Here is a 56,727-nt window from a genome sequence, read left to right as displayed (position 1 = left end):
CGACGCCGACGACCCGGAGGCGCTCGACCAGTTCATCGCCCGCCTGGCCGCCGACGGCCTGTGGCTGTACGAATCCCTGACCGCCGACCGACTGTCCCCCCAACTGCGCCGCGCCATCGCCGAGCGCATCGCCACCACCCTCAAGCGCGACGACACCTGAGCCGCGCGGCCGTGATCGCCAGGTGGGCAGTGGACGACGAACGGCCGGGGCCTGCGCGTCATGGTCAGCTCACTCGTTCGCCAGCTCTCCAAGGAGTTTCCAGGTGCGACGTCGGTCCGCGTCGCCGCCGAGGTCCGTCGACGAGAACACCACCTCCGTCGCCCCGGCTTCTCGATACCGGCGCACCTCGGCGGCGACGTGCTCCTCGTTGCCGATGACGGCCAGGTCGACGGCTCGGGTTGCGCCGGAGAGCCCGATGACACGCTGGTAGGAGGGAAACTGCTCGTAGAACGAGAGACTTTCGGCCGCGGTCTCCCGTACGGTCTCGGTGTCGGCGGTGACGACGCCGGGCACGAAGGCCACGATGCGGGGCGCGGGCCGGCCCGCGGCCTCTGCCGCGGCGGTGACGGCCGGGACGATGTGCTCGGCGAGCGCGCGCGGGCCGGCCAACAACGGCAGGATGCCGTCAGCGAGTTCACCCGAGACACGCAGTGCCTGCGGGCCCATGGCCGCCACCAGGACGGGCACCGGCGGCTCGGCGCCGGGTACCTGTGCTGACAGGGGTGTGGCGGCGGTGAGCAGCTCGCCGTGGAAGTCGGAGCTGCCCGTCTCCAGGAGTGGGCGTAAGGCGCCGAGGAATTCGCGGAGTAGGCCGATGGGACGCTCGTGCGCGATGCCGAAGGCCGCTTCGGTCAGCTTCTTCGTGCCGAGCGCGAGGCCCAGGTGGTAACGGCCGCCGGTCGCGGCCTGGGCCGTCTGGGCCTGGCTGGAGATGAGGAGGGGGTGACGGCCGAAGATGGGGATCGCCGCGGTTCCGACGTGCAGTCCCGGCACCGCGCGGCCGACGATCGCGGCGAGCGTGGGGGAGTCGTAGGCGAAGGTCTGGCCGAACCATGTGGAGCGCAGTCCGGCCTCGTGTGCCTCCCGCGCGAGGTGCACCGTGCTGTCGATGTGGTGTTGCAGTGAAAGCACTACTCCGATGGTCATGCTCACGGCAACCATCGTTCGATCGCCCGCCATTCCGGGTCACAGATGACAGGCTCATGGCGGCTTTGTAACCAGGGCCGCTGCTGTGCCAGGTGGTTCAGCTCGGCCGGGGGCAGGGTTGTCTCCATCAAGATCGTCCGGGATTCTTGAACGAGAACCGTCCCCAGACCCCGGAGGGCTCGCGTGTCGACCGATGCTGAAAACAGTGCCGCGAGCACCCCTTCATCCGGCCCCAAAGCCGAGATGGTGCTGGAGTTGCAGGACGAAGTGGAGCAACTGAAACAGGCGGTGTGGGCGCATGCAACGGTTGATCAGGCGATCGGCGTCGTTGTCGTACTCGGCCAACTGAGCCCCGACGAAGCCTGGAACGTCATCCGCCAGGTGTCGATGCGGACGAACACGAAACTGCGGGACGTCTCACAGCAGATCATCACTTGGGGGCGCACCGGAGTCCTCGATGATCGGCTACGTCACGAACTGCGGGACCAAATCTCACAACAACAACCGTAGCGGCCGCCGACTTTCAGGCTTGCAGCCAGGTTGATGACCTGCCGGTCGATGTAGTCGACGGCCCACGCGACGAATAGCAGAACAGCGGTGGTCCGGGTCGTTTTGTGCACAGGTGTTTCCCTCCCGCTCCGCGAGGTGAGGCTTGGCGGAAACCCTGCACCGCTCCTCGGTCGGCACCGTCGTATCGCCGGAATCCGGCGCCAGGTCCCCTGTGTCGCCGTAATTCGTCGCGGGGGGGGGCGGCACATCGGTGGGACGGGCCGCGGCCGTGCTCCGCCGCGGACGACCTCACCCAGCAACTGGCCGGCTGGCCGGTCATCGCCACCTTCCGCATCGCGGCCCCCGGACCCGGTGCGGACGCCGTGGCGCGAACCCTGGCGGCACTGCCCGAGACACGGGTGTGCTCCACGGTGCCGGGGACGGCCCATCTTTTGCTGTCGGTGTGGCTGCGTTCGCCCGCGGAGTGCGCCGCGCTGGAGGAGCGCATCGTGCAACGCCATCCGTCCATCAAGGTGAGCGACCGCAGCATCACCCTCCACACCGCCAAACGCATGGGACGGCTGCTGGACCAGCGGGGCCGCGCCCAGTCCCACGGGTCGATCACCTCGGCCCCCGAGGGTGTGGAAGAAGCCGGGCCCGCAGGCGGCGAGTTCGCGTGAGAACGAGGACCAGATGATCCCCCGCGACACCGCCTGGAACCGGCATGCCGGTTCCAGTCGGCTGCTCCCCTCTGAGGGCAGGCGAGCGCGGAGCAAGGCCGGTTACGGACGTTGGCAATGCTGTCACCGGCGGTGGCAGTGCCTGCCCGTGCGCAAGTTCGTGGTGGCGGCGGCAATGACGGCGCCCAGCCTGTCCCGGGCGCCCACCAGATCGTCGATCCGGCTGTCTATGCGGTCCCGTTCCGCCGAAAGCCGCTCGAGCAGCTCCGGTGTGGCCTCACCGTCCACGACACACGGCAGCAGATCCACGATCGACTTGCTCGGCAGCCCGGCGGCATACAGCTGCTGGATCAGCTGGACACGGTCGACCGCGCTGTCCGGGTAGTGCCGCTGGCCGCTGGGGCTGCGTTCCGAGGCGAGCAGGTCCTGTTCCTCGTAGTAGCGCAGTGCCCGAACGCTGACGCCCGTCCTGGTGGCGAGCTCGCCGATACGCATCATGTCTCTCCGATGTGAGCCGGACAACACCACTTGCCTCTGACGTCAACGTCAGGTTTTAGCGTATCTCGCGACGGCTCACCCCCTCGCTGCGAGGCGGAGGACGAGGCGAGGCCGTGACCAGCTTGTTCGACGACTCCCGTCAAGAACGCGAAGGAAGATCTGCCCATGACTGCATCAGATGAGGCGATCACGGACGTGGCCCTCACCGTCCCCGCCCCCACCCCCGTCGTCTCGGTGAAACCGGTGGTGATCGAAGTCCCGGGCCGTGGTGAGGGCCTGCAGGTGAAAATCACCGCGCCGACAACCGGGAGTCAACTGCCGATCGTGGTCTTCTCGCACGGTTTCGGGTCGTCGTTGGACGGCTACGGTCCTCTGGCCGACTTCTGGGCTGCGCACGGTTTCGTGGTGATTCAGCCCACCCATCTCGACTCCAGGACCGTGGGGCTTCCCCAGGACGATCCCCGTACACCGCGCCTCTGGCGCTTCCGCGTGCAGGACATGCGGCGCATCCTTGACCAGCTCGATCTGCTGGAGGCCGCCGTTCCCGGTCTCAGCGGGCGCATGGACCGAAGCCGCATCGCCGCGGCCGGACACTCCTTCGGCGGCCAGACAGCGGGCAACCTGCTCGGCCTGCGCGTCCTCGATCCGGTGAGCGAGAAGACAGAAGACCTGTCCGACTCGCGGATCAAGGCGGGCGTGCTGCTTGCCACGGCAGGCAGGGGCGGAGCCGACCTGACCCCCTTCGCGGCCGAGAACCTCCCGTGGTTGAAGGGTCCGGACTTCGCGCACATGACCACACCGACCCTCGTGGTCGCGGGGGACAAGGACGAACTACCGCTGTCCGTCCGGGGGCCGGAGTGGCTCGCTGACCCGTACCACCTGAGCCCGGGGCGAAAGAGCCTGCTCACTCTCTTCGGGGCGGAGCACTCCCTGGGCGGAATCGGCGGCTACGAAGCCCGGGAGACGACGGACGAGAACCCCGAGCGCGTGGCTCTGATCCAACGGGTCACCTGGGCCTACCTTCGCCACGCCCTCGGCATCGAGGACGCCGGCTGGACGGCAGCGCAGCAGGCTGTGTCGGAGAGCGTCGCTCCCATGGGGCGGATCGAGTCCAAGTGAGGCTCTGAGAAGAGAACCAGCCACGCCCCCCCCTGGTGCGCGCAGCCCTTGGCGCTGCGTCGGCGCCGCCCAACGCAACGACGGCGTCTCGCACACGGGGGTGCGAGCGCGGCGGCACGGCGCGGCAGCAAAGCCCCGCAGCAAAGCCCTGCATCACAAACCCCGCGCCCCGGCGCTCCCGCCGGGGCGGCCCGAAAGATCTGAACCGATTCCGCGAATCAGGCCGCGACGAGCTCCTGCACGCGTTCGCGCTCCGGCGTCTTGATCTGGGGCTTCTTGTTCGGCAGCGAGAGCCGGAAGACCTTGTGCCACGCGGAGAGCACCTGCTTGGGCAGCGGCCCGGTGACGTACTCCAGCTCGTACTTCTCGAACAGCGCGCGCACCTTCACCGCGACCTCGGCGTACCGATTGCTCGGCAGGTCCGGGAAGAGGTGGTGCTCGATCTGATGCGACAGGTTGCCGGTCATGAAGTGCATGGCCTTGCTGCCGCTGATGTTCGCCGAGCCCATCATCTGGCGCAGGTACCACTGGCCGCGCGTCTCACCCTTGATCGACCGGCGCTCGAAGACCTGCACGCCCTCGGGGAAGTGCCCGCACATGATCACCGAGTGGGACCAGATGTTGCGCACCAGGTTCGCGGTGAACGTGGCGCCCAGTGTGGACAGGAACGACGGGCCCGAAAGCAGCGGGTGGACCACGTAGTCCTTGAGCACCTGCTTGCGGATCTTGCGGCCAACGGCCCTGGCCCGCGCACGGAACTCCGGGCTCTTGCGGCGGCTCTTCTGCAGGTTCTTGCCGAGCTCCAGGTCGTACGCTGCGATGCCGTACTCGAAGAAGCAGGCGTTGAGGAAGTTCCACAGCGGCTGGCCGAGGTAGATCGGGTGCCACTTCTGGTCCTCGTCGACGCGCATGATGCCGTAGCCGAGGTCGTTGTCCTTGCCGATCACGTTGGTGTACGTGTGGTGCAGCTCGTTGTGCGAGTGCTTCCACTGCTCGGACGGCGAGACGTGATCCCACTCCCAGGTGGTCGAGTGGATCTTCGGGTCCCGCATCCAGTCCCACTGGCCGTGCAGGATGTTGTGGCCGATCTCCATGTTGTCCATGATTTTCGCCACGGACAGGCCGGCGGTGCCGATCAGCCAGGCGGGCGGGAAGTTCGAGAACAGCAGCACGCCCCGGCTGACCAGCTCGAGCTTGCGCTGCGCCGCGATGACCTTGCGGATGTAGGCGGCGTCCTTCTCGCCGCGGGCGGCGATCACCTCGTCACGGATCGCGTCCAGCTCGCGGCCGAGCTCCTCGATCTGCTCCGCGGTCAGGTGGGCGGTGGGGTCGATGGCGGTCAAGGTGCTCCTACCGTTCGATGTCGCAGGGGCCCGCAGCGGCGGACACGCAGGTCTGGATGAGGACGCCCGGCTCGGCCTCGGTGATCTCGCCGGTGCGCAGGTCACGGACGGCGCCCGCCTTGAGCGGCGTGACGCAGCCGAAGCAGATGCCCATGCGGCAGCCGGAGGGCATGAGCACGCCGGCGTCCTCGCCGATGTCCAGCAACGGCGTGGCGCCGTCCGCGTCGACCCTCTTGCCGGTGGCGCTGAACGTGACCTCGCCGCCGTCGCCGGCGACGACGACGCTGGGGCGGAAGCGTTCGGTGTGCAGACGCTCTTGTACGCCGTGCTCACTCCAGTGCTCTTCGGCGGCGTCGAGCAGGCCCGCGGGCCCGCAGGCCCAGGTCTCGCGCTCGGCCCAGTCGGGCACGAGTTCGTCGAGGCGGGCGATGTCGAGCATGCCGTCGGTGTCGGTGTGTACCTCGGTGAGCCGCAGCTTCCTGTCCGCGACCAGGTCGTGCAGTTCGTTGCGGAAGATCACGTCGTGTGGCTGCGGCGCGCAGTGGACCATGACGACGTCGTCGAACTCGGTGTCGCGCAGCATGCCCATCACGGGCGTGATGCCGCTGCCGGCCGTCAGGTAGAGCACCTTGGCGGGCTTGGCCTGCGGCAGCACGAAGTCACCGGTCGGCTGGTCGAGCTGGATCAGCGTGCCCGGTTTCGCCCTGCGGACCAGGTGGTTGCTGACCTTGCCGTCCGGGATCGCCTTCACGGTGATCGTGACGCGGCCGTCCTGGCGGTTGGTCGGCGAGGTGAGGGAGTAGGCACGCCACAGGCGCACCCCGTCGACGTCGACCCCGACCCGCACGTACTGGCCGGCGGTGTGGCCGCGCCAGCCTCGTCCCGGCCTGATCACGATGGTCGCGGCGTCGCCCGTCTCGGGGCGCACGGCCTCGATGCGCCCACGCAGGTCGGCGCCCGCACGCAGCGGGCTGACCAGGTCGAGGTAGTCCGACGGCAGCAGCGGCGTCGTGACCGTCTCCAGCAGTTTCCATGCCCTGCTGCGGAGGGCTGCACTCGTCATGGCTTTAGCTTGCTGTGCCGCAGGGCGTAAAGTCCTGACCGCAGGACGTAAATCTGGTCGACTAAATTGTTCGCAGGGAACAAAAACGTGAGCCATGCAATCCAGAGGGCCAGCGAACTGGACCTGGACAAGGCGACGGTCACCGCGATTCGGGCCGCGCTGAAGACCACCGCCGACGAGGTCGTCCAGGCGATCATCGACGAGGTCCCTCCCTACGCCAACGCGCTTTCGGGCCGCATGGGCGGCACCATCCGCCGAGCCGTCCGTACCGCCTTGGGGCACTACCTGGACCTCGCGAGCGGGCACGCCACAGGCGGCGATGCCGGTGACGCAGCCTACGAGCTGGGCCGCGGCGAGGTACGCGACGGTCGCTCGATGGACGCCCTGCTCAGCGCCTACCGCGTCGGAGCCCGTGTGGCCTGGCGATGCCTGGCAGCGGGTGCCGTACCCGCAGGTCTGCCCGCCGCCGAGGTCGCCAAGTTCGCCGAGCTGACCTTCGCCTACATCGACGAGCTCTCCGCCGCGAGCGCCGCGGGCCACGCCGACGAACTGGCCGCCCGGGGCAGGGCTCACGAGCGCCACCTGGAACACCTGGCCCGCGACCTCCTCGCCGACGCGAGCCCGGACGTCCTCCGGGCCTCTGTACAACGGGCCGGGTGGCAGCCTCCGGTCTCGCTGACCGCGGTCCTGCTGCCCGCCGCCCAGGCCCGGCCCGCCTACCGCACGCTCGACCAGAGCACCCTCGTCCTTGACGATCTGCCGGACGCCACCGGTGTCCTGCTCGTCCCTGATGCCGACCGGACACATCTCTTGCGGCAGCTGACCGACCGCACCGCCGTGGTCGGTCCGGCCCGGCCATGGACCCGTGCGTCCGCCTCGTACGCGCGAGCCGTACGCGCGCGCTCCCTGTCCGCTGATATCCGCGACACCGAGGACCACCTTCCCGAGCTGGTGCTGAGCGCCGACGCGGAGGCGTTCGCGGACCTGCGTGCCCGAGCCCTGGCACCGTTGCGGACCTTGCCGGCCACGACCGCACGGCGGCTGGAGGAGACCCTGCGGGCGTGGCTGCTGCACCAGGGCAGGCGGGACGAGGTGGCGGCGGCGTTGTTCGTCCATCCCCAGACGGTCCGGTACCGGATGGCGCAGGTGCGGGAGCTGTTTCCGGATCTCGGATCACCGCAGCGGGTTCTTGAACTGACGCTGGCGGTCGGTCTTCGGGGCAGCTGACGCGTACGTCGACCGTCCACGACGGCGTCCGCGAGCGGACCAGGAGTCGTGCCTCGTGCTCGGGGGTATCGGCTGGCTCAGGCGGTCCAGGCCGGGCTACCAGACGGTCCCCGTGCCTCCCTTCCGGCAGGCCGGCCGGACGACCGACCGGGTCGGCCTGGCACACCGCGCGGGGGATGATGGGGATACAACGACGGACCGTGAGGGCAGGAGCGTGCATGGTGAAGTGGGTTCACCGACCCCGTGAGGACGCGGAGTTCGATTTCATCCTCGGGATGAGCAAAGTTCCGGTGCTCGCCTACTTTACCGGGACATGGCCCAAGGCGATCGAGCCCTCCCGGGTGATGGACCTCGTCGTGGGTGGCCTCGCAGACGACTACATGGGCCGCCTGACCGCCGTTCGCACCGACATCACGCGTTGCCCGGCCGCAACCGAGCGTTACGGGATCACCGGGGCCCCGTCCTGCGTCCTGCTGGGGCAGGGAGAGGCGGTAGCGCACGGCACGGGTCCCATGACCAGCGCCGAGATACGGAAGTTCCTGGACGGCCACCTCTGAGCGGCCGCAGCGGCACGCACTGCTCAGAGGTGGCCGTCACATCTCGTCTCGTCTACGGGAGCTATGCCGCCTGAGACACCCTGGGGCTCAGACACCTCTACAGGTCACATAGGACGCGGTTGTGCGACCAGTACGGGTGTCTCCTGCGAGAGGTGTATCGGGCGCTTCCTCGTGATCCACCACGCGTTGACAGCGGGGCGGCGGCGCCCGGGATGCGGGCACCGCCGCCGTGGAACGTCGCTCAGTCGGCCTGGCTGCCCGCGTGTTTGGGCAGGCAGAACATCAGCGCCCACATCAGGGCGAGGAGCCCGCCGACCCACCACAACACGGTGACGAACGCGTCGCGGTTGACCGCGGCGTCGGGAGAACCGCCGGTGGCGGCGAAGAACACCACGCCGGTCAACGCGGTGCCCAGCGCGATGCCCAGGTGAATGGCGGTGTTGAACAAGCCCGAGGCCGAACCGGCGTCCTCATGCGGAACCCTGGCCAGCGACAAATCGGTGAGCGGGCCGGAGACCATGCCCAGGCCGAAGCCGATCAGCACCACCGGAGCCGTCATGGCCAGCAGGGTCAGGTCGGCCTGGTGGCTGCTGATCTGGAGCCCGTAGGCGGCCATCGCAGCGGTCGCGATGAGAGCTCCGGCCTGCGGCAGACGGCGGGCGAAACGTCCGGCGGACTTCGCCGCGATGGTCGCGCCGCCCAGTTCCCCCACGGAGAGCAGCACGAAGGCCACGGCCGCCTCAAGCGGGCTCATGCCCAGGCCGCGCTGCAGGTACAGCGTCCAGGTCATGAAGAACAGGCCGCACAGCAGGCCGTGCATCAGGTCCGCGGCCATACCCCCGGAGAACTGCCTGACCCGGAAGAGGGACAGGGCCACCAGCGGGGCGTTGCCCTGGCTGCGCCGCTGGTGGCGCAGGAAGACTCCCAGGACCACAAGCCCGGCGGTAAGCAGGGCGAAGCACCACAGCGGCCATCCGTGGGCGTGGCCCTCGGTGAGCGGGAAGAGGATCAGGACGATGGCCAGGCCGGAGAGCAGCATGCCGACCAGGTCGAGCCGGTCAGCCTTACGGACGGTCGATTCGGGGATGAATGTGCGCCCAAGAAGAAGTACGGCCAGCCCGACGGGCACATTGACCAGGAAGATCGGCCGCCAGGACAGCCCGAACAGGTCGGCCTGGGTGAGCACGCCGCCCAGGACCGGGCCCAGGACGTTGGCGAGGGCCAGGACCGCCCCGTACAGGCCGAACGCCTTGCTGCGGTTCTGGCCCTCGAAGGTGACGTGCATGGTCGCCAGGACCTGCGGGATCATCACGGCCACGCCGACACCCTGAAGCAGGCGGGCGCCGATCAGCACGCCCGGGCCGGTGGCCAGTCCGCACAACAGCGAGGCGGCGGTGAACACGACGGTGCCGACGAGCAGAATCCTGCGGCGGCCGTAGATGTCACCGAGCCGTCCGCCGGTGATCAACCCGACGGCGACAGGGAGGGAATAGGCGGTGGTCAGCCACTGCACCGCGACCGGCCCGGCACCGGTCGACTCCTGGATGGCGGGCAGGGCGGTCAGGACGACCGACTGGTCGAGCATGTTCATCAGCTCGGCGGTCAGCAGCACCAAGAGGGCGATCCAGGCCCCCATGGCCATCTTCGAGGGGACGAGTGATGGGTGGGGTGAGGTCTGCGTGGTGGTGTGTCGCTCATTGTCGAGCGCGGAGGAAGACAAAGCGGGAACTCCTGATCCAAAGGAATCGGGGAGCCCTGCCGCCAGCCGCACCGGGGCCGGAAAACACCAAAGCCCGGGGCAGACGGCAGAGCTGCACCCGGGACAGAAAACTGCGGGGATGGGTGACGCAACTCAGGCCAGCGCGACGTCCGCCCCCGGACACGTGCGACACATCAGCACGCGGGGAATACGGACGACTACATGGCCTGGTTAATAGGACGTCACCTCAAGATCGAAACAGATGGAACAAGAACTCCGGTCCCTGTAAGCGACACCTCGGCGCAGGGACCCGTCAACCTTACGGCATCCCCAGGTGCCGCCGCGCAGGTCCGCGTCGGCAAGGCCGGTGCGTCAGACGCCGAGCAGGAGCGAGTCCGGTGCCCGTTGACCGCGACGACGCCGGGCGTCGTACGAATGGTCAGCCGCCGGATTCAGCCGCAGGTAGGGGCGTTGCGCCAGGGCGCGCGGATCAGCGGTGTGGTGTTGAGGACTGCACGAGCAGCGCAGCGCCGGTGAGATGTTGGATGTCGTCGGCGGTTACACCGGGCGCTGTTTCCACCAACGAGCGTCCGTGGGCGGTGACATCGAGGACTCCGAGGTTCGTGATGATGCGGTCCACGCACCGTTCGCCGGGCAGGGGCAGGATGGCCAAGACCGCTGCCCGAGCCCGGGACCAGCGCCACTTTGCCGTCCAGCCGTCTCACGAGTCTGCATCGGCCGCTCGGATGGCATCCGAGATGGACTTCACCCCGCCGTGTGCGGTGAGCCCGCCGTCAACGGGAATGTCGGCGCCGGTGATGAAGGCGGCTGCGTCCGAGAGAAGGAACGCCACGAGCGCGGCGACGTCGTCGACGCTGCCGGTGCGCCCCAGCGGGGTCTCGCGCACATTGGCCTCGCGGAAGGCGGGGAGCGCGGAGGCGGTCATCTCGGTCTCGATGAACCCGGGGTGGATGGTGTTGACCCGGATCCCGCGTGGCCCGAGCTCCAGGGCCGCCGTGCGGGCCAGGCCGCGCAGCGCCCATTTGCTGGAGGTGTAGGCGACCGGGTAGTGCGCGGTGAGTGCGGCCGAGGAGCCCACGTTGACCATGGAGGCGCCGGGGCGCATCAGCGGCGCCAGGTGCTGCATGCCCAGCAGTGGTCCGGTGACGTTGACGCGATGGACGCGCTCGAAGTCGTCCGGCTCCACGTCGGCCAGGCGGGCCCGCCAGGTGATGCCGGCGTTGTTGACCAGCCCGTGAATGTGACCGTAGGCGTGCGCGAGTTCATCGGCGAGGTTCCGCCAGTCCTGCTGATGTGTGACGTCGAGCAGGCGGCAGCCCTCGGCCTGAGTCACGTCGATGGCGATGACGCTGGCACCCTGCGCGGTCAGCATGGCGGCTTGGGCCGCTCCCTGGCCGCGGGCGGCGCCGGTGACGACGATGGCCTTGCCCAGCAAAGGTTGGGGGTGCGGATTGCTCACGGCCGCTCCCTGGTGCGGCGCCGGCCGGCCGGCAGGGGGACCGGGTCGGCGCCCGTCACCACGGACGCGGACAGGGTCCCGATGCCTTGCACGGTGAGCGTGACGGTGTCGCCGGGCTTGAGGGGCGGCGGACTTTGTTCGCCGCGTACGCCCCACAGTTCGGCGAGGCAGCCGCCGTTGCCGCAGGTGCCCGAACCCAGCAGATCGCCGGGCACGACGCGGGTGCCCCGCGAGGCGTAGGCGACCATCTCCTCGAACGTCCAGCTCATGTTGGACAGCAGATCCCGGCCGATGACGCGGCCGTTGACCTCGGCGGTCAGGCCCAGGCGCAGCAGGCCCTCGCTGTCGCGGTAGGCCTCCAGCTCATCGGCGGTCACCAGGCACGGGCCGATGCTGTTGGCGGTGTCTTTGCCCTTGCACGGACCCAGACCGACGTTCATCTCGGCGGACTGCAGGTCGCGGGCGGACCAGTCGTTGAGGATCGTGTAGCCGATGATGTGCTCGCGTGCCTGCTCGGGGGTGAGGTCGCGGCCCTCACGGCCGATGACGGCGGCGACCTCCAGCTCGAAGTCCAGGGCGGCCGATCCGGGCGGCATCGGCACGGGATCGTGCGGACCGAACACCGCCTGGTGGTTGCTGAAGTAGAAGGTCGGCGCGGAGTACCACTGCTCGGGTACACCGCTTGCGCCGCTCACCGAGCGCCGCACACCCTCCACGTGCTCCTCGAACGTCACGAAGTCGCGTAGCGACGTGGGCTGCAGCGGAGGCAGCAGGCGTACGGCGGACACGTTCGGGCCGGGCGGCACGTCCAGGGCCGCAGCGCCCAGGTCGAGCAGGGCTTGTAGACCGCCGCCGTCCGCGATGGCGTCGGTCAGGGAGCGCACGCCGGGAAGCGGGAACAGGGTGCCGTCCGCTTCGAGGACGGCGGCCCGGGCGGACTGACGGTGGTGGTAGGTGACAAAGCGCATAGGGGGAGGGGTCCCTTCACATGGACCCGGGAACGTGCCCGCGTCGCGCAGGGCACGGCTGGAGCGGGCACGTTCCCGGGGGTGGGATCGGTCAGACCGGCGGGGCGATGAACACGCCGCGGTCGATGTCGTTGAAGGACTCCTTGGCGACCATCTCGTTCATCGCGTTGGCGGTGCCCCACTGGTCGGTGACCTCGGGCCGGGAGAAGTCGTAGACGTGCGGATGCCAGGTGTCCTCGTCCAGCTCCTCCAGCTCGGTGGTGTACTCCACCGTGTTGCCGTGCGGGTCGAGGAAGTAGGTGAAGGTGTTGTCACCGGCCAGGTGCCGGCCGGGCCCCCACAGCTTCTTGAACCCGGCGCGCAGCACGCGGCCGGAGCCGCGCATGTACTCGTCCAGGCCGCGCATCTCGAAGGAGATGTGGTGCAGGGCGGTGTGGGGGCCCTTGGCCAGGGCCATGGAGTGGTGCTGGTTGGAGATCCGCATGAAGTGCATGACCTCGCCCATGTGCGGCGAGGACAGCGTGTCGGAGAGGCGGAAGCCCAGGTGCTGCTCGTACCACTGCCGTGTGCGGTCCAGGTCGGGGGAGTTGAGGACGACGTGGGAGAGCTTGACCGGGATGGCCTCCTTCTCCTCGATCTTGCGGTGCCGGCGCACGGCGACGTCGGCCAGGACCTCGATGGTGCGCCCGTCGATGTCGAAGAACCGGAAGCCGTAGCCGCCGCCGGGGGTGTCGACCTTGCCCGGCCGGGTGATCAGCTCGACGCCGCCGGCCAGCAGTTGCTCGGCCAGGGTGTCGACGTCCGCCGCGGATGCGGCGCCGTAGGACACCAGGTCCAGGCGCTTCTCGTCGGCCTTGCGCAGCCGCACCACGTACTGCTCGGGTGATCCTTCGGCGGCCAGGAACGAGAGGCCGGAGTCGGCTTCGACCGTGGTCAGGCCCCACACGCCGGCGTAGAAGTCGAGTTGCTTGTCGTAGTCGGGCACCGCGAGGTCGACGTGCCGCAGATGGGTGAGCAGACGAGAGGTCATGGTGGTCCTCCTTCAGGAGAGATCGAGGAGCGCGGCGGCGGTGGCGCCGCGGACAGCTTCGAAGCCGTCATGGTCCAGGCGGGCGGCGCGCAGCGCGCCGAGTGGGTCGTCGCTTCCCATGTCGAAGGGGAAGTCGGAGCCCAGCAGCACCCGGTCGGCGCCTGCCACGCGCACGAGCTCGCGCAGCACGTGAGGGTCGTGGACCAGGGAGTCGAAGTACAGCCGCCTGAGGTAGCTGCTGGGCAGATGGGCGCAGGTGGCTCCCGCGTCCGAGCGGGCCTGCCAGGCGTGGTCGGCCCGGCCGATGTGTGAGGGCAGGTAGCCGCCGCCGTGCGCCGCGATGATCTGCAGTCCGGGATGGCGGTCGAGGACGCCGGAGAAGATCAGGTGAGACAGGGCGATGGCGTTTTCGGCGGGCTGCCCCACCGAGTTGGACAGGTACCACTGGTCCAGGCGTTCATCCAGCGTGCAGCCGAAGGGGTGCAGGAACAGCAGTGCCCCGGCCTGCTCGGCGCGCGCCCACAGCGGGTCAAGGGCGGGGTCGGACAGCTCGCGGCCGGGCGCATGGCTGGAGATCTCCACGCCCAGCAGCCCGGCATCCAGCGCGTGGTCCAGGGCCGCGACGGCAAGCCGGGGATGCTGCAGCGGTGCCAGGCCCAGGCCGCGCAGCCGCGAGGGTGCGGCCGCGCAGTGCGCCGCGGTGGCCTCGTTGCTCAGCCGGTACACCTTCTCGGCTGTCTCCTCGTCGGCCCAGTAGTGGTAGTGCGAGGGGGAGGGGCTGACCAGTTGGACGTCTACCTGCTGCGCGTCCATGGCCCGCAGCCGGGCCTTGACGTCGGTCAGGCACGCGAACCGCTCCCGGATCATCGCGCCGCTGACCTTCAGCGCGGCCGGTCCGTTGCGCCGCGCATCCAGCGCCCTGGCCGCTGCGAAGCCCGGCTGACCGGCGACCAGCTGCTCCACCTCGGGCAGCAGCAGGTGGGCGTGGACATCGACGGTCGGTGTCACGGGCGTTCCTGCAGCCGGGTCATGGTGCGGGCCATCAGACCGGGAACATCCGCGTCGCGGACCTGGTCGAGCTGCCACTGGCCGATCTGTACGGACGCCTCGACGACGGCCTGCACACGCCCGATGCGCCGTTGGTAGTAGGCGCCCAGCAGCGTGTCGTCCCAGGTGTCGCTGCCGGCAAGCAGCTCGGACAGGACAAGGGCGTCCTCGAGCGACATCGCCGCGCCCTGGGCGAGGGTGGGAGGGCAGCAGTGCGCGGCGTCGCCGACCAGGACCACGCGGCCGCGGTGCCAGGAGCCGCGGACCAGCAACTGGTCGAACCAGGTGTAGTTGACCTGCGCGGGGTCCGTGATGGTCTTGGTGATCTCCGGCCAGTGCCCGCCGTACGCGGAGGCCAGACGGACCATCTCCTCGGCGTAGCGTTCGGGCAGGATCGTCGCCCGGTCCCGGCTCGCCTCCACGACGTAGGCGTACAGCGTGTCCTGGCTGGTGGGGCAGTAGCCGGCGATGTAGGCGGGCCCGCCGTAGGCGAGGTCGGTGCGCGTCACGCCCGCGGGGCGTGGCGCGGCCACCCGCCAGATCGCCATGCCGGTGGGCCGGGGCTTGTCCGTGATGCCGATCGCCGCGCGGGTGGCCGAGCCCAGGCCGTCGGCAGCGACGACGAGGTCGTAACGGCCTTCGTGACCGTCACCAAGGCGCACGGTGACGCCGTCGTCGTCCTGCTCGACGATCGTCGCGGTGGTGCCCAGCCGGATGCGGGCGCCGCTGTCGCGGACGGCCTGGACAAGGATCTGCTGCAGTTGCGGGCGCTGCATGCCCACGGTTGCGGGCAGATCGCTGCCGCCGGTGCGCAGGTCGTCCTGGACGTGCAGCACGGTGCCGTCGGGCGTGGTGATACCGACCGAGCCGAAGCCGTAACCGGAGGCGCTGATCTGCTCCCACACACCCAGATCACGCAGCACTCGCAATGCGTTGCCCTGCAGGGTGATGCCGGATCCGGCGGTGGCGTTCCAGTCCTGCTTCGCCTCGACGAGGTCGACCGCGATGCCAGCCCGGCGCAGCAGGATCGTCAGTGCGTTGCCGGCCGCGCCGCCTCCGATCACGAGGACAGTGCGAGAGGGGGGCATGGAGAACTCCTTGATCCTGATGCTTACTTGACGGCGAGCGGGTTGATCGGGGAGCCGACTGCTCCGGTGATGGGCAGGGGCGGTGCCGCGAGGAAGAACTCGTGGATGCCGTCCGTGGCGCAGTCCTCGCCGAGGGCTTCCAGGTCCCACATCTCGCCGACGAGCAGGCCCATGTTGGGAATGACGACCTGGTGCAGGGGCTGGAAGGCGGACTCGAACTCGTTGGGACGGACCTCGAAGCCCCAGGTGTCCGTCGCGATGGCGGCGATCTCGCCGCGGTGCAGCCATTCGGCCGTCGTGAAGGACAGTCCGGGGGCAGGACCGCCGGCGTACTCGCCCCAGCCCTCGCGCCGCACCCGGGCCAGCTGGCCGGTGCGCACCAGAACGATGTCACCCCGCTCCACGCTGACGCCCTGCGCCCGCGCGGTCGCCTCGAGATGGTCGGCGGTGATGGCGAATCCGTCGTCGAGTTCGCCGTCGTGGCCGATTGCGCGTCCTACGTCCAGCAGCACGCCACGTCCCGCGATGTGCGCGGCCATGTGCTCGATTCCGGTGACGAGGTCACCGTCGGACGTGACCGTGGTCGCGGCATCGCGCCCGTTCCATGCCTTGCCGTGGTCGAAGATGTGGCCCAGGCCGTCCCACTGGGTGGAGCACTGCAGCGGCATGGACACCACGTCGTCCGCGCCGCCGATCCCGTGCGGCAGCCCCTGGGTGCCCAGCGCGGCGTCGGCGCCGGTGTCCAGCATGGTGTGCACCGGGTTGGTGCGCCGGCGCCAGCCCCGCTGGGGGCCGTTCATGTCGAAGGGCTGGGCGAGCGAGAAGCTGACACCACGGCGGATGAGGGCCGCGCCCTGGAGCCGCTTGGCCGGGGTGAGGAAGTTCAGCGTGCCCAGGCGGTCGTCTGCTCCCCAGCGTCCCCAGTTCGAGTACGCCTTGGCGGCCTCGGCGACGGCGCCCTCCGGCTCGGCACGGTTGAGGCTCATGCGGGCACCTCGGCGACGCACCGCGTGCGCTGGGCGCCGAGGCCGGTGACGGACGCGTCCATCACGTCGCCGTCGCGCAGCAGCCGGCCCCAGTGTATGCCGTTGCCGGCCGGGCTGCCGGTCAGCACCAGGTCGCCGGGCAGCAACTGCACGCTCTGCGATATGTAGGAGACCAGGCGCGCGACCGGGAAGATCATGTCCTTGGTCGACTCGTCCTGCATGGTCTCGCCGTTCAGCTTCAGCGTGACCTGCAGGTCGTCCGGTGTCGCGACCGAGGGCGCGGGCACGATCCAGGGACCCAGCGGGGTGAAGCCCGGGGCGTTCTTGCTGCGCATCCAGTCGGTGCCGATCTGCGGCATGTCGCGGCGGAAGACGGTGGCCCGGTCGGTGAGATCGTTGGCGATGGTGTAGCCGGCCACGTGCTCCAGGGCCTGCTCGACCGGAACCTGGAAGGCGGATCGGCCGATGACGGCGGCCAACTCCAGTTCCCAGTCGGGCTTCTTGGCCCAGGCGGGCAGCACGACGTCGTCGTACGGGCCGGTGATCGCGCTCGGCAGCCCGATGAAGACGTAGGGCAGGTCCTCGGCGGCACGCCGGTCCATGATCTGTGCGGCTTCGGCGCGTGCCTCCTCCTCGCTCAGGCCGTCCGAACCGTCCCGATGGGCCACATGCAGATCGATGACGTGCTGGCGGTAGTTGGCGCCGGACTGCAGCACCTGGCGCGGTGCGATCGGCGCATGCACCCGCAACTCGCTCACGAGCGGGTCATCGCGGGAGGGCCGGGCAGCCAACTCGGCGCAGCGGGCCGACAGTCGGGCCCAGTCCTCCATGACGCCCAGCATCGTCAGCCCTGCGTCGTCGAAGGCCAGGCGCAGGTCGGCCACGGTGCCGTCACGGCGGATCAGCGCGGGAAATGCCTCCTGGCCGGGGGCCGAGACGGTACCCAGGGCATAGGGGCCGGAGAAGAGCGCGGCAGCGGTTTCAGGTTCCACGAACATGTCCTCCTGATTGCGGTGTGACTAATCTGGCCCCCACACCCCTGATCAGGGAAATCGATTCTGTGGATACGCTTTATCCAGCAGACGAATACCTCTGGTGTCGTGCCCGAATGAAGGTGCCGTGAACCTCTCCAGCCTCGATCTCAACCTCGTCGTCGCCCTGCGAGCCCTGCTCGAGGAACGCAACGTCACCCGCGCCGGCCAGCGCGTGGGCCTGTCCCAGCCGGCGATGAGCGCCGCGCTGTCCCGCCTGCGCCGCCACTTCGACGACGACCTGCTGGCACGCTCCGGCGGCCAGTACGCCCTGACCGCCCTGGGGCAGGTCCTCATGGAGCGCACCTCCACTGCCTGCGACCTCCTGGAGCGCCTGTTCAGCAGCCAGGCCGACTTCGATCCGTCCACCGAGAGCCGCACCTTCACCCTGATCGCCTCCGACTACGCCGTGGCGGTCTTCGGCGCCGCTCTTGGCCGCCTCGTCCACGCCGAAGCCCCGCACGTCAGACTCCGTTTCACCCAGACACCGACGACCGTCGTGGAAGACCTCGGCGTCCTGCTCAGCACGACCGACGGTCTCCTGATGCCCCACGGCGTGATCGGCGACGTGCCCCGCACCGACCTCTTCCAGGACGAGTGGGTCTTTCTGGTGGCGGAATCCAACACCGAGGTCGGCGAGCGCCTCACCCGGGACCAACTGGCCGCACTGCCCTGGGTCACCTACCAGCGCACCTACGACGCGCCCGCCGTACGGCAACTGAGCATGCTCGGCATCGAGCCCCGCGTGGAGGTCTCGGTCGACAGCTTCGCCATGCTGCCCTTCATGGTGACCGGAACCCATCGGATCGCTCTGATCCAAAAACGCCTGGCCGAGCTGATGCACGACCTCTCCGCCGTACGTCTCGTACCGCCCCCCTACGAGGCCGTACCGCTGCAGGAAGCCCTGTGGTGGCATCCCCTCCACACGCACGACTCCACCCACATCTGGCTCAGACAGACCGCGCTGCGCGTCGCCGCGCAACTGGATGAGACCGGGGCGCTCTAACCTCGTTCTTTTGCCTAGGGTAAGGGCGGTCACCGTGCCGTGAACGCGAAAGTACCTCCTGGCCAGGGGTGTTGAGACTTGTCGAGAGTCTGTGCTGTCTCGGTTGGAGGCACTACCTACACGCAGGTAAGGGCTGTCCCTCAACTGATCTTTGGTACGAGAGTGGTCGGCTGAGATCGGATCCTGGGTCCCACCCTTTGGAAGAGGCGCCGATCTCGGTTCATCCCTGTGACCGCACGACACAGCAGCGGACGGCAGGGGCCGTCCTCCCGGCAACGTGTGGATCCACCCGCCGGGGAGATGAGCAGGGCCCCTGTTATCGTGCGCCGATGTCAACGATCAAGCAGTTCCAAGTGACCTTCGACTGCGCGGAACCTGCGCGCCTCGCCGCCTTCTGGTGCGAGGTGCTGGGGTACGTCGTACCGGCAGTCCCGGAGGGCTTTGCCACGTGGGAGGAGTACCACCACTCGCTGCCGCCTGAGGACGAGATCTACTTCGCGTGTACTGATCCCTCGGGTGTGGCCCCGCGCCTGCTCTTCCAGCGAGTTCCCGAGGGCAAGGTCGTCAAGAACCGGGTGCATCTCTGTGTGCGGGCCGGCGCCGGGCTCGTGGGTGACGAGCGCCTGGCCACCCTCGAGGCCGAATGCGCACGGCTGATGGCGCTCGGCGCGAAGCACGTGCTGACGCAGCGCGCCGATGGCGTCAACGAGTCGTGCATCACGATGCAGGACATCGAGGGCAACGAGTTCTGCCTCGGCTGATTCTCCTCCGAGACTGCGAGGGGGAGCCGTCTCCCGGGGACCTCTCAGGTCTCGTATGCGGCAGAAGCTATCCCGTGAGAGCGAGGTTGTGCAGTCGGACGGTGCCGAGCATGGCGTGTCGGACCCGGTCGCCCTTGAGACGGCAGTCGCGGAGGATCTTCCAGGTCTTCATGCGGGCGAAGACGTGCTCGACGCGGGCCCGGACCTGTTTGTGCGAGCGATTGTGCTCGCGCTTCGAGCCCGGCAACCCTTCGCCCGGGGTGCGGCGGTGGGGCATGAGGAGGCCGGTGCCCGGATAGCCGCCGTCGGCCATCGTGAGGGTCCTGCCCACGGCGGCCTTCGCGCCAGACTCCTCCCATGCCCGGCAGTCGTTGCGATTGCCGGGCAAAGGCTCACCGACCACAACGACCAGGCGGGAGCACGGTGTCCTTGGCGAACCGGCGCCGAGGCTGGAATGCGTGAGCGGGCCGAGCTGGTCGATGATGCGGTCGGCCCACTTCGAGATGCCAAACAGTGGGGCGAGTTGGCGCATCGTCAAGTTCCTGCGCCAGTAAGCGACTACCAACAGCACCCGGTCCTCCAGCGCCAGACCCCACGGCCGCCCCTTCCCAAGGTCCATGTCGCGGCGGACGGTTCGGGGGCGGCCGGGCATGCCGGCTCACGCCTGCTCGCGGATCTCTCCGATGCGACCGGGCTGACGGCCGCGCACGCGGCCGTGCTCCAGCGGGGGCTTTCGTGTCAGATCGTCGCGGTGGGCAGCAGCCCTTCCAATATCTGCATTCGGGGAAGACTCAGACCGAACCGTTCCTCCACCACGGACAGAGACCTGGCATGGGCAGCGTCACGATCCGTCTCCCTCTCGATATCGGCAGCCTGAACATCACGGAGGATCAGCTCCGGTGCCGTACCGCCCACATCCGGGAACGAACACAAGTCGAAACCGCACAGGTACGTCTCCTGGTGAAAGTAGGAGAAGGAGGGGGGCGGCACCTTTGGATTCTCACTCTCGTAATAGAGCTGGAAGATGTGCGCCTCCCTGGAGAGACCGTCGGTGAACCCCGGCCCCGTATGACCCGGCCAATCCCCGTACGCCACCACGAAGGACAGCCCCTCACTGGAGCCGTACCGCACCGCCGTCCGCGCGGGTGCATCCCGGTGCTCCAGGAGATCCTCCAGCGTCCCGCCCGTGTACTCACCCAGCGGAGGTCGGCTCACCCCGCGCCATGCGCCGCACCAGCTCATCCGGCTCCAGCCCGCGGGCCAGCGTCACGCAGTACCCCGCCCAGGTCACGTCGCTGTTCGCCAGCCACGTCAGTCCCTCACTCATACTCTCTCCCATGCCGAAGTACTGGCCAGGCAACCGGGCGCCGCCACCGTGGGCCTGCAGAGCAAGCACGTCAAGTTCTGGGCATTCGGCCTCCTACGGGTGGGCGGGACGGAGGACACGGAGCGCGGGGAGAGCAGTTCCGCAAGTAGTTCAGCACACCGATCACTGGTGAGCTGACGAAATGGGGCGAGGTTGCCTCTGGGGCAACGGCTCGTGCAGGAGCGGAACTTCGCCGTCCGCGGGCGCGCTCGCCACGGCCTTCGAAGGCATCCACCCGATGGATGTTCGGCATCACGACAGGCGATGAGCCGGGGGATTCCCTTAGCGCCGGGCGGACCGCACAGTTGCGCCTACGCCACTCAAGCCGCGAGACGGCGGGGACGCGCAGTCGTCCACGGTCTGGAACGAACGCGCCCGACGGAGCGCCGCGCCTCCGCGCGTGCATGCGGCCGAACACCTACTTACCCGAGGGGATCATCCATGACTGTCAGGACGATGGCGTCACGACACCAGCTCAGCCTTGCGCCCGCGCACCGTCTGCGCTCCGTCTCGCCCATGGTCATGCGGATCGCCGTCGGCACGGTCATGGCGGTCCACGGATGCGACAAGATCATTCAGGGGCCCACAGGGTCCGGTGACTTCCCCAAGTCACTCGATGTCCCCGCGCCGTGGGCCGTCGGCTGGGGCGTCTCCATCGCTGAGACGCTCGCCGGATTCCTGCTTGTCGTCGGCCTGCTGACCCGGCTGACCTCGGTGTTGCTGTCCATGCACCTGAGCGTGGCAGCCGTCCTGGTGAACGCGGACACCGGATTCATCACTCCACAGCAGGGCGCCGCGAGCGGAGCCGGTCTTGAGTTCCCGCTCCTCCTTGTGGCCGCGTTCATCGGCCTCCTTTTCACCGGCCCCGGGCCGCTCGCGCTGGACCGGGCCCTCGGAATTGAGCGCGCGGCTGAACCGACCAACCCCACGAAGACCAACCCGCAACGTGCTGAGGCCGCCTCGCCGCCCTCAGCGGTACGTGTTTCGCTCCTCAGTGGGGTCGTCGGCGGAGCCATCGGAGCGGGAATGAGCGCGCTGGCGAACTACCTGGTCGTGGGTGTTCCGGACAGCGCCGCGGCCAACGCCGTCAACCACGCGGTGTCGGGGCTCATCAGCGGCTTCCTGGCCGGCTTCCTGGGCCTGCTGATGCATCAGCGCAAGCACGGCAGGTCCTCGCGCAGCTCGGCCATGGCGCCCACAGACGGCGCCAGTGAAGCCGTCCACGCGGGGCCACCGAGCGCCTCCGCGACCGGTGCCTGACCCCCGGGCGGTGCCTGCCTTCGTCTCTTGGCCAAGCGCCGGCTCGTCGCCGTCTGCCCCGGCACCGCCGTCACTTGCAAGCCGGCACCCTAACGGCGTCTCCTCGAGTACACCTGCGGCGAAGGGGCCCCGCGGTACTTGACCTGCACTCCGCGCGGTACGTGGCCCGGGCTCGGAACTGGCTATGCCCGCAGGCGGCCGCGGTGAGTGGGCGGGCCGCCGCATGGATGGCGCGACGCGACGCGGCCACGAGCATTCGGGCGGCCACGGTGCCGAGTCCCGAGGTGGAGATGGTCCTGGAGAAGGGGGTGCGACATCCGGAGGGCTCCGCCGAAGCGGCCTGACGTAGAGGAAATGCGTCGGACGGTTCCGTTCTGCACCCCGTCGAGGGAGGAAGGTGGAACGCAGGGCGTACCGCCCGCGATGAGCTCCCTCCACGGACGGTGCAGCCCGACCATGGGTGCCGGCGCTGCGGGAATGCGCCGGCACCCATGGGCGAGAATGCGACGACGGCCGTTGCCTGCAGGCCTATGGCAGGCCTATGCAGACTCCTCACCCGTCACCAGGGCCTCGGCAAAAGGTCGTCCATCACCCGACGGGTGAAGAACGACCGCCTCAACCACGCCGGATACCTATGCGCCTTCTCATCCCTCCGGGCATCTGCTGGAGCAAGGACCCACTACCGGCGACGATGCGAGCGCGGGGACTGCGACAGCGGTAGCGGGTCTGGGTGGGGGTGGTGCTGGTTACAGCGCGGGGGATGGTGCTTGAGGAGTGGTGGGTCGGGGTTCATCGCATGCGTTCGTGCTGTGCCGCGGTGAGGGCTCGGACGACGATGATGCCGGTTACGGCCGCGCCGACGACCGCCGCGTCGGCCATCAACAGCAGGGGGGCGTTGGTATAGGCACGGGCAATGACAGCGTCGGTAGTGGTATCGGTGTACATCAAGCCCGTCCCGCTCAGGATGCTGAGCAGCCACAGGCCCCACCACCAGTTCACGACCCGCGGCATGCGGTGATCGGGGGCGCTGGCGTGGTGAATGTCCGCGATGATTCTGCGGGGTATCCACAGGTTGACGATGGGCACGATCCAGCCGGCGTAGACCCACGGCCAGGCGTCGCGCAGAGGCCGACCGGAGAGGGCCTGAGCGTTGATACGGACGCGCCACAGCCAGGCAAGGAAGGCGATGGCGCACAGCGCCCAGGCCACCTCGCCCAAAGAACTGACGAAGTGGTAGGTGTTCTCCAATTCGGTCAACGGCCGGTGTCGGCCATCTCCCTGGTCCGGTGGCCCGGACAGCGGCTGCCCAGAGGCGGCGAGTTGGATCTCCCCTACGGCCCGGGCCGTCCAGGCTGCGCCGGCCAGAACAAGGCCAGCTACGGCGCAGCGGGCCGCTCCGCGGATCGGGGACAAGGCAGGCGACACTAGGGGCTCGTTCACGGGTTGTCTTTCTGGGCTGGGCTGCAAACTGCGTCCGCGCACACTGACTGTGGCTGCCTTGGCTGACCAGGGGAGACAGTGGCTGTCCCGGTCCTGCGTTCGCAGTGGAGTGGCTGTGCCGCGCCGCCGTGCCGGCGGTCAGTGGCGGCGGAGGTGCAGCGGTACATTCTCACCCACCCGCTGTCGACTGCGTAATGAGGCCGTGGAGGCGACGGCAGGTGCGGGGTGTCGTGCGCGGCGTTGGGCAGCCGGGGCTGACCGCGGGCACCGGCTCTACTTGGTGGTGTGAGTGGGGTAGACCTGGACGTCGGTGTAGGCGCCCTTGATGTCTCCAGCGGCTGCGGGCCAGTCGAGGGTCACGGTGTGGGTCTCGTTCGGAGGCGTCACCAGGAGGTGGGTCGGGGACGTAAGGCTGTTGCCGCTGTTGTCGATGGTGTAGGCGAGGTTGAAGACGGCGGCGTCACCGGGCTTGAGGGTGGTGACGCGGGGCTGGGCGGGGCCGCGCTCGATGGGGCTTGAGGTGGTGTCGGCGTCCTTGATGTCGACGCCCGCGAAGCCGGTTGCCGAGCAGGTGGTCGAGCCTCGGTTGATCATGGTGATGTTGATCCTGCCGGTGGTCTCGTCGGGCGCGGCGTCGACGGCATCGATGGCCAGGTCCTCGGTCTTGCAGAAGGAAACCTTGGCGCTGGTCTGCGTCGCGTTGTTCGCGGCTGCCTCTGCCGCGGTGCCCTTCCCTGAGCCCGCCTTGGCGTTGTCGACCGTCGAGACATCGGAGCCCGAGCCGCCTTCCACCGTCCCGCCGTCGGAAGACGAGGTCGTGGTGCCCTTGGCGGATGCGTCCGTTGCGGTGTCGCCGTTGCCGCAGGCGGTGAGTGAGAGGCCTGCGGCCACGGTCAGGGACGCGGCGGCGAAGCGCAGCGTGCGGCGGCGGTTTCCACGGATGGTGGTGTTGGGGCGCATGGTGGGTCCTCCGGTAGGTAGTGGTTGGTAGTCCCTCCCTGGGAACAAGACCCACTCTGTTCGGGGCCGCTACTGTCTAGTTGCCGTCCCGCTAACGTCCGCCTAACGGAGATCATCCGCACGCGCTCGCGTCTCAGCTCGGTCCGTACATTGTGCGGCCGGGGACGGTGTGCCACCGATGTGTGTCCGTGCTCCTTGGCCAGTCCCTTGCTCCGGAGGGGCCACCCCTTCAGGTCTTAGCCGTTGGCCTTGGCGGCGAGGCTGCCCACGATCAGGGCGGTCAGTGCGGTGACCGAGTCGTCGGCGGTCGCCCGCTTCCTGTTCCGCTCGGCGGCGATCGCCTCGGCCGCTCCCAGGAGGCCGATGCAGTGCAGCCGAAGGGCTTCGGGTGTGAGGTGGGAGTACGGCAGCAGCGCGGCGGCCATCAGGTCCGTGTAGCCGTCGATCAGCTCGTGCTGGACCGCTTCCATGTCCGGATTTCCCTTCAACGCGGCGGAAACGGCGTTGAGTTCCGGCATATCGGTGGCACAGCCGACGTATGCGGTGCTGATGGCGTGGGCGACCCCGTCGACGGTGGGTGCGGCATCGCGCAACGTCCGCTCGATCTCGGCCCGGTGGCGTTCGTCGAGGCGTCGGTAGAGCGCGAGCAGCAGGCCTGGGCGCGTGCCGAAGTGGTCGTAGGCGATGGGCCGGCTCACGCCGGCGGCCTCGGCGAGGGTGACCAGCGTCAGGCCGTCGGCGCCCTGCGCGCGCACGAGCTCCACAGCAGCGTCGAGCAACTGCTCCCGCCTGGCCTGCTTGGACAGGCGGGTTGATGCGGTGGCCATGGCCGCCCTCCCTTGCGTTGCCTTCAAGCTTAGGCTACAAAACGTAGGTTACAAAATGTAGCTTCGTGGATGTGAGGGGAACTCACCATGGGACAGCCGGAATCAGTACTGATCTTGGGCGGCTCGGGCCAGGCGGGCTCGGGGGCCGCGGCCTTCCTGCGCCGTTGGCACCCGGCGCTGCCGCTGACGATCGCGGGGCGCGACATCGACCGTGCACAGCGGGTGGCCGACGAGCTCGGCGCCGCAACGGCCGTGACCGTCGACCTGAGGCGCGGCGATCTCGGCCTGCCGGCCGGCCACGAATATTCGGCGGTGGTCGCCGCGCTGTGGGACGACCATCTGCACGGGCTGCGCTATGCGCAGGACCACGCCGTGCCCTACCTCAGCATCTCCAGCGGCCTGGTGGAGCTCGCACCGGAGGTCGTCGCGAGCTCCCAGCGGGCGAGCGCCTCGCCGGTCCTGGTGGCCAGCCACTTCTGTGCCGGTGCCGTCGTCCTCGCGGCACTGCACTTGGCCCGGGAGTTCGACCGGATTGACAGCATCCGGATCGGCGCCGCACTGGACGAACTGGATACCGGCGGGCCCTCCGGAATAGCGGACCTGGAGCGCTGGTCCATCGCCACATCGGCGGGACTGGTGCGCCGCGACGGTGTCTTCACCTGGGTCTCAGGGGTCGACGCGCAGGCGGACGTGGACCGCGCCGACGGCACCGTCCTGCCCGGCCAGACAATCGCCATCCTCGACGTACCGAGCCTTGCCCTCGCCACGGGCGCATCGAACGTCCGCTTCGACTTCGCCGTCGGTGAATCCGCAGGCCGGCACCGCGGAGAACCCGCCTCCTTCGAGGCCCGGATAGAGCTCGAAGGAGCGGGCCCGAAAGGCACACCGCTCAGTACCAGCCACTACCTGCTCCACCCGGCCGGGCAGCGCCCCCTGACCGCACTCTCCATCGCCCTCGGTGTCGAGCGCCTGCTCGCCCTGCGCGGCGAAGCCGTCCCGCCCGGCATCCACACCCCTGAGTCACTGCTCGACCCGGCCTACGCGGTCGAGCGGATGGTGGAGACCGGCGCCACCTTCGCCAGCGCACCCGGCAACAGCTAAACACCCCTGCCAAAGCGGCCGTAGTGCCCCGTTCCGAGTTCAAGGAGCGTCAACAACCCGCCCTCGACCAGTACGACAGCGACCTCGGCACTTGAGCCCGAGCTTCACTTCAGAGCCCCGCCTCATGTGAATTGGCCACTGACCTGCGGAGGCCCGGGATGATCGAGGCATGGATATCGCGGATCAACTGGTGCGGTCGGCGGGCGACGGCGACGGGATCGAGGTAGCCCGGCTGCTGGGGCAGGGTGCTGTGGTGGATGCGTTGAGTCGTGGAGGGCGTACGGCGCTGGGTCGGGCGGCGGAGCAGGGGCACGCCGAAGTTGTGCGCCAACTGCTCGCAGCAGGCGCCGATCCGGGGCAGCAGGCGGGTGAGTATCGGGAGTTGACGCCTCTCTGCCTGGCGGCGGGCCGTGGGCGCACGGCGGTTGCCGGGGTTCTTCTCGATGCCGGTGCCTGCACCGGCGCCCAGGGTCGGCTGCGTTATACACCGCTGGTGCTGGCAGCCACCGCCGGCGATGAGGGGCACCCGGAAACGGTGGACCTGTTGCTGGACCGCGGGGCTGACATCAACGCGGTGATGAAGCACCGGACCGCCCTGGACTGGGCGGTCCGGTTCGGACAGGAAGAGATGGTGCACCGCCTTATCGGCCGCGGCGCCATGCTTTCGGCCGGCACTCTGGCCGCCGCGCGCGAACACCTCGACCATCATCCGGAGCATCGACGGACGACGCAGCATCTGCGGAAGACAGAGCATCGGCGGAAGGCTGGGCGCATCATCGAGGCCCTCCTTGCCTTGGATGACTCTCGCCGTACGAAACCGCAGCCCGAGACGGAACGTGGGGATCTGGCGTAGCGATCGCTGAGCACTACAACGGCGCTCTGGGCCGGGGGTGCCCCTACGGGGCAGCCGGGGACGTCGTCGGTCAGTCGCTCGGCCATGCGAGGGCTCTCGGCCGGATCACGCGTGCCGGCCGTCGGCGCCCGCCTTGCGGACCTGGGCAGGCCCCACACGTGTATGGAGTGCGGCAGGGGCACCTTCACGTGCTGGTACCCGCCCGGGGGCTCTCGAGTGACTTCCTGAAGGATCCGCCACGCTGCAAAGCACGTTCGATGCTCTCCAGGGACCTGCCCCTGGTTTCCGGTACCTTCGCCGCGACGAACGCGATGCACACGACGTTCATCAGCGCGTAGAAGAAGAACGTGCCGGAGCGGCCGATGGCCTGGATGGCGGTCAGGGCCGTGACCGCGATCAGCAGGTCGACGCCCCACAGGGTGACGGTGGCCAGGCTGGTCGCCGGGCCGCGCACGCTCAGCGGCAGGATCTCGGGGCCGATGAGCCAGACCACGGCCTGGATCCCGACTCCGTTGCACAGGATGTACGCGAACAGGGCGATGATGACCGTCCAGCGCTGTGCCGATGAGCCCCCGGGGCCAAGGAAGGCGAGCGCCATGACTGCCATGGCCAGGGCGGAGCCCGGCAGGAACCACAGCATCGTCCGCCGGCGGCCCACCCGGTCCACCGCGATGGCACCGATCACACCGGCGGCCACCAGCATCACGCCGATTCCAACGCCGGTGAGCAGGGCGGCGGAGTCGCCGAATCCGGCGTCGACGAGGATCGTCGGCGCGTAATAGACGACAGCGTTGATACCGGTGAGTTGGGAGAACGCCGCAATGCCGACGGCGATCAGCAGTGCGGGGCGCATCCAGCGCCGGCGCAGGTCGCGCCAGCCCCCGGCGGGGGTGGCGGCGGTGACGTCGGTGATCTCATCGATCTCCCGGCGGATGTCCGTGCCGGCGGGCCGGAGCCGGGCCAGCACCGTAGCCGCCTGCTCGCGTCGGCCTCGCTCGACGAGCCAACGCGGGCTCTCGGGCAGGAACAGCATGCCGATCCCCAGGGCCACGGCGGGAACGATCGCCAGGGCGAACATCACCCGCCAGCCGCCGCTGTCCGACAGCGCCCATCCGCACAGGTAGGCGATGAGCTGGCCGCAGGCGACCATCAGTTGGAACAGCACCATGAGCCGGCCGCGGATCCTGGCGGGGGCGGCTTCGGCGATGTAGACGGGCACCATGTTGGAGGCGCCGCCGACGGCCAGCCCGAGCACGAAGCGTGCGGCGATGAGACTGCCGACTCCCGGAGCCGCTGCCGCTGCCGCGGCTCCCAGGGCGAAGACGACCGCGACCCCGATGACGACCTTGCGGCGTCCGTGACGTACGGCGAGGCGTCCGGCGAGCAGTGCCCCGGCCATCGCGCCGAGCAGGATGACGCTGACGACGAACTCCTGCTCGCGGGAGGTCAGGTCGAGGTCCTCGCGCAGGTGCAGCAGGGCTCCGGAGATGATGCCGGTGTCGTAGCCGAAGAGCAGGCCGCCCAGGGCGGACACGGCCGCGACGGCGTACACCATGAACGGCGTTCTCTGCTGGTCTTTGGCGGCAGCCTCGGCGTGTCCGGGCTTCGTGGCCAGCTCAGGCATCGCCCATGACCAGACCCTCGATGGTGTGCTTCTGGGTGAGTGGTTCCAGCTCGTCGACGATCGGGCAGTCCAGGTGGCGCCGGACCCGTTCGGGCAGCAACTCCCAGTAGCCGCGGGTCACGGCCGAGTCGTGCCGCTCGCCGTTGGTGGCTTCGGGGCCGTCGACGCCCAGGACCAGCACGGGCCGCGATTTGGCGGAGTCGTTCTTGGTGCCGCGGTGGATGGTCAGCGCGGTGCGCGCCGAGATGTCGCCGCGCTGTGGGTACTTGCGCACGGCCCGCTCCTCATAGCGCGGGTAATGCGGCCGGGGCGGGAACATGCCGTGGCCGAACTCCGGACTGTCGTCCCACTGGGTGCCCGGGGCGATTTCGAAGGGGCCCATGTCTTCCTCGGTGTCGACGGCCGTGAGGTTGAAGGCCAGCGAGGTCAGCCGCCGGCCGGTGCGGGTCTCGTCGGGCATGGGGAAATCCCGGTGCCAGGGCTGGTTGACGGCGCCCTCCAGCGGCACGTCGAAACCGAGCTCGACGATGCGGTAGTCGGGGCCGAGCACCGCGGTGCAGACGGAGCGCACCCAGGGGTGGTCGACCAGGTCGACGAACCCGCGCAACTGCTCGGGGTGGATCTCCACGTAGTAGCGGTGCGGGCCGCGCCCGACCGCACCGCCGGGCCGGGCCAGCGCTTCGTGGAAGGCCGCCTCGATGTCCTCGCGGAGCCGGTCGGCCCAGTCGGGTGTGAAGGCGCCTTTGCGGGCCGTGATGCCGTCCGAGTACAGGGCCTCGACGTCGGCTGTCACGTCCAGGTCCAGGGCGGCGGGGGTGATGCCGGGGTAGGCGTGGGGGCTCATGCGTGCCTCCTTGCACGTGCAGTGGAGCAGTCCGAGACATGTTGCATCGTTGAATTCAACGTTGCAATACCTTCTCGGAGGGATCTTGGCCCGCTCCTGGATCGGCGTGCCACGATGTGCGGGTGAGCAGCAGCCTGAAAGAAGTAGCCGCACGCGCCGGGGTCTCCGCACGCACCGTGTCGAACGTGGTCAATGGTTCGGCCCGCGTCTCCGCGCCGACCCGTCAGCGGGTCCAGGAAGCAATCGACGAACTGGGCTATCGCCCCAACCTCGCCGCCCGCAGCCTGCGGGCCGGCCGCACCGGCGTCATCGGCCTTGCCATCCCTGAACTGCATTCGCCCTACTTCGCCGAGCTCGCCGGCCTGCTGGCCGACGGAGCGCGGCGCCGCTCGTGGACAGTGATCATCGACCAGACGCACGGGGACGCCGAGGCGGAAAGGCGGCTGCTGACAGGTGACAGCGGCCGGGTGATGGACGGCCTCATCATCAGCCCGTGGGCCCTGGAGGCGCAGGAGGTGGTGACCACCGCCCCTTTGCCCGTCGTGCTGCTCGGGGAGCGCAGCCCTCACGGCTTGGCAGACCGGGTGGCGGTGGACAACGTGGCCGCCGCGAACGAGGCGACCGCCCATCTGCTCGCGCTCGGCCGCCGCCGCATCGCCGCCATCGGACTCCAGCCGCACCTGTGCAACGGCACGGCCGAGCAGCGTGCCGACGGCTACCGCAACGCTCTGCGACGTGCGGGCATCACGCCCCAGCCACAGTGGGAGCGGACGGTCGACGCACTGCATCGGGCGGACGGTGCCCGCGCCATGGCCGAGCTACTCGACGGCAACATGGTCCCGGACGCGGTCTTCGCCTTCACCGATGAACTGGCTCTGGGCGCCCTGCACATGGCGCACGAACGCGGCGTGCGGGTGCCCGAGGAACTGGCGATCGTCGGGTTCGACGACATCGAGGACGGCCGCTTCAGCCACCCCGCACTCACCACCGTCTCCCCGGACAAGCGCCAGATCGCCGAGCGCGCCCTGCAGTGCCTGGCCGACCGCATCTACAGCCCCGACAACCAGGTGCCCGCCTCCGACCTGACGATCCCGCACCGGCTCGTCGTACGCGGCACCACCCTCCCAGGTGCGGCCATGTTCTGAGCCCTCCAGTCCCGGCCATCACCTGCGGCGACCTTGACCAGGAGGGCGGTCGCGTCATCGGCGCCGACGGGGTCGGTGAAGGCCCGAGCGCGGGCGCGGTGGGTCTGGACGTGGACTGACCGCGGGGCCCGGATCGGTATCGACGTCCGTCCTGTCCAACACCCGACGGGCGTCCGCGGGTTCACGATCATCCCGCGTCGCTGGACCGTCGAGCGCAGCATGCCCGCCAGGAGGCGCTCTATTGTGTTCCGGGCTCAGATGGGCGGAACTCGCAAAAAGTTTCCTGGGTGCTGCGACCGGCCCCATCGGCCACGCCTGGGGCGCCGCCTACGCCGTCCTGGCCCAGCTCTTCACGGCCCGCATCTCCAACGCCCTCGCGATGTGCCGCTCACAGCCGTCGCACCACCCCCGATGCTGCCCCAGGCCCCTGCCACGGACCGCGTCTTCCAGCTCACCGCGCTTGCCGGCCTCAAGGCTCAAGGGATCGTTAGGGACGAGGAGTTCGCGGTGAGGAGGCCCGGGTCCTCAACTCCTGAGAAAGCCGAGCCCGGCCCATGGATCAGCCGCGCAGCGCCGATACGAGGATGCCAGGCAGTCTGCTCACCTTCGGGTCGCACGTGTACGCCGTGAGGCGTTGCATCGTCGTACGACCGGTCCGGTTGGTGACGTAGTACGGAGGCCGGGGCGACAGTGAGGGTGAGCCGGTGAACAGTCCGCGCGGCGACGGCGCGAACGGCGCACGCAGCACCGTCTTCTCGACGTCCTCCAGCGTGAACGCGTTGTGCACGAAGCCGATGCCGCTGCCGATGTCCTGGCGGGTGTGGCCGGGGTAGGCGCCCCACGGGGTGTAGCCGAGCAGGAACCCGAAGGCCGACCAGCAGTTGACGCCGAGGGTGCCATAGCGGAGCTCCTCGATGGCCGTGTCCACGGCGGCGCGGTGGGCGCGTTCGGTCCTGGGGTGCACGAGGAGTGTGGCGCCGAGGGTGCCGGGCAACTTGTCGTTGGCGAACTCCGTGGCCGCGCGCAGGAACTGGGCCGGATCGTCGCCCGGCAGGCGGACCACGCCCAGGGCGCTGGCGAACACCTCGTCGAGGAGCATCGGGTCCTCGGGGTCGGTGATGTCCGGTATGAGCAGACGGCCGTGGTCGTCGCCGAGAGTCTCGGCGTCGGGGTGGGCCTCGGCGACGGCGGCCAGGCGGTCGTCGGCGCCGGGGTAGTAGTCGGCGCGGGCGGGGAGTTCGCGCAGAACGCGGCGGATCTCGGCAAGCAGGCGCTCGGTGCCGTCCCAGTGGCGGGGCACGAGCAGGATCTGACTGGCGACGCAGTTGTGGCCGGAGTTGTTCATCTTGCTGGTGACGATGTGCTCGGCCTGGAAGCGGAAGTCCGCCGCGCTCCACGGACCAGGCGCCACGATGCACGGACTGATACCGCCCAACTCGCTGGTGAACGGCTTTCCGCCCAGCGGGGTGTCTGCCCGTCGGCGCTCCTCGGCCTTGTCATCCGTGCCCCACACGATGGCGTCGTGGGTGCGGTCGCTGCCGGTGACGTGGATACTGTCGACGCCCTCGTGCGTGGCCAGGTAAGCGCCCCCAGCCCTGCCGCCGTCGACGAAGCGGACCCAGCCGCGCTCCACGAACTCGGTGAACACCTTCTCGAAGTGCGGGCGAAGGTAGGCGTTGACCGGGTTCATCTTGGCAATGACGACCTGGCCCTGCGAGTACAGCTTGTGCAGGATGTCGAGCGGTGTGATGGCCGCGACGTTGCCGGCGCCGAGCACCAGTGCGACGGCGGGATCGCCAGGCCGGCCCCGATACTCCCCGGCGGCCCGTGCGAACACCTGCTCACGGGTCGTGCCGGGCAGCGTCCACACCTGGGCGGTGAAGCCGCTCAGGAGCAGACGGTCGGGGGTAGTGGCGGGAAAGACGTCGACGACGGTCCGGCCGCCGCGATGGCGGACGGCCCTGGTGTCGAGAGGTCCGCGTCCGGCGGCTATCTCCCGCAGCACGTGCAGATGTGCGCTCACGGTCTGGGCCAGCGCCCACGGCGCGGTCACCCAGTCCTCGGCTGCCCAGTTCGAACTGGCGGCGTATCCCTTGGCGTTGGCCGCGTCGGCGACCATGGCGGGAGCGCCGTCGGCGATGCGCGGAAGCAGCCGTTCCAGAAGGCCGATCCGTTCCGACAGCGGCGTCGCGGTCCACGAGTCGGCGTGGTCACGCAGGTCGGCGACGGCGCGGTCGAGGGGAGCGGCGTCGAGTGCTGCTGCGGCTTTCATGAGTCAACTCCAGGGAACGTACGACACGGTCGGATCGGTCGGATCGGTCAGCGGCTCAGCCGGGTGATGTCCCGGGTCGGGTCGATGAGGAGGAAGGAGGTGGCGGCTCCGACGGCCAGGAGGAGGCCGGCGAGCAGTACGGCGCTCTGGTATCCGGCGTTGCCCTGGGCATCGACCAGGGCGCCGACGACGACGGGGGCGGCAAGCCCGGCCGCGGTGACCACCGCGTTCATGACGCCGAGCGCTCCGCCGCTCCTGGCGGGCGGGGCGATCTCGGCGACGGTGGTGGCGGCGATCGTGGCGTACGAGCCGCCGAAACCGAAGCCGAGAGCGATCAAAACGGTCTTGGCGGTCGCGCCGTCGACGAGCGGTAGAGCCAGACAGCAGGCGGCACCGGCCGCGAGTAGCCAGCCGCCCACCCAGCCGCGGGCGCGGCGACTGCTGACCCCGCGTCGCATGAGGCGGCCGGTGATCCACGCCTGGGCGAGCAGGACGACGGCACCGATCGTCCACGGCGCGATGACGACGGTGCCTGCCTCATCGGCCGAGTAGCCGAGGCCGTTGCGCAGGTACGACGGCAGCCACACCAGCATCAGGGCCACCGCCCAGTAGCTGGTGAAGTAGGCGAGGGTGGCGCCGATCCAGGTGCGGGTGGCGAAGATCCTGCGGTACGGGACGGATTTTTGTGGAGCGGTGGCCTTCCCGGACGGCTCCGCCGCGCCGTGCCGGCCGTCCGCGCCGGACACCGCCCAGGCTGCGGCCCACAGCAGACCCACTGCCGAGAGCACCCACAGCGCGGCCCGCCAGCCATGGTTCTGGATGATCCACGAAAGGCCCGGCGCGGAGACGATCACCCCGAGTGTGACGCCGAGCGTGATGAGCGCGCCCGGCAGGTTGCGCCGGTGGTCAGGGAACCAGGCCAGCGTTGCCTGTTGCGCGACAGGAAAGGCCGGCCCTTCGGCCGCCCCGAGCAGGACTCGCGAGACGACGAGGACGGCCAGGCCGCCGCCGATCGCCGCGGGCACCTGCGCCACTGACCACAAAAGGGCCATCACCAGAAGCAGTACCTTCGGTGACACCCGGTCGGCGGCGAGACCGACGACGACCGCGGCCAGCGAGAAGAGCAGGAAGAACGCGCTGCTGGCCAGCCCGAACTGGGTCGCGCTCAGGTGCAGATCGGCGCGGATCTCGTCGGCGGCCAGGCCGAGCACGGACTTGTCCGCGAAGTTGACCATCATGAAGACCACGAGCAACGCGGTCACCATCCAGGCACGGACGTCACTGCTGCCGGTGGCCTTGGTGGTCCCGGCGGAAGGATGAGGAACAGGTGGTGCCGCGGTCATCGGAGCTCCCGGGGAATCAGGTGGTCAGGAAAGCGGGACTCCGGCGATGGCGACGCGTTCCATCACCCGGCGCTGCGGGAAGTAGTCGTTGACCGCGTAGTGCTGCACAGCGATGTTGTCCCAGACGGCGACCGAGTCGGGCTCCCAGTGGAACCGGATCTGGAACTCGGGAATGCGCGCCTGGAGCACCAGGATGTCGAGCAGGTCGCGGCTCTCCGCGTCGGGCAGACCCTTGATGTACCGGGTGAACGGCTCGTTGACGTACAGGGTCCTGCGGCCGCTGCGCGGGTGGCGCACCACGACCGGGTGTGCGACCTGCGGCCAGTTCGCGCGGAATGCGGCCTTCTGCTCGTCGTTCATCAGCGCGCCCCAGCTGGCCTCCCAGTCGTGGACCGCGACCAGGCTCTCGATGCGCTCCTTGAGGTCGGCGGGCAAGTTGTCGTAGGCGGCAGCCATGTCGGCCCACATGGTGTCGCCGCCGGCGGCGGGCACTTCCACGGCGCGCAGTACCGCGCCGAGCGATGGGTTGGCCATGAACGAGTGGTCGCTGTGCCAGATGTTCTTGTTGCCGGCGGCCTTGGCGTCCTTGGCGAGCCGGGAGATGCCGACGGTGTCGGTCTTGGCGAAGAAGGGATTGGGCTCCGGCGGGCCCCAGATGCCGGACAGCGCGAGCTGGTGCTCGGCGGTGAAGCCGACCTGCCCGCGGAAGAAGATCACCTTCCACTCCAGGAGCGCCTGCCGCAGCTCCTCGGCGAGTTCATCACTGATCGGCCGTGTCAGATCGACGCTGCAGAGGACGGCGCCGAAGTGCGGGGTGAGCGGGGTGATGCCGAGCAGTTTGTACGTGGACTGTTCGGCGCCTGGAGCGAGGCGGTCCAGGGTCCGGCGCCCGTAGTGCATCAGGGGCTTGTCCAGTATCGGCTTGGGGTCGGCCACGGGGGCCGTCGCGACGTCGTGCATGGGGTCCTCCCAACAGCGAACTCTTATTACGTAACCGGCAGTATCGATATTGAGATGGGGCAGGGCAAGGGGTTGGGGCGAGTTGATTTCACGGATGTCCCAGGAGGCACCGCGCCGCGTCGCGGGCATGGCGAAGAGCGCGCCGGGACCGCGATTCGCCGGGCGCGCAAAGGATGTGGCGTGGTTCGGCCCCAGGTCAGGGGCCGGTGGCGACTGCCCTGCCGATCAGGTCGGCCACGGACTCCACGAGTTCGTCATCCGGCATCTGCTGCTCGGCGACCAGCCGGAAGACCAGGGAGGAGGCAACCAGTGTCACGGCCGCCGCCAGGTCGGCGTCCGCCCGTACGTCGCCGCGTGCGACGCCCCGCTCCAGGATGTGCCGTGTCTCGCTCATCACCCGCGCCGAGTACGCACGGAACGCCTCGCGCACCGCGCCCTCCTCCGCTGTCGCGCCGATCACTCCGGCGAGGAGACGGTCGACGCCGGGCTGCCGGTACGCCTCCATGCGCGCCGCGAGGACCGCATGGAGCTCGGCCCTGAAGTCACCCATGTCGGGCACGGTGAGCGGCCCGATCCGTGACTCGGCGGCGGCGATGACGAGATCCTGTTTGGTGGGCCAGCGCCGGTAGATGGCGGGCTTGCTCACCCCGGCGCGGGCCGCGACGGCGTCCATGGTCAGCGCACCCATGCCGCTCTGCGCCACCAGATCGACGACGGCGTCCAACACGGCCCGGGTGACCCGCTCCTCGCGCGGCCGCCCCCGCCCCCTGCGCGCGTGCTGCACCTGCTCATCGGCCATGCACAGACCCTACGCGGACCTCAGCCGTCGGGACCCGGGAGGTGGCACCCCCCTCGCTCGACCAACCGGCTCCACGAGCTCTGCCCGCAGCACCAGTTCAATGGGCTCCCGCGTCACGCGGGGCTCGTATTCGTGCTGGAGTACTGTGCCGCCGAGCAGCAGCGTGCTCAACGAAGTGGGCTGGTCGCAGGCGTCCGTGACCGCCGTAGCCGACTCGTACAGGCTCGCGGCAGACTCGCTCTACCAGCACTTTCCGTCCAGGGCCATGCTCGCCGTTGCGGCGGGCCGCGGAGCGCGAGGTCGACGTACTCGGCGGGCCCCGGACGGGTTACGCGCCCTTCACCGTGCAGGTGTCTGTATCCGAGGGGCACCAGTGCGTACGGCCGCCCACGAGATGGAGTTCGAGGTCCGCGTCAGCCATGCCGCTCTGGTCGAGGGCGGCGCGCAGCGCGGTGGGCGCGGGCTGGGGCGGCAGGCCGAGCACCCCGATGACGACGATGCCGTTGCGGGCCTCGACCGACGCGATCTGCCACTTGCCGGTGGCCGCCCATCGCTCGGCGACCGGCCTGGCGTCGGCGGCGAGCACACGGTCCCGGGCGACGGTGATCGTGCCGGTGGTGAGCGGCACCGCGATCAGCAGGACCACCGCCGCCACCACGACCAGGGTCCGGCCGTGGAACTCGCCTACGCGCAGACCGGATTCCTGGGCCGCGCCCCGGATTCCGTACACCAGGAACACGACGGTCCCGGTGGCCACGATGGCAGCCACATTGGTCGCGAACAGCAGCGCGGACTCACTGGCGTCGTGATAGCGGCCGACCGTGATGAGCAGCCCCGTCACGGCGAGCGGCGGCACGAGAGAGATGGCGATCGCGACGCCGGGCAGGGTGTCGGAGATATCGGCACGGACGAGGGCGAAGGCGCCGACCGTGCCGGTGGCCAGGGCGGCGAGCAGGTCGATGAGGCGAGGACTGATCCGCGAGGACACCTGGCCGTTGGAGGCGAACTCGTCGGGCGGGGCGGCGATCCAGCCGAGCAGCATCCCGATCGCCACCACGGCGAGCGCGCCGCCCAGTACCAGCAGAGCGCATCGCATCACCTGCGACCGGTCGGCCAGGACCAGGGCCAGCGCGCTGCCCAGGATCGGCGTCATCAACGGCGCGACGATCATCGCGCCGATGACGGTCGCGGTGGAGTCGCCCACGACGCCCGCGCTCGCGATGACCGAGGCCAGCACGAGCAGCCCCCAGAACCGCGTCGAACTGGGGCTGCGGAGCGGGCGCTCGATGAACAGGGTGTCGGTCATCCGACGGACGGCGACCGCGTCTACTGATGCCATGCCCGATCCCTTCAGACGGTACCGTCGGCCGCCGGCCGTTCCCTGCCCGGCCGTCCCCCGCCCAGGAACTCCACGACCGCCAGCAGGAACAGCAGGCACAGGACGATCCCGACGACAACCCAGCCCGTCGGGTAGGACCACAGCAGGTAGGTCAGGAGCGCGGCGGCCACCAGCACCCAGGCGATCCAAGTCTGATGGCGGCGGACGAAGGGAGCGACCGGGCCAAGACGCATCCCGGCGTGGTCCGCGGTGGACCGTACGGCCGCGATGCCGGCGGTCCACAGCCCGCGCACCAGGCCGGCCCGGCGGCCGCCCCCGGTGAGCCAGGCAGCCAAGGCGATCACGACACCGAGCGCCACGATCACGCGGACCGTGGTGAACAGGAAGTGGGTCATGGTGTCGTACACCGCCCCGGCCGCGTCCTGCGACACGTTCGCGGGCAGCCGGTCGAGGTAGAGCACGCGAAAGACGCGCAACCCGATCCCCAGCAATCCAGTGGTCAGGGCGACGGCCAGCGCCGCGGTGACCAGGGTCCTTCTCCTGCGTACGGAGAGCAGGACGCCGGCGACGACGAGGACCAGGGCGATGACGGGGAGCCAGTTCCCGGTCAGTTGTAGCAGCCGCACATACGTCTTGGCTTTGCCGATGTCGTCCGACCTGACGAGGGTGAAGTCGGTGTGGACCTCGGGGATCGTGCCCGCGACCGTCATTCCCTCGTCGACGAGGCGCTCCTTGACGCGGTCGACCAGCGGCGCCAGATCCAGGGTGACCGTCTCTCCCTCCAGCTTCACCGCGCCCCCTCCGCTTCCGGTCAGCGCCTTGTCGAGTGAGCTGTGAGCCTGCCGGTTGACCTGCTTCCAGATGTTCTCGAAGGCCCCCGACCCGGCCACGGCACGTGCCTGGTCGTGCACGAAGCTGCGGACGGCGCCTTCCAGGGAGTCGCCGAGCTTGCCCAGAGCCTTCTCCAGGCGGGGTCGGTCGGCGGCGGGGGCGTCGGACAGGAGAGTCGCTAGGTCGATGCGGTTCATCAGCGCGTCCGTGGCACGGTCGGCGACGGCGTCCTGCACATCGGGGTCGGAAGCGAGCGGGCCGATCGTGTCGACGTAGCGGTCCGTGTCGCCGACCGTATCGGCCGCCCACGAGGCGACGACGGCCGGCGGAGCCAGCACGCATCCGATCACGATGAGCACCGCGGCCAGGAACGACCGGCGTCGGTGCCGCCGGCCGCCCCTGGCGCGCTCGGACTCCAAGGCCGCCACCCGACCGCGCAGCGCCGTCAGTTCGGCCTGGTCCTGCGGGCTCGCAGGCTCATTGCCGTCCGTCATCGTTGCCTCCTCGTCGTGCGCACTGCTCTGACGCCTGACGCTCGCCTGACGACTCTGACGCTGTGGCCGTCGCAGCGCGTCAGGGGGTGACGACGGCGAAATCCGGGTCGGGTGCGTCGAGGTGGCCGAGGAGTTCGAGCAACTTGCCCAGATCGCCGGTGACCGTCGCGCCACCCCGCCCGGGCAGATCGGCCGGGGGCAGCGTGCCGAGCAGCACGGCGCGCAACACCCGCTCGTCCAGCGTGATCTCCACGTCGGGCGACACGCTGGCGGCGCCGCGGCCCGCGACATGGGTGAGGACGCCATTGCGCAGCCACATCGTCACGACGTCGCCCGAAGTCAGGAGCCAGCGCACCGTGATGTCCGCGTCCCAGCTCGCCGGCCCATCGACCCGGATCGCCATGGAGTCGAGCAGTTGGTCGAGCGTCAGGGCGCCGAGGATGTCGGGTGACGTGGTGCTGGTCGGCGTACCGACGGAACCGTGACGCAGTTCCAGGGCACCGGTGAGGAAGAAGTCGCGCCACGTGCCGTTCTCGCTGCCGTAGCCGAGCTGCTCCAGGGCGTCGGCCTGCAGCGCGCGCGCCTCGGCGTTGTCCGGCTCTGCGAACACCACGTGATTGACGACCTGGGCCACCCACCGGTAGTCACCCTCGTCGAAGGACACGCGGGCACGGCGCAGCACTTCGTCGGCGCCGCCCATGAACCGCACGTAGCGCTCGGCCGCCTCGACCGGCGGGTGCTCCCACAGGTGGGCCGGGTTGCCGTCGAACCAGCCGAGGTAGCGCTGGTAGACGGCCTTGGTGTTGTGGCTGACCGAGCCGTAGTAGCCGTGGGTGTGCCAGGCCCGCTCGAGGGAGGGCGGCATCTCCATCCGCTCGGCGATCTCCAACGGTGTCAGCCCCTGGTTGAGCATCCGCAAAGTCTGGTCGTGCACGTACGCGTACAGATCGCGCTGTTCGGTCAGGAACGCCTCGACGAGTTCGCGGCCCCACACCGGCCAGTGGTGGGAGGCGAACGCGACGTCACTGTCGTCGACGAACAGGTCGACGGCCTGGGTGAGGTAGCGCGCCCACTCGTGCGGGTCACGTACCTCGGCGCCGCGCAACGTGAGCAGATTATGCAGAGTGTGGGTCGCGTTCTCGGCCATGCACAGAGCGCGGCGGTCCGGGAAGTGGATGTTCAGTTCGGCCGGGGCCTCGGTGCCGGGGGTCAGCTGGAACACCATGCGGATGCCGTCGACGGTGGCCGTCTGGCTGGTGTGGGTGATCTCGACGGTGGGTGCGATGAGGCTGACGACGCCCGTCGACAGGGTCTGGCCGAGCCCCGCGCCGATCTGCCCCCTCTCGCCCTTGGGCAGGGCGGCTCCGTACATGTAGGCGGCGCGGCGGTTCATGGCCGTACCGGCGAGCACGTTCTCGCTGATGGCGTGCTCCATGAAACCTCTGGGGGCGTAAATCGGGAGGTCGCCGGCGACCTCTTCCTGCGTCACCACACCCTTCACACCACCGAAGTGATCGGCGTGGCTGTGGGTGTAGAGGACTCCTACGACGGAGCGGTCACCGCGGTGTTCGCGGTACAGGGCGAGGGCAGCAGCGGCGTTCGGCACGCCGAGCAGAGGGTCGATAACGAAGACGCCGGTCTCGCCCTCGACGAACGTCACGTTGGACAGGTCGAAGCCGCGCACCTGGTAGATGCCTTCGGCCACTTCGAACAGGCCGTGCTCCGCACACAGACGACTCTGCCGCCACAGGCTGGGGTTGGCCGAGTCGGGGCACCCCTTGTCGAGGAAGGAGTAGGCGTCGAGTTCCCAGACCGCCCGCCCCGCGTCGTCTCGGATGACGGGGTCCGCTGCGGTGCCCAGGAAGCCGCGCCGCGCGTCGTCCAGGTCCCGCGTGTCGTCGAAGGGCAGGCGCCGCAGAGCCGCCTCGTTGGCGTCGACGATCCCAGATGCGGCCGGCTTGGACTGGGTGTGGTCGGACATTTGAACCCCTTGTCTGCGGCAGACGTTGCATCGCGTCGCCGTCCCCGGGCGACGCGCTGCTCTCAGCCTCAACGCTGACCGGGTGCGCCGCCATTCGGGCCCCTCTATCATCTCCAGCCCGGAAGCCCTGAAGTTCTGTCGAAATGCGTGCCCAGGAAGTGCGGGAGATACTACTCGGAATCACCGAACCAGCCTGAACAGTCCGGAACGTGCAGGAAAAGAGGGAAGACGTGGACGACTACCCTGCTCTCGACCTCTTTCTCACAATGCTGTACTTCTTCCTGTGGGTCATGTGGCTGTTCCTGCTGTTCCGGGTTGTCATGGACGTCTTCCGCGACGACGACCTGAGCGGCTGGGGCAAGGCCGGATGGCTCATCTTCTGCATCGTTCTCCCGTACATCGGCGTCCTCATCTATGTCATCGCGCGCGGTCGCGGGATGGGTCGACGCGATGTGAAGCAAGCCAAGGACTCGGAAGAGGCCTTTCGGGAATACGTCCGCAAGGCCGCGGCAGGGACGAACGCCGGGACGAGCGGGACCGACGACTTGGTCAAGCTCTCCGAACTGCGCGAATCTGGTGCGCTCACAGACGAGGAATTCGACAAGGCGAAAACCAGGCTGCTCGCCTGACGGGCCGGCACTCCAGTCGCCGCGGGTTCGTGTCCGCGACGTTCGCATCCCCGGGCGCTGATTGGCGGCACCATAATCAAGCTCGGACGGCGTTGACACCGCTTGCGGTCAAAACACTCCGACGGCTCCCCGGCCTTCACCTACCCCCCCGCGCGGTACTCGCACCGCCGGCTCGAACAACGTCGCCACCCGCACTGGCTGTCCCCGACCTCAACCCCGTGGGTTCCGGCCAGCAAAGATGCTTCGATCGTGCTGGTGAGATGCCCTGGCGCCCCGCACCCGAGCGCTGGGACCGCAGGAGCGTGTCGCCTCACTCACGCCGCCATCTCGCCCGTCTCCTCACGCTGGCGATGAAGATCAGGAACCCCACGGCTACGAGAGAGAATCCCAGCTGGTACGCCAACCCGGAAAGTGAGCGAAGGGGTGTACTGCTGACAGCGATGCCGCTCTTGAGGAAGCGGACCTGCTTGCACCCTAACGATTACGTACGGGTGGTCTCTCCGTACGCGAGGATCGGGCGGTCCGCCCAGTACTGGTCGGGCATGAGGTCGGCGAGGGAGTGCTGGGCGACGCCCGGCGGACCGTCGGTGCAGATCGGCGTCAACTCGCTAGTGACCGCGGGCGAGTTGCTGGAAGACGGGGATGGTGACGGTCGTCGGCTCTCCGTTGTCGTCGCCCTCGATGCGCAGCTCCTCGAACCAGCTCACGTCGTCGTCCATCGTCGGGTTGCAGAGGGGCGGGCGCGCGCATGCCTTGCTTCGCCGCTTCGTCGTTGGCCGGAGCAGCCCGTCCTGGGGGCCACCGGGCCGCCCGCAGTATCAATCTCCCGCAGGGTGCGCGCTGAACCACATCGTGGCTCAAGTCGGCTTCTGTGTCTGGCCCACGGGGGTGAACCCTCGTCACTGGGACCGTTGTGCAGTACGGCGACGAGCGAACGCCAGAGCGATGAGTTGGACACTCCCGGGACGTCTCTGGCAGGGTCGCCCGTCCGTAACCACATCATTGCCGAAGGGAGAAACACGATGACCGAAGTGAGTACACGCAGCGTCGCGGAAGCGGTCGCTGCCGAGGAACTACGCTCGAGTACTACGACGCTGGATATCCCAAAGGGCTTCGACCTGTGGACGGCTGAGGAGATCGCGGAATGGCTCGACCAGGTTGAGGACGATCCTGGAGTTTCTGACGCGGACTTCTACGTCGCCCAACAGGCGGTGCGGCGAGTCCTGGGTGCCGCGGACGCCTGATCCACCAGAGCGTGCCCGCTGCGTAACGTAGCGTGCGTGACCGGCGGCGATGCGTTGAATAGTGGCTGCTCCGGGGCCGGCTGCTTCTCGGTACCGCGCGCCGTCGCATCGGCGAAGTTCAGGGCTGGTCACCTCGGTGCGTGCGCCCGCGGCCCCATTGGGTTTCGTCCGACCCGCGCGAACCATCTGCTTCGTGGCCCTGCTCGTACTGGGTTCGGTCGGCATCGCCGCGAGCGGGATCGTTGCTGTCTGCCTCCCTGGCCGGGACCGGCCGGCCGCGCGGTGCCGACTCCTGCCACTGTGGCGGACGTGCGAATCCTTGTGGCGTGCCGCCTCCCGGTGGGGCTTGGTGGCCCGAACCGGTGCCGACGGTGGGCGGCACGTCCTGGGTGCGGGTCGGGGCGGTGGTGTCCGGCGTCTCCTGGTCTCGGGCGGCCATGCCGTAGGGGCGGTCGGTGTCAGCGGCACGGCGATCGTGGTCGTCCTCGCGCACCATGTCCCGCTCGTGTCGTTGGCGTTCCTTGCGCAGGGCCCGCGGCTCGCGTCCGCCCATGATGGCCGAGCCGATCAGCATGAGGAGACCGCCGAGCAGGGCGAGGGCCACTCCGCTGCCGAGCCCGTCGCTGTCACCCGTGACCGTCAGGCTGCCCTGGGCTTGTCCCTGCCGGACCATCCACAGGATGGCGAACCCGAGGGTGATGATTCCGGCGATCAGGACCAGCAGTCGGGATCGGAATACCACGCCGAGGAGTGTGAGGACCGCCCCGACGAGGAGGGGCAGGAACATGGACGCAAACAGGCCCGCACCTGAGTCCGTCACTCCGGCTCCGGTGAAGAGCTCCCAGATTCGGAAGTCGCGTCCGAGCCGGCCGTCGTACCAGCTGCGGAAGGGCGCCCAGAGCGCTGCGGCAGCGCCGAGGGCTGCCAAGATCAGACCAATGGTGTTGCGGATACCCCGTATCATGCCGCGACCTCCCGGCAAGCGGATCGGTGCACGCGGGAGCCCCACGTGCTGTATCTCGCCCTCAATCGACGTTACGCCCGCACCGCACCCCACGCCACGTGGCGATGCCCGAGACACAGAGGGCGCCCCGAGAAGCCGCGACAGCGGCTGCGCTCCGGCTTGCCCGTCGTGGCCCTGCGACGCGCGTCAGGAGGCGTTCACCCGGAGGTGCTCGCAGAGCCAGGTGTGGATGCCCAGAGCGGTCGTACGGGAATGATCCTCCAGGACAGTGAAGTGGTCGCCGGGCACGGTGATCTCGGAGTGCGGCAGGCTCCATGGATCGGCTGCGTCGATGCCGGGCAGGCGGTCGCCGGCCCGGACGAAGAGGGTGGGGGCCGACAGGGCGGTCGGCTTCCAGTTGGCGTAGAGCTCCAGGTAGCCGGCCATCGCGGTGAGCCGGTCGGTCTCGGCCGAGGCGAACTGCGCGGAGTTCTCCAGCATGCCCGCGGTCATCGCCGAGAGTGCGGGTCCGTCCCCACCGAGGCCGCCGGAGCCGTTGTCCTCGCCGGGATAGGTGTCGATCAGGACGACGGCGGACGGAATCAGGCCTGTGCGCTCAAGTTTCTCGGCGACCGCGTGTGCCACCCATCCGCCGGCCGACCGCCCCAGCAGGACGAACGGCTCGTCTCCCGCGCACGCGCGCACGGCGGAGGCTTGGGCCACCACGAAGGCGTCCAGCGTGGCGGGCAGCGATTCCCCTGGCAGGAAGCCTGGATTGGGCAGGACCGAAACCGGGCGCAGGCCCGTCAGGGCCGTCCCCAACCGGGTGTACTCATGCGGCCCTGACAGTGCGCTGAGGGCGGGGAAACAGATCAGGCGGGCCCCGGAGCCTCCGGTCGCCAGGGTGACGGGCGAGGGTGACGAGCCGAGAGCTGAGACGTCGTCGAACACCTCACGCAGACGTGCCGCGATCGTCAGGAGGGCCATCCCGTCCCACGCCTTGCCACGGGCGCACGCCGTACGAAAGAGCGCGGACAAGGAGTCGGCGTTGGTGCTCTGCGGGGCCGGTGTGCCGAGCGTCGCGCCGCCTTGCCGCGGAGGTGCGGCCGACGGGTCGGCTGCTTCAGAGGCGTTATGGGACCAGAGCTGCGCCAAGTGAGCGGCGACCCCGCGCGGCGTCGGGTAGTCGAACAGGAGCGTGGCGGGCAAGGCGAGTCCCGTCAGCGCCGCGAGCCGGTTGCGCAACTCGACCGCGGCCAGTGAGTCGAGGCCCAGCTCGGCCAGCGCGCGATCGGCCTCGACCGCGGAATCCTCTGAGCCGTGGCCCAGTGCCAGGGCGGCTTCCGCTCGTACCTGTGAAAGGAGCAGCGCGCCGCGTTCGGCCGCGGGCGTGGCGGCCAGCCGTCGGCGCAGGGAGTCTTCCCCTTCGGTGCCGGACCCCGTGAGCGATGCGGAGGCCCTCCGTAGGGGCCCTCGGCCCGGTACGCGTGAGAGGGGTGCCCCGGGTTCGCCGGATGCCGCGGCCGCTGGGTCGAGACGAGCGGCCACCACCACGGCATCCTGGCCTTCGATGGCGGCGTCGAAGAGCGCAAGGCCCTCCTCGGTCCGCAGTGGGAGGAAGCCGGAACGGGCCATCCGGCGCAGGTCCGCGTCCCGGAGCCCGGCCGTCATCCCGCCGCTTTGCTGCCACGGCCCCCAGGCGAGTGACGTGCCGGGCAGGCCGAGCGCCCTACGGTGTTGTGCCAGTTCGTCCAGGAACGAGTTCGCCGCGGCGTAGTTGCTCTGGCCCCCGGAGCCGAACACCCCTGCCACCGACGAGAACAGGGCGAACACCGCCAGGTCGCTGCTTCGGGTCAACTCGTGAAGGGCGAGTCCGGCGTCCACCTTTGGCCGCAGTACGCGCTCCAGGCGATCCTGGGTGAGGGCGGGTACCACGCCGTCGTCCAGGATTCCCGCGGTGTGCACCACGCCGGTCAGTGGGTGTGCCTGCGGAACGCTCGCGAGCAGGGCGGCGAGCGCCGTGCGGTCGGCGACGTCGCAGGCCGCCAGGGTGACCTGCGCGCCCAGTTCGGTGAGTTCCGCGCGGAGTTCGGCGGCACCGGGCGCGTGTGCTCCGCGCCGTCCCACGAGCAGCAGGTGACGTACGCCGTGGGTGACCACGAGGTGACGGGCGAACGCCATGCCCAGGGAACCGGTGCCCCCGGTGACCAGGACGGTGCCGTCCGGGTGCAGCCGACGTGGTGCGCCATCGCCCGTCGTCGTGGCCGCCTTCGCGCTTGCCGCTTGGGTTGCTCGGACGAGTCTGGGTACGTAAACGACACCGTGACGTATGGCCACTTGCGGTTCGGAGCTCGTCAGGGCTCGGGCCAAGGCGCCTGCGGACGCGGGCTGGTCGTCGATGCCGATCAGCGAGAAGCGGCCCGGGTTCTCGATCTGCGCCGAGCGCAGCAGCCCCCACACCGGTGCGTGCACGAGAGCGGCATCGTCATGGCTGGTGCTCGTGTCCGGATCGGCTCCGGGGGTGACGCCGCCCGGAGTGAGGACGGCGAGATGTGAGTGGGCGAGCCGGTCCTCGGCGAGCCAGTCCTGTACGAGCCGCAGCGCCCAGCCGGCTGCGCGGTGTGCGGCCGACGCACGGTCCGGTTCGTCCACCCCGGCGGGGGTGGGACATGCGACCACGACGGCCGGTGCGTCGACTGCCGCCGATGCAGCGTCCTCGTAGGCCCGCGTCCGGATACCCAACTGGGCGAGCCGCGCGCGCAGTTCGGGGCTCGACTCGCCGAGGAGCCCCCACGCAGGCGAGCCCGTCGGCATCGGGGCGCCGGAGTCCGGCAGAGGTGTCCACTCAAGGCGGAACAAACTGTTACGGTGCGCGCTGACGCCGTTCAACTGCTCGACGGCGAACGGCCGCAGTGCGAGTGAGCGCACCGTGGCCACGGGGGCTCCGGCCCCGTCGGTCAGTTCCAGGCGGACACTGGTCCCTTCCGCCCGGGAAACCCGCACCCGCAGTGTGCGGGCACCGGACGCGTGCAGCCGTACACCGCTCCAGACGAACGGGAGCGACAACACCGCTCCGGTTTTGGTCCCGTCTTCGCCGCCCGTGAGGTCCTGATCCAGCGTCAGGGTGTGCAGTGCCGCGTCCAGCAGTGCCGGATGCAAGGTGAACAGGCCGGCGTTTGCGTGTTCACGCTCCGGGAGTTCCACCTCGGCGAGCAGATCGTCGTCCAGGCGCCAAGCGGCCTGCAGGCCCTGGAAGGCCGGCCCGTATCGGAGCCCGCCGTGCGCAAGTTCCTCGTAGAGGCTGACGCCCGCCTCGCTGGTGAGCGGCAGCGGCACGGCGCCGACTGGGGGCCATGGGGAGGGTGTGTCCGCCGCATTGCGCTGTTGCGGAAGGTCGAAGTCCGCGGGGGCCAGGACTGCGGAGGCGTGGCGGGTCCAAGGGCGGTCGTGGCCACCGGGAGCGTGACTTCGTGCGTGGAAAGCCACCGCTCGGCGCCCGTCCGCGTCCGCCCGGGCCACCTTCACCTGCAGTTCGACCGGCTCGTCGGGGGAGAGCACGAGCGGCGCCGTCAGGGTCAGTTCCTCCAGTGTGGAGGCGCCCGCCTGGTCCCCGGCGTGGATCGCCATGTCGACGAAGGCCGTCGCCGGCAGCAGCACCGTGTCCAGCACCGTGTGGTCGGCGAGCCAGGGCTGGTCACGCAGGGACAGCCGGCCGGTCAGCAGCAGGCCGTCGTCGTCCGCCGTCGAGGTCACCGCGCGCAGGAAGGGATGGGATGCGAGGTCGGGCTGCGCCGCCAACCAAGAGGAGTTGGCCTTTGCCGTCGATCCAGGCGAGTCGGCTTCCAACCAGTACCGCTCACGTTGGAACGCGTAGGTGGGCAGCGCAATGTGCCGTGCGCCGCGTCCGGCGAAGACCGCGTGCCAGTCCACGTCCACACCGTGGGCGTGGAGCGCGGCAACCGTGGCGAGCAGTGCTGCCGCCTCCGGCCGTCGGCCGCGCAGCGTCGGGACGGTCAGGGGCGCGGGGCCACCGTCCATACCGCCATCGTCCATACCACCACCGTCCGTACCACCACCGTCAGTGTCGCCATCGGATGTCGCCGCAGCCCGGGCGGATGTGGCCGTCGGGCGGGCGGAGAGGCAGTCGCGCGCCAGGCCCGCGAGGACACTGTCCGGGCCGAGTTCCACGAAGTGCGTGGCCCCCTGCTCCCGCAAGTACCGCACCGAGTCGGCGAACCGGACCGGCCGGCGTACGTGATCCACCCAGTACCGGGGCGAGCAGATCTCCTCGGTGGTGGCGGGCCGGCCCGCCACCGCGGTGACGAGGGGGAGTGTGGGAGGGGAGTAGACGATGCCCTGTGCGACCAGGTCGAAGGCATCGAGCATGGGTTCCATGTGGGTCGAGTGGAAGGCGTGGCTCACCCGCAACCGGGTGCTCTCGCGTCCTTGTGCGCGCCAGTGCGCGATGGCCTCCAGCACTGCGGCTTCGTCTCCGGAGACGACCACGGAGCGACCGTTGACGGCTGCGATATCCAGCCTTTGGGCACCGTCCGCCCCTGGGGTACTGTCCGCGTGGTCTGCCAGGTACGCGGTGACCTCGCTCTCGTCGGCCTGTAGCGAGGCCATCGCCCCGCCGGGGGGCAGGGCGTCCATCAACCGGCCCCGTGCCGCCACCAGGGTGCAGGCGTCGGCGAGGGACAGCACCCCGGCGACATGCGCCGCCGCCACTTCGCCGACCGAGTGCCCTGCCACCATGTCGGGGTGTACGCCCCAGGACTCCAGCAGCCGGAACAGGGAGACTTCCAGAGCGAATAGTGCGGGCTGCGCGAAACGCGTGGTGTGCACAAGCCCGCTGACTCCGCTGATATCGCTGAGCCCGCCGGACGCGCCCGCTTGGGTGCCGTCGTCAGCGCCACCACCCTCGGCGGGATCGGCGGCGAACACCACCTCCCGCAGCGGCTGCGGCAGAAGCGGGTCCAGCAGGGCGCATATCGCGTCGAAGGAACGGGCGTAGACAGGGTAGGTCTCATACAGTTCCCGGCCCATGCCGGTCCGCTGGCTGCCCTGCCCGGTGAACATGAAGGCGACCCGGCCCGCCGGGCGGGGGCTGCTCGTGCTCAGGCCCGGCCGATGGCGGCCTTCCGCCAACGCTTCGAGCGAGGCCAGCAGTTCTTGACGGCCACCGGCGACCACCACCGCGCGATGCTCGAAATGGGCGCGGGCCGTGGCCAGGGAGAAACCGAGGTCCAGCAGGTCTGTTCCGGGACGTTCGGCCACGTAGGCGTGCAGTCGCCGAGCCTGCGCCCGCAGCGCCGGGGCGCTTCGTGCCGACACCGGGAACGACACGGCCCGCGCCGGGGCCGGCCCGGCGGCCGCCTCAGTGGCCCTGGTCCCGCTGTCCGGGCGGCCCGGGGCACCGGTACCCGACGTCTCCACGGGTGCCTGCTCGAGCACCACATGCGCGTTGGTCCCGCTGATACCAAAGGACGACACACCAGCCCGCCGTGGCCGCCCGGTGGGCGGCCAGGGCTGCGCACGGGTGAGCAGCGACACCGCGCCCGAGGACCAGTCCACGCCGGGATTGGGCTGCTCGGCGTGGAGCGTACGCGGCAGTACACCGTGCTCCATCGCCTGGACGGTCTTCATCACGGCGGCCATGCCTGCCGCGGCCTGCGTATGCCCGATGTTGGACTTGACCGAGCCCAGCATCAGCGGGTGTTCACGGGGCCCGGCCTGTCCGTAGGCCTCCAGGAAAGCCTCCGCCTCGATGACGTCGCCCAGACGGGTGCCCGTGCCGTGCGCCTCCACCGCATCGATGTCCGCGGGTTCGAGGCGGGCGTCGGCCAGAGCCTGGCGGATCACCCGTTGCTGCGCCGGTCCGTGCGGCGCGGTCAGGCCGTTGCTCGCGCCGTCCTGGTTCACCGCGGAGCCGCGCACCACGGCCAGCACTCGGTAGCCGGCGTGCCGGGCCTCCGAGAGGCGGGTCATGAGCAGCATTCCGGCGCCTTCGGCCCATCCGGTGCCGTCCGCCGTCGCCCCGAACGCCTTGCAGCGGCCGTCGGGGGCGAGGGCGCGCTGCCTGCTGAACTCGACGAAGGAGTGGGGCGCCGACATCACGGTGGCGCCTCCGGCGAGCGCCAGCGAGCACTCGCCTGCGCGCAGCGCCTGGGCTGCCAGGTGCAGGGCCACCAGTGATGACGAGCACGCCGTGTCCACGGTGACCGCCGGCCCCTCCAGGCCCAAGGTGTAGGCGATGCGGCCGGAGGCGACGCTGCCGGCGTTGCCGATACCGAGGTAGCCCTCCACACGTTCCGGCGTGCGGGCGAGACGGCTGGCGTAGTCGCTGTACATCAGTCCGGCGTACACCCCAGTGGGGGTGGCGCGCACCGTGCCGGGATCGATGCCCGCGTGCTCGAAGGCTTCCCAGGCGACTTCGAGCAGGAGTCGGTGCTGCGGGTCCATAGCCAGGGCCTCGCGGGGCGAGATCCCGAAGAAGGCCGGATCGAAGCGGTCGACGCCGGCCAGGAAGCCTCCCTCGCGTACGTAACTACGGCCCGGCTGCCCGGGATCCGGGTCGTACAGCCCCTCCACGTCCCACCCCCGGTCGGTGGGGAACGGGGTGATGGCGTCGATTTCGTCCTCAACCAGCCGCCACAGGTCCTCGGGGTTCTGTACGCCGCCGGGGAAACGGCAGGCCATGCCGATGATGACCACGGGGTCCTCGTCCGTCCCGGCGCCTGTCGAACGGCTGGGCGTGACCGTCGCGGTGCCACCGGTGAGCCGCGCCCGCAGATGGGCGGCGAGTTCGGCCGCGGTGGGGAAGTCGAAGGGCGCAGCCTCGGAGAGGGCCAGGCCGGTCGCCGTCGACAGGCGGTCGCACAGCATCGTCGAGGTCAATGAGTCAAGACCCAGGTCACGGAACGCGGTGCTCTGCTCCACCTCGTCCACGGCGCAGCCGAGCACGACGGCGACCTCGGCCCGCACCAGAGCCGTCAGGTCCACGCGCTCTACCTCGTGCGGTGTGAGGGCGTGGGCCGGCAGAGGGCGTGCGGGCATGTCGGCGAGCGTGTACCGCTTCACCTTGCCCGAGGCGGTTCGAGGGATCGCTGCCACCTCGTAGAGGGCAGCGGGCACCTTGAACGGTGAGAGGTGTTCCCGGCAGGCGGCGAGGATCTCTCTCCTGTCCAGGGCACCAGCGTTCACCGGGACCAGGTAGGCGGCCGGGATCTCACCGAGTACCTCGTCCGAGAGGCCGGCCACGGCGGCGTCCTGAATGCCCGGCAGAGCCAGCAGCACCGCCTCCACCTCGGAGGGATGGATGTTCTCCCCGGCTCTGATGATCAGCTCGCTGACCCGGCCCGTGAGGGTGAGCTCGCCGTCGGCGTCGATCCGGGCCAGGTCACCAGTGCGGTACCACCCGTCGCGCAGGACCTCAGCGGTGTCGTCGGGCCGCTGGTGGTACCCGGCCATGACGCCGGGCCCGCAGACCCACAACTCGCCCTCTTCGTCGCCTTCTTGCGGGGCTTCGATGTCGCGGCCGTCGCCGATTCGCGCCCGCATGCCGGGTAGCACACGGCCACAGGAGCCGGGCACTTTGGTGGCACCCGGTGCTGTCATGGTGACCGGGCCCGCCTCAGTGCTTCCGTAGTGATCGAGGAACGGAACCCGGCAAACCTCCTCGAAGGCCCGTTGGAAGGCAGGAGGAGCGGTCGCACCCCCGCTGACACAGCCACGCAGGGCGGGCGCGCCAAGGCCCTCGTCCCCGACGGCGTCAACGAGCTTGCGGTACGTCGCCGGTACACCGGCCAGCAGCGTGAACGGGTTGTCGGTGCGGCGCAGTTCACCCAGCACGTCGGTCACGGAGAACCGCGGCAGGAGCTTGGCGGAGGCTCCCGTCGCGGGCACCCCGAGAACGCACAGGAGCTGCCCCATGGCGTGGTGGAGGGGGAGGGGCCAGAGCAGGCGGTCGTCCGCCGACAGGCCAAGGACGTCGACGAAACCAGATGTCACGGACGACAGGCGTTGGCGCTGGGTGGACAGCACACCCTTGGGCCGGCCGGTCGATCCGGAGGTGTACAGGAGCCAGGCCACCTCGTCGAGCCCGAGATCGTCCGGAGCCGGGACGGGCGGCTCGGTGACGGCCAGGGCGGCGTAACGGAGCATGCGGGCTTCGCCGGCCGAGCCGTCAGCCGCCTCCGTTGCCGCTGATGCTGCTGGGGATGCATCTGACGCCCCGGCGTCCTCGACGAGCAACAGGCTCAGATGGGGGCGCTCCCGCAGTAACGGCCGTATCTGCTCCAGGCAGGACCGGTCGGTGAAGAGGACCTGGGCCCCGCTGTCGTCCAGCAGGTGGGCCAACTCGCCGGTGGTGCTCCGCGGGTCCATCGGCACACCGACCGCGCCCGCCCTGGTGACGGCGAGGACGCTCTCGACGGCCTCCACCCGACTGCCCAGGAGGATCGCCGCTCGTTCCCCGTGGCGCAGACCGAGGCTGACGAGATGTCCCGCCAGCCGACCGGTTCGCAGTTCCAGCTCCCGATAGGTCACACGGCAACGGTCGTCCTCGAAGGCGGTCTTGGTGCCGAAACGCCGGGCCTGCTCCCGGAGTAGATCAGGCAGGGGGCGGAGGGCGGCCATGTGGGCTGTCACCAGGATGAACGCTTCCTCTGGGTACGGGAGTTGCCGTGATCACGATAGACGACCGGTGTGTCGCGCCGGGGGAGCGGCGCCCGACGCGACGCGGGGCGAAGGGGACGTGCGTCTCCCTCCGGGGCGTCGTCAGCATCAAGGCCGCGGCCCCGGTTACGTCGACTCGTTCACCATCGGCAACGATGATGTCGTGTGCCTCGATGAACCACCATCTTCTGCCTCGAGGAACCGCCGTCTTCACGATGAGCCGCGCATCGGCGACTTCAAGTGCTGATCTGTACGCACGGAGGCCCGAGCGCCGTTCACCTCGTGGAAGGTGGCAACTGCACTATCCGTAATGGGAGATAAGCATGCAGCGCGTCTGTTTTCTGCTCAAGGTCAAGGCCGATCGCGTGGTCGAATACCGGGCACGCCACGAGAACATATGGGTGGAGATGCGCGAGGCGCTGACCGCCGCGGGCTGGCGCAACTACTCGCTCTTCCTGCGCGAGGACGGCCTCCTTGTCGGCTACCTGGAGACGGACGACTTCGAAAAGGCCCGCGCCGCCATGGACGCCACCGATGTGAACACCCGCTGGCAGGCCCAGATGGCCCACTTCTTCGAGGAGTTGGACGGGCAGGCGCCCGACGCGGCGATGCGGCCTCTGACCGAGGTCTTCCACCTGGCCTGAGCGGCGGGGGTAGGGGCGGCGCGCGGCGCATGACCTCTATGGCGGTCTGGCCCGCAGCGAGAGCACTCCGAGCAGGCCGTGCTCTCGTATAGCTGCCGCCACCCGACAAGTATCAGGGAGTGACTGACCGCCACTTCTGGCGATCGGGCTGGGTGAGGGCGACGATGTCGGCGTGGGCTTGCTCGACGATTCCTGGGCGACAAGGCCTACTCCAGCCGGGCGATCCGACACCTGCTGCGGCGCCAGGGCATCGCAGCCACGATCCCCGAACGCCGCGACCAAGTCGCCAACCGCTGACGCCGAGGGCACCTCGGCGGCCGTCCGGCCGCCTTCGACAAGGAGGTCTACCGCGACCGCAACGTGGTCGAACGCTGCTTCGCACGCCTCAAGCAGTTCCGCGCGATCGCGACAAGATTCGACAAGCTCGCCGACCGCTACCGCGCCGGAGTCGTCCTGGCTTCACTGATCCTCTGGCTCCGCGAACCGGTCCGTGATCATTTGTCAGGCCCTGCGTAGCACGCCGGGCAGGCCAGCAGGAAGGGCTCGCAACGTGGCCCCCAGTGACGTGGCTGGCTGGAGCTGCAGGCCGGCTGTGGGAGCCACCTCGCTTGGGTCGACGTCGATGTGGAAGCGCTGGGCGAGTGTCGCGAGGACCAAGGCTGCCTCGACCAGGGCGAAACGCGCGCCGAGGCAGCTGCGCTGTCCGCCCCCGAATGGAAACCAAGCGTGTTGGTGCATCGACTGTTGGGGGTTGGTGTCCCAGCGTTCAGGTCGGAAGGCCGTGGGGTCAGGGAACCAGCGGGGGTCTCGGTGGGTGACCCACTGGCTGCACCAAACCATGGTTCCGGCAGGGACCGGGCTCCCTCCGAGGACAGCGCCGTTCTGCGCCACTCTGGGAGGGAGCATCCACCCGGGCGGATAGAGCCGCAGCGCTTCCTTGACGATCTGTTGGGTCCAGGTCAGTTGCTCGTAGTCGTCGATGGTCGGGGGCCGCCCGGCCAGGACGCGGTCGAGCTCCGCGGTGAGCCGTTCCCGGGCGTGCGGGGATCTCGACAGGAGGTACCAGGACCAGGTCAGTGCGGTGGACGTGGTCTCGTGGCCGCCGACCCACAGGGTCACTGCTTCGTCCCGCACTTCCCTGGGGGTAAGCGGCTGGCCTTTCTCGTCCCTGGCTGCGAGCAGCCTGCTCAGCAGGTCGTCGCGGTCGTTGCCCACGCCCTGAGAGGCTTGTCGGGCGCGGATGAGCCGATCAATTTCGGTATCGATCGTCGCGACGGCCTCGAGCAGGCGCCGCCGAGCGGGCGTGCGGGCCCAAGGGGGCAGGAACAGCCCGACCCCGCGCAGTTCGGCGCCGATCTCTCGTCCCGCCACTGTCATTGCGTCGCCGAGCGCGTGGGCTTGGTCCCCGACGTCGTTGCCGAACAGGGTGCGGACCACAATCCGCTGCGTGAGCTGAGTCATCTCCCGCAGCACATGTACTCGCTCTCCGTCCTGCCAGCGATCTGCAAGCGCCACAGCGCAGTCGACCATCGTCGCCGCGTAGGCGCGTACCTGGCGGGGGCGTACCGTCGGCTGGACGAGGGATCGCTTGCGCCGCCAGTCGGCACCCTGGCTGCGGATGACGCTGTCGCCGACCAGTTGTCTGAACGACCAGCCGACGTCTGGGGTTTCGTAGCGTCGCTCGTCGGCCCCGAGGAGTTCCGCGATGTGTTCGGGGTGGGATAGGGAGATGATCCGCATCGGGCCGAGCGACCAGGTCACCACGTCTCCGAAGCCATCGCGCAGGCGCACCAAGAACGCCAACGGGTCCCGGCCGAAAGCGGGCAAGTTTCCGAGTAGCGGCAGCCCACGCGGGCCGGGAACGGGAAGAAAGGGGACAGGGGGCACTCCCGGCCAACGAGCTGACTCCCGAACGGTTCCGTCCATGGGACCTCAGCACTGCTGCTGCGGCGGCTCGTCACCTCCACTGCGGTGCCGGTCAGGAGTCCCGCCCGGTAGGTACTGAACGGGAACCACCTCGGCATGAAGATCAGCCCCGGTGGCAGTGCAGGCAGGTCCTCCCACTTCCACCATCCGAACAGCGCGAGCCAGATACGAGTGAAGGCGCGGCGGGACAGCAGATGCCGAACAGCCAGCGCGGCCGCGCGTTCAGCCAACTGTCTCGCTGCCGGACGGAGGGCGGGGGGCATCGTTCCCAGTGTCCGCCCTGTGCAGAGCACGGTGGGATGAGCGCATCGGATAGGTCCTCGCAGTCAGTGCAGACCAGGAGCGGCTACTCCTGGTGCTCTCACCGCTCCAACGACTTGAAGCAGATCCCAGCTACGCCACGCAGATCACTGCTTCGACAAGCTAGCCGAATACCGCGCCGGAGTTGTCCTGGCCTCGCTGATCCTCTGGCTCCGCGAACCAGTCCGTGATCATTTGTCGGACACTGCCTAGGCGTCTCCCTGGGAAATCCGCTACCGGCTGCTTCCCATACCCCGTGCCTAGGGGATGACGAGTAGCTTGCCGGTGGTACGCCGAGCCTCCAGATCGCGGTGAGCTTGGGCGACCTCGGCGAGCGGGTAGCGGGCCGTCACGGTGGTTTCAAGCGTCTTGGTGCGCACCAATTCAAGCACGTCACCGGCGCGTTGGAGCAGCTCGGACCGATCGGCGATGAAGTGCCCGAGGCTTGGCCGGATCAGGGTCAGCGAACCGCCCTGGGCGAGCCGCATGGGGTCGAAGGGCGGCACTGCACCACTCGCGGCGCCGAAGAGCACCAGGTGGCCGCGGGTTCGCAGGCTGGCGAGGCTCGCATCGAAGGTGTCTTTGCCAACGCCGTCGAAGACGACAGGCAGGCCCTGGCCGCTATTGAGCCGCTTCACCTCGGCCGCGAGATCGTCCACTCTTGAGTAGACGATCACCTCGGCGGCCCCGGCGCGCCGCGCCAGCTGGGCCTTCTCCGGTGTCGAGGTTGTGCCGATCACTCTGCCGCCGAGATGGGTGATGAGCTGAGTCAGCAGAAGCCCCATGCCGCCGGCAGCAGCGTGCACGAGCACCGTGTCGCCTGGCTGGACCGGATAGGCGTCTTTGGCGAGGTAGTGCGCCGTCATGCCCTGCAGCAGCACGGCGGCGGCGGCCTCGAAGTCGACGCCGTCGGGCAGGGGCACGAGCCGGGAGGAGTCCACGACGGCCTGCTCGGCATAGGTGCCGGGAATCTCCACCCAGCCGACCCGGTCTCCCACAGCGACGTGGGTGACGCCGGGTCCAACCTCGAGGACCGTGCCCGCGCCCTCAGTGCCCGGGGTGAAGGGCAGCGGGACAGTGTACCGGCCCTCGCGCTGGTATACGTCGAGGAAGTTGACGCCGGACGCGGCGACCTCCACGACCGCTTGGCCCGGGCCCGGCGTCGGTTGATCAATATCAACCAGTCGCAGCACCTCGGGACCGCCCACTTCGGACATCTGAATCGCTCGCATGACCCCTCCTGAAACGGCAAACTTCCCTCATCAACTCCACTCGTGGCGATCCTATTTCCGCTCGACATCGCGAGGCCACGACGGGTCAGCGAAGTGGAGTCGGAAGGCAGCCCAGGGGACCAATTGGTATCTATTCGCGGTCGGAAATAGTCACGGGACCCACTATGGTCGCGTCGAACTGGGTCAAGGGATCACCAGACGCAATGAGTTGATGGCTCCTCGGATACTTCCGCGCCTTAGGGTGCTGGCCTGGAGTGTGCGGCTGTGATTTGCTTTCGACATGAAGGCGGTGAGGTAGGGGAGTCGTCGACGTGTGAGGGTGGGTAGAGGTGCCTGTTGTCTTACGGAGGGCACATCGGTTCCTGATCGGCGTGGTCGTTGCCGGTGCGGTCGTCATCGCCGCGATCGGTTTCGCGGGGTCGTACACGGCCGTGCGTGACCTGGCAGAGAAGAAGGGCTTCGGCGGCTTCTCGGC

At 69.4% G+C, this 56,727-nt stretch carries 47 protein-coding genes and 6 pseudogenes (1 of these 53 only partly in view); 19 read left to right on the top strand and 34 right to left on the bottom strand.

The window, feature by feature from the left end:
- Positions 1-160, top strand: the 3' end of a protein-coding gene (locus ACWD02_RS33980; RefSeq protein WP_451217810.1) for a TetR/AcrR family transcriptional regulator. The gene continues 389 nt to the left of window position 1, outside the view; the window shows 160 of its 549 coding nt (coding positions 390-549); its start codon lies off the left edge, out of view; its stop codon occupies positions 158-160.
- Positions 161-229: 69 nt separating this feature from the next.
- Here the strand turns inward: ACWD02_RS33980 and ACWD02_RS33975 are convergent, their stop codons facing one another.
- Positions 230-1,147 (bottom strand): LLM class F420-dependent oxidoreductase, encoded by a 918-nt coding sequence (locus tag ACWD02_RS33975; protein WP_451217807.1) that lies wholly within the window; start codon positions 1,145-1,147, stop codon positions 230-232.
- Between the two features lie 183 nt (positions 1,148-1,330).
- On the opposite strand from ACWD02_RS33975, the gene ACWD02_RS33970 reads away from it, so the two are divergent.
- Both ACWD02_RS33970 and ACWD02_RS33965 read left to right on the top strand, forming a co-directional pair.
- Entirely contained in the window at positions 1,331-1,657 is a 327-nt protein-coding gene (locus ACWD02_RS33970) for an ANTAR domain-containing protein (RefSeq protein WP_451217805.1), read from the top strand.
- Positions 1,658-2,019: 362 nt separating this feature from the next.
- Positions 2,020-2,316 (top strand): hypothetical protein, encoded by a 297-nt coding sequence (locus ACWD02_RS33965; protein WP_451217802.1) that lies wholly within the window; start codon positions 2,020-2,022, stop codon positions 2,314-2,316.
- 123 nt (positions 2,317-2,439) lie between these two features.
- Here the strand turns inward: ACWD02_RS33965 and ACWD02_RS33960 are convergent, their stop codons facing one another.
- On the bottom strand, positions 2,440-2,811 hold the full coding sequence (locus ACWD02_RS33960; protein ID WP_451218468.1) for a MerR family transcriptional regulator: 372 nt from the start codon (positions 2,809-2,811) through the stop codon (positions 2,440-2,442).
- Positions 2,812-2,979: 168 nt separating this feature from the next.
- Between ACWD02_RS33960 and ACWD02_RS33955 the strand changes: the two genes are divergently transcribed.
- Positions 2,980-3,933, top strand: a complete 954-nt coding sequence (locus tag ACWD02_RS33955; protein ID WP_451217799.1) for an alpha/beta hydrolase family protein — start codon at positions 2,980-2,982, stop codon at positions 3,931-3,933.
- A gap of 218 nt (positions 3,934-4,151) precedes the next feature.
- Here the strand turns inward: ACWD02_RS33955 and ACWD02_RS33950 are convergent, their stop codons facing one another.
- Entirely contained in the window at positions 4,152-5,276 is a 1,125-nt protein-coding gene (locus tag ACWD02_RS33950) for a fatty acid desaturase family protein (protein WP_451217796.1), read from the bottom strand.
- 7 nt (positions 5,277-5,283) lie between these two features.
- On the bottom strand, positions 5,284-6,339 hold the full coding sequence (locus tag ACWD02_RS33945) for a ferredoxin reductase (RefSeq protein WP_451217793.1): 1,056 nt from the start codon (positions 6,337-6,339) through the stop codon (positions 5,284-5,286).
- An 87-nt stretch (positions 6,340-6,426) separates the two neighbouring features.
- Between ACWD02_RS33945 and ACWD02_RS33940 the strand changes: the two genes are divergently transcribed.
- Together ACWD02_RS33940 and ACWD02_RS33935 are read left to right on the top strand one after the other, a co-directional pair.
- A complete protein-coding gene (locus tag ACWD02_RS33940) occupies positions 6,427-7,566 on the top strand; it encodes a PucR family transcriptional regulator (protein ID WP_451217790.1) in 1,140 nt (379 codons plus the stop codon).
- Positions 7,567-7,784: 218 nt separating this feature from the next.
- Positions 7,785-8,123 (top strand): thioredoxin family protein, encoded by a 339-nt coding sequence (locus ACWD02_RS33935; RefSeq protein ID WP_451217788.1) that lies wholly within the window; start codon positions 7,785-7,787, stop codon positions 8,121-8,123.
- 241 nt (positions 8,124-8,364) lie between these two features.
- Here ACWD02_RS33935 and ACWD02_RS33930 read toward each other — a convergent pair whose 3' ends face one another.
- From ACWD02_RS33930 to ACWD02_RS33890, 9 genes and pseudogenes are all read right to left on the bottom strand, one after another.
- Positions 8,365-9,843 carry an MFS transporter gene (locus ACWD02_RS33930; protein WP_451217785.1) on the bottom strand — a complete coding sequence of 493 codons (1,479 nt, stop codon included), beginning with the start codon at positions 9,841-9,843 and terminating at the stop codon, positions 8,365-8,367.
- A 469-nt stretch (positions 9,844-10,312) separates the two neighbouring features.
- Positions 10,313-10,486, bottom strand: a pseudogene (locus ACWD02_RS33925) (succinyl-CoA--3-ketoacid-CoA transferase); the annotation flags it as partial.
- Between the two features lie 57 nt (positions 10,487-10,543).
- Positions 10,544-11,302 (bottom strand): SDR family NAD(P)-dependent oxidoreductase, encoded by a 759-nt coding sequence (locus tag ACWD02_RS33920; protein WP_451217782.1) that lies wholly within the window; start codon positions 11,300-11,302, stop codon positions 10,544-10,546.
- Positions 11,299-12,270 (bottom strand): fumarylacetoacetate hydrolase family protein, encoded by a 972-nt coding sequence (locus ACWD02_RS33915; protein ID WP_451217779.1) that lies wholly within the window; start codon positions 12,268-12,270, stop codon positions 11,299-11,301. The genes ACWD02_RS33920 and ACWD02_RS33915 overlap by 4 nt, the downstream gene beginning before the upstream one ends.
- A 91-nt stretch (positions 12,271-12,361) precedes the next feature.
- The gene (locus ACWD02_RS33910) at positions 12,362-13,300 is read right to left on the bottom strand and encodes a VOC family protein (RefSeq protein WP_451217776.1); all 939 of its coding nucleotides are present in this window, start codon (positions 13,298-13,300) and stop codon (positions 12,362-12,364) included.
- A gap of 12 nt (positions 13,301-13,312) precedes the next feature.
- Positions 13,313-14,308, bottom strand: a complete 996-nt coding sequence (locus ACWD02_RS33905; RefSeq protein WP_451217773.1) for an amidohydrolase family protein — start codon at positions 14,306-14,308, stop codon at positions 13,313-13,315.
- The gene (locus ACWD02_RS33900; protein ID WP_451217770.1) at positions 14,305-15,435 is read right to left on the bottom strand and encodes an FAD-dependent oxidoreductase; all 1,131 of its coding nucleotides are present in this window, start codon (positions 15,433-15,435) and stop codon (positions 14,305-14,307) included. The genes ACWD02_RS33905 and ACWD02_RS33900 overlap by 4 nt, the downstream gene beginning before the upstream one ends.
- 23 nt (positions 15,436-15,458) lie before the next feature.
- Positions 15,459-16,421, bottom strand: coding sequence for a cyclase family protein (locus ACWD02_RS33895; protein ID WP_451217767.1), 963 nt, complete (start codon positions 16,419-16,421; stop codon positions 15,459-15,461).
- Positions 16,418-17,419: a fumarylacetoacetate hydrolase family protein gene (locus ACWD02_RS33890; protein WP_451217764.1), complete on the bottom strand. Its 1,002-nt coding sequence runs from the start codon at positions 17,417-17,419 to the stop codon at positions 16,418-16,420. The genes ACWD02_RS33895 and ACWD02_RS33890 overlap by 4 nt, the downstream gene beginning before the upstream one ends.
- A 121-nt stretch (positions 17,420-17,540) precedes the next feature.
- On the opposite strand from ACWD02_RS33890, the gene ACWD02_RS33885 reads away from it, so the two are divergent.
- Complete coding sequence (locus ACWD02_RS33885) at positions 17,541-18,458, top strand: LysR family transcriptional regulator (RefSeq protein WP_451217761.1); 918 nt, start codon at positions 17,541-17,543, stop codon at positions 18,456-18,458.
- Positions 18,459-18,787: 329 nt separating this feature from the next.
- The gene (locus ACWD02_RS33880) at positions 18,788-19,219 is read left to right on the top strand and encodes a VOC family protein (RefSeq protein WP_351166734.1); all 432 of its coding nucleotides are present in this window, start codon (positions 18,788-18,790) and stop codon (positions 19,217-19,219) included.
- Positions 19,220-19,286: 67 nt separating this feature from the next.
- Here the strand turns inward: ACWD02_RS33880 and ACWD02_RS33875 are convergent.
- From ACWD02_RS33875 to ACWD02_RS33865, 3 genes and pseudogenes are all read right to left on the bottom strand, one after another.
- Positions 19,287-19,826, bottom strand: a pseudogene (locus ACWD02_RS33875) (transposase family protein); the annotation flags it as partial.
- A 131-nt stretch (positions 19,827-19,957) separates the two neighbouring features.
- A complete protein-coding gene (locus ACWD02_RS33870) occupies positions 19,958-20,434 on the bottom strand; it encodes a hypothetical protein (protein ID WP_451217758.1) in 477 nt (158 codons plus the stop codon).
- Entirely contained in the window at positions 20,412-20,546 is a 135-nt protein-coding gene (locus ACWD02_RS33865; protein WP_451217755.1) for a hypothetical protein, read from the bottom strand. The genes ACWD02_RS33870 and ACWD02_RS33865 overlap by 23 nt, the downstream gene beginning before the upstream one ends.
- Positions 20,547-21,026: 480 nt before the next feature.
- Here ACWD02_RS33865 and ACWD02_RS33860 point away from each other — a divergent pair, with 480 nt between their 5' ends.
- Entirely contained in the window at positions 21,027-21,845 is an 819-nt protein-coding gene (locus tag ACWD02_RS33860; RefSeq protein WP_451217752.1) for a DoxX family protein, read from the top strand.
- A 534-nt stretch (positions 21,846-22,379) separates the two neighbouring features.
- Positions 22,380-22,546 (top strand): annotated as a pseudogene (locus tag ACWD02_RS33855) (IS110 family transposase); the annotation flags it as partial.
- An 88-nt stretch (positions 22,547-22,634) separates the two neighbouring features.
- Here the strand turns inward: ACWD02_RS33855 and ACWD02_RS33850 are convergent.
- From ACWD02_RS33850 to ACWD02_RS33840, 3 genes are all read right to left on the bottom strand, one after another.
- Positions 22,635-23,102 (bottom strand): DUF4328 domain-containing protein, encoded by a 468-nt coding sequence (locus ACWD02_RS33850; protein ID WP_451217749.1) that lies wholly within the window; start codon positions 23,100-23,102, stop codon positions 22,635-22,637.
- Positions 23,103-23,558: 456 nt separating this feature from the next.
- Entirely contained in the window at positions 23,559-24,245 is a 687-nt protein-coding gene (locus ACWD02_RS33845) for a DUF4232 domain-containing protein (protein WP_451217746.1), read from the bottom strand.
- Between the two features lie 236 nt (positions 24,246-24,481).
- Entirely contained in the window at positions 24,482-25,072 is a 591-nt protein-coding gene (locus ACWD02_RS33840) for a TetR/AcrR family transcriptional regulator (RefSeq protein WP_451217743.1), read from the bottom strand.
- Positions 25,073-25,159: 87 nt separating this feature from the next.
- Between ACWD02_RS33840 and ACWD02_RS33835 the strand changes: the two genes are divergently transcribed.
- Together ACWD02_RS33835 and ACWD02_RS33830 are read left to right on the top strand one after the other, a co-directional pair.
- On the top strand, positions 25,160-26,173 hold the full coding sequence (locus ACWD02_RS33835) for a saccharopine dehydrogenase (protein ID WP_451217740.1): 1,014 nt from the start codon (positions 25,160-25,162) through the stop codon (positions 26,171-26,173).
- A 169-nt stretch (positions 26,174-26,342) separates the two neighbouring features.
- The gene (locus ACWD02_RS33830) at positions 26,343-27,026 is read left to right on the top strand and encodes an ankyrin repeat domain-containing protein (protein WP_451217737.1); all 684 of its coding nucleotides are present in this window, start codon (positions 26,343-26,345) and stop codon (positions 27,024-27,026) included.
- 184 nt (positions 27,027-27,210) lie between these two features.
- Here the strand turns inward: ACWD02_RS33830 and ACWD02_RS33825 are convergent, their stop codons facing one another.
- Both ACWD02_RS33825 and ACWD02_RS33820 read right to left on the bottom strand, forming a co-directional pair.
- Entirely contained in the window at positions 27,211-28,650 is a 1,440-nt protein-coding gene (locus ACWD02_RS33825) for a sugar porter family MFS transporter (protein ID WP_451217735.1), read from the bottom strand.
- Complete coding sequence (locus ACWD02_RS33820) at positions 28,643-29,494, bottom strand: phytanoyl-CoA dioxygenase family protein (protein ID WP_451217732.1); 852 nt, start codon at positions 29,492-29,494, stop codon at positions 28,643-28,645. Before ACWD02_RS33820 ends, ACWD02_RS33825 begins: the two co-directional genes overlap by 8 nt.
- A 122-nt stretch (positions 29,495-29,616) precedes the next feature.
- Here ACWD02_RS33820 and ACWD02_RS33815 point away from each other — a divergent pair, with 122 nt between their 5' ends.
- Entirely contained in the window at positions 29,617-30,639 is a 1,023-nt protein-coding gene (locus tag ACWD02_RS33815) for a LacI family DNA-binding transcriptional regulator (RefSeq protein ID WP_451217729.1), read from the top strand.
- Between the two features lie 559 nt (positions 30,640-31,198).
- On the opposite strand, the gene ACWD02_RS33810 is transcribed toward ACWD02_RS33815, so the two are convergent.
- From ACWD02_RS33810 to ACWD02_RS33780, 7 genes are all read right to left on the bottom strand, one after another.
- Complete coding sequence (locus tag ACWD02_RS33810) at positions 31,199-32,911, bottom strand: aldehyde dehydrogenase family protein (RefSeq protein ID WP_451217726.1); 1,713 nt, start codon at positions 32,909-32,911, stop codon at positions 31,199-31,201.
- A 47-nt stretch (positions 32,912-32,958) separates the two neighbouring features.
- Positions 32,959-34,254: an MFS transporter gene (locus ACWD02_RS33805; RefSeq protein WP_451217724.1), complete on the bottom strand. Its 1,296-nt coding sequence runs from the start codon at positions 34,252-34,254 to the stop codon at positions 32,959-32,961.
- Positions 34,255-34,278: 24 nt separating this feature from the next.
- Entirely contained in the window at positions 34,279-35,214 is a 936-nt protein-coding gene (locus tag ACWD02_RS33800; protein WP_451217721.1) for a TauD/TfdA dioxygenase family protein, read from the bottom strand.
- Positions 35,215-35,410: 196 nt separating this feature from the next.
- Positions 35,411-36,013: a TetR/AcrR family transcriptional regulator gene (locus ACWD02_RS33795; protein ID WP_451217719.1), complete on the bottom strand. Its 603-nt coding sequence runs from the start codon at positions 36,011-36,013 to the stop codon at positions 35,411-35,413.
- A 328-nt stretch (positions 36,014-36,341) separates the two neighbouring features.
- The gene (locus ACWD02_RS33790) at positions 36,342-37,352 is read right to left on the bottom strand and encodes a DUF389 domain-containing protein (protein WP_451217716.1); all 1,011 of its coding nucleotides are present in this window, start codon (positions 37,350-37,352) and stop codon (positions 36,342-36,344) included.
- An 11-nt stretch (positions 37,353-37,363) separates the two neighbouring features.
- Complete coding sequence (locus ACWD02_RS33785; RefSeq protein ID WP_451217713.1) at positions 37,364-38,677, bottom strand: hypothetical protein; 1,314 nt, start codon at positions 38,675-38,677, stop codon at positions 37,364-37,366.
- A gap of 79 nt (positions 38,678-38,756) precedes the next feature.
- Positions 38,757-40,658, bottom strand: coding sequence for an alkyl/aryl-sulfatase (locus tag ACWD02_RS33780; RefSeq protein WP_451217710.1), 1,902 nt, complete (start codon positions 40,656-40,658; stop codon positions 38,757-38,759).
- Between the two features lie 230 nt (positions 40,659-40,888).
- Here ACWD02_RS33780 and ACWD02_RS33775 point away from each other — a divergent pair, with 230 nt between their 5' ends.
- A complete protein-coding gene (locus ACWD02_RS33775; RefSeq protein ID WP_451217707.1) occupies positions 40,889-41,287 on the top strand; it encodes an SHOCT domain-containing protein in 399 nt (132 codons plus the stop codon).
- A gap of 481 nt (positions 41,288-41,768) precedes the next feature.
- On the opposite strand, the gene ACWD02_RS33770 is transcribed toward ACWD02_RS33775, so the two are convergent.
- Positions 41,769-41,891 carry a hypothetical protein gene (locus ACWD02_RS33770; RefSeq protein WP_451217704.1) on the bottom strand — a complete coding sequence of 41 codons (123 nt, stop codon included), beginning with the start codon at positions 41,889-41,891 and terminating at the stop codon, positions 41,769-41,771.
- A 418-nt stretch (positions 41,892-42,309) separates the two neighbouring features.
- Here ACWD02_RS33770 and ACWD02_RS33765 point away from each other — a divergent pair, with 418 nt between their 5' ends.
- Positions 42,310-42,531 (top strand): hypothetical protein, encoded by a 222-nt coding sequence (locus ACWD02_RS33765; RefSeq protein ID WP_451217701.1) that lies wholly within the window; start codon positions 42,310-42,312, stop codon positions 42,529-42,531.
- A gap of 118 nt (positions 42,532-42,649) precedes the next feature.
- Here the strand turns inward: ACWD02_RS33765 and ACWD02_RS33760 are convergent, their stop codons facing one another.
- Both ACWD02_RS33760 and ACWD02_RS33755 read right to left on the bottom strand, forming a co-directional pair.
- Complete coding sequence (locus ACWD02_RS33760; RefSeq protein ID WP_451217698.1) at positions 42,650-43,495, bottom strand: hypothetical protein; 846 nt, start codon at positions 43,493-43,495, stop codon at positions 42,650-42,652.
- A 186-nt stretch (positions 43,496-43,681) separates the two neighbouring features.
- Positions 43,682-52,123 carry a type I polyketide synthase gene (locus ACWD02_RS33755; RefSeq protein ID WP_451217695.1) on the bottom strand — a complete coding sequence of 2,814 codons (8,442 nt, stop codon included), beginning with the start codon at positions 52,121-52,123 and terminating at the stop codon, positions 43,682-43,684.
- A gap of 350 nt (positions 52,124-52,473) precedes the next feature.
- Here ACWD02_RS33755 and ACWD02_RS33750 point away from each other — a divergent pair, with 350 nt between their 5' ends.
- Entirely contained in the window at positions 52,474-52,794 is a 321-nt protein-coding gene (locus ACWD02_RS33750; RefSeq protein WP_451217692.1) for an L-rhamnose mutarotase, read from the top strand.
- A 192-nt stretch (positions 52,795-52,986) separates the two neighbouring features.
- Positions 52,987-53,310 (top strand): annotated as a pseudogene (locus ACWD02_RS33745) (transposase); the annotation flags it as partial.
- Here ACWD02_RS33745 and ACWD02_RS33740 read toward each other — a convergent pair.
- Both ACWD02_RS33740 and ACWD02_RS33735 read right to left on the bottom strand, forming a co-directional pair.
- Positions 53,296-54,720, bottom strand: coding sequence for a cytochrome P450 (locus ACWD02_RS33740; RefSeq protein WP_451217689.1), 1,425 nt, complete (start codon positions 54,718-54,720; stop codon positions 53,296-53,298). The pseudogene ACWD02_RS33745 and the gene ACWD02_RS33740 overlap by 15 nt on opposite strands.
- 74 nt (positions 54,721-54,794) lie before the next feature.
- Positions 54,795-54,983: pseudogene (locus ACWD02_RS33735) on the bottom strand (hypothetical protein); the annotation flags it as partial.
- Between the two features lie 151 nt (positions 54,984-55,134).
- Between ACWD02_RS33735 and ACWD02_RS33730 the strand changes: the two are divergent.
- Positions 55,135-55,233: pseudogene (locus tag ACWD02_RS33730) on the top strand (IS5/IS1182 family transposase); the annotation flags it as partial.
- Positions 55,234-55,280: 47 nt separating this feature from the next.
- Here the strand turns inward: ACWD02_RS33730 and ACWD02_RS33725 are convergent.
- Positions 55,281-56,252: a quinone oxidoreductase family protein gene (locus ACWD02_RS33725; protein ID WP_451217686.1), complete on the bottom strand. Its 972-nt coding sequence runs from the start codon at positions 56,250-56,252 to the stop codon at positions 55,281-55,283.
- Positions 56,253-56,581: 329 nt separating this feature from the next.
- On the opposite strand from ACWD02_RS33725, the gene ACWD02_RS33720 reads away from it, so the two are divergent.
- On the top strand, positions 56,582-56,727 hold a 146-nt coding region (locus tag ACWD02_RS33720), incomplete at its 3' end, for a DUF2637 domain-containing protein (protein WP_451218465.1).

Source organism: Streptomyces sp. NPDC002853 (assembly GCF_053591915.1).
Note: the sequence above shows the minus strand (reverse complement) of the source record. Positions and strands in the feature narration are given on the sequence as shown.

What these genes read in the sequence shown, in the direction of transcription:
- ACWD02_RS33975 (WP_451217807.1), bottom strand. Translation starts at nt 1,147, where the DNA reads ATGACCATCGGAGTAGTGCTTTCACTGCAACACCACATCGACAGCACG.
- ACWD02_RS33960 (WP_451218468.1), bottom strand. Translation starts at nt 2,811, where the DNA reads ATGCGTATCGGCGAGCTCGCCACCAGGACGGGCGTCAGCGTTCGGGCA.
- ACWD02_RS33955 (WP_451217799.1), top strand. Translation starts at nt 2,980, where the DNA reads ATGACTGCATCAGATGAGGCGATCACGGACGTGGCCCTCACCGTCCCC.
- ACWD02_RS33945 (WP_451217793.1), bottom strand. Translation starts at nt 6,339, where the DNA reads ATGACGAGTGCAGCCCTCCGCAGCAGGGCATGGAAACTGCTGGAGACG.
- ACWD02_RS33935 (WP_451217788.1), top strand. Translation starts at nt 7,785, where the DNA reads ATGGTGAAGTGGGTTCACCGACCCCGTGAGGACGCGGAGTTCGATTTC.
- ACWD02_RS33915 (WP_451217779.1), bottom strand. Translation starts at nt 12,270, where the DNA reads ATGCGCTTTGTCACCTACCACCACCGTCAGTCCGCCCGGGCCGCCGTC.
- ACWD02_RS33910 (WP_451217776.1), bottom strand. Translation starts at nt 13,300, where the DNA reads ATGACCTCTCGTCTGCTCACCCATCTGCGGCACGTCGACCTCGCGGTG.
- ACWD02_RS33900 (WP_451217770.1), bottom strand. Translation starts at nt 15,435, where the DNA reads ATGCCCCCCTCTCGCACTGTCCTCGTGATCGGAGGCGGCGCGGCCGGC.
- ACWD02_RS33895 (WP_451217767.1), bottom strand. Translation starts at nt 16,421, where the DNA reads ATGAGCCTCAACCGTGCCGAGCCGGAGGGCGCCGTCGCCGAGGCCGCC.
- ACWD02_RS33890 (WP_451217764.1), bottom strand. Translation starts at nt 17,419, where the DNA reads ATGTTCGTGGAACCTGAAACCGCTGCCGCGCTCTTCTCCGGCCCCTAT.
- ACWD02_RS33880 (WP_351166734.1), top strand. Translation starts at nt 18,788, where the DNA reads ATGTCAACGATCAAGCAGTTCCAAGTGACCTTCGACTGCGCGGAACCT.
- ACWD02_RS33865 (WP_451217755.1), bottom strand. Translation starts at nt 20,546, where the DNA reads ATGAGTGAGGGACTGACGTGGCTGGCGAACAGCGACGTGACCTGGGCG.
- ACWD02_RS33860 (WP_451217752.1), top strand. Translation starts at nt 21,027, where the DNA reads ATGACTGTCAGGACGATGGCGTCACGACACCAGCTCAGCCTTGCGCCC.
- ACWD02_RS33845 (WP_451217746.1), bottom strand. Translation starts at nt 24,245, where the DNA reads ATGCGCCCCAACACCACCATCCGTGGAAACCGCCGCCGCACGCTGCGC.
- ACWD02_RS33840 (WP_451217743.1), bottom strand. Translation starts at nt 25,072, where the DNA reads ATGGCCACCGCATCAACCCGCCTGTCCAAGCAGGCCAGGCGGGAGCAG.
- ACWD02_RS33835 (WP_451217740.1), top strand. Translation starts at nt 25,160, where the DNA reads ATGGGACAGCCGGAATCAGTACTGATCTTGGGCGGCTCGGGCCAGGCG.
- ACWD02_RS33830 (WP_451217737.1), top strand. Translation starts at nt 26,343, where the DNA reads ATGGATATCGCGGATCAACTGGTGCGGTCGGCGGGCGACGGCGACGGG.
- ACWD02_RS33825 (WP_451217735.1), bottom strand. Translation starts at nt 28,650, where the DNA reads ATGCCTGAGCTGGCCACGAAGCCCGGACACGCCGAGGCTGCCGCCAAA.
- ACWD02_RS33820 (WP_451217732.1), bottom strand. Translation starts at nt 29,494, where the DNA reads ATGAGCCCCCACGCCTACCCCGGCATCACCCCCGCCGCCCTGGACCTG.
- ACWD02_RS33810 (WP_451217726.1), bottom strand. Translation starts at nt 32,911, where the DNA reads ATGAAAGCCGCAGCAGCACTCGACGCCGCTCCCCTCGACCGCGCCGTC.
- ACWD02_RS33805 (WP_451217724.1), bottom strand. Translation starts at nt 34,254, where the DNA reads ATGACCGCGGCACCACCTGTTCCTCATCCTTCCGCCGGGACCACCAAG.
- ACWD02_RS33800 (WP_451217721.1), bottom strand. Translation starts at nt 35,214, where the DNA reads ATGCACGACGTCGCGACGGCCCCCGTGGCCGACCCCAAGCCGATACTG.
- ACWD02_RS33795 (WP_451217719.1), bottom strand. Translation starts at nt 36,013, where the DNA reads ATGGCCGATGAGCAGGTGCAGCACGCGCGCAGGGGGCGGGGGCGGCCG.
- ACWD02_RS33790 (WP_451217716.1), bottom strand. Translation starts at nt 37,352, where the DNA reads ATGGCATCAGTAGACGCGGTCGCCGTCCGTCGGATGACCGACACCCTG.
- ACWD02_RS33785 (WP_451217713.1), bottom strand. Translation starts at nt 38,677, where the DNA reads ATGACGGACGGCAATGAGCCTGCGAGCCCGCAGGACCAGGCCGAACTG.
- ACWD02_RS33780 (WP_451217710.1), bottom strand. Translation starts at nt 40,658, where the DNA reads ATGTCCGACCACACCCAGTCCAAGCCGGCCGCATCTGGGATCGTCGAC.
- ACWD02_RS33765 (WP_451217701.1), top strand. Translation starts at nt 42,310, where the DNA reads ATGACCGAAGTGAGTACACGCAGCGTCGCGGAAGCGGTCGCTGCCGAG.
- ACWD02_RS33760 (WP_451217698.1), bottom strand. Translation starts at nt 43,495, where the DNA reads ATGATACGGGGTATCCGCAACACCATTGGTCTGATCTTGGCAGCCCTC.
- ACWD02_RS33750 (WP_451217692.1), top strand. Translation starts at nt 52,474, where the DNA reads ATGCAGCGCGTCTGTTTTCTGCTCAAGGTCAAGGCCGATCGCGTGGTC.
- ACWD02_RS33740 (WP_451217689.1), bottom strand. Translation starts at nt 54,720, where the DNA reads ATGGACGGAACCGTTCGGGAGTCAGCTCGTTGGCCGGGAGTGCCCCCT.
- ACWD02_RS33725 (WP_451217686.1), bottom strand. Translation starts at nt 56,252, where the DNA reads ATGCGAGCGATTCAGATGTCCGAAGTGGGCGGTCCCGAGGTGCTGCGA.